This is a genomic window from Bifidobacterium parmae (genome assembly GCF_002860365.1).
Lineage (GTDB): Bacteria > Actinomycetota > Actinomycetes > Actinomycetales > Bifidobacteriaceae > Bifidobacterium > Bifidobacterium parmae.
In genome coordinates this window covers 1-50,950 of record NZ_NMWT01000019.1, presented here as the reverse complement: position 1 = coordinate 50,950, position 50,950 = coordinate 1, and the positions used below count along the sequence as shown (strand labels likewise).

General features: G+C 66.2%; 38 protein-coding genes, 1 tRNA gene and 2 pseudogenes. 18 read left to right on the top strand and 23 right to left on the bottom strand.

What is annotated here, in order from left to right; translation table 11 throughout:
- The coding region (locus Uis4E_RS12230; protein ID WP_243394423.1) for a DUF4234 domain-containing protein at window positions 1–307 on the top strand (307 nt) is incomplete at its 5' end.
- Window positions 308–322: 15 nt separating this feature from the next.
- Window positions 323–469 carry a hypothetical protein gene (locus Uis4E_RS12225; protein ID WP_243394421.1) on the top strand — a complete coding sequence of 49 codons (147 nt, stop codon included), beginning with the start codon at window positions 323–325 and terminating at the stop codon, window positions 467–469.
- Window positions 470–536: 67 nt separating this feature from the next.
- Here the strand turns inward: Uis4E_RS12225 and Uis4E_RS07040 are convergent, their stop codons facing one another.
- The 8 genes and pseudogenes from Uis4E_RS07040 to Uis4E_RS07015 form a co-directional block, all read right to left on the bottom strand.
- Window positions 537–1,937: a metallophosphoesterase family protein gene (locus Uis4E_RS07040; RefSeq protein ID WP_165784898.1), complete on the bottom strand. Its 1,401-nt coding sequence runs from the start codon at window positions 1,935–1,937 to the stop codon at window positions 537–539.
- A 118-nt stretch (window positions 1,938–2,055) separates the two neighbouring features.
- Window positions 2,056–2,745 (bottom strand): hypothetical protein, encoded by a 690-nt coding sequence (locus tag Uis4E_RS07035; protein ID WP_133125415.1) that lies wholly within the window; start codon window positions 2,743–2,745, stop codon window positions 2,056–2,058.
- 75 nt (window positions 2,746–2,820) lie between these two features.
- A complete protein-coding gene (locus Uis4E_RS07030) occupies window positions 2,821–5,094 on the bottom strand; it encodes a PASTA domain-containing protein (protein ID WP_243394419.1) in 2,274 nt (757 codons plus the stop codon).
- Window positions 5,095–5,220: 126 nt separating this feature from the next.
- A pseudogene (locus Uis4E_RS12445) lies at window positions 5,221–5,286 on the bottom strand (zinc-ribbon domain-containing protein); the annotation flags it as partial.
- Between the two features lie 82 nt (window positions 5,287–5,368).
- On the bottom strand, window positions 5,369–7,654 hold the full coding sequence (locus Uis4E_RS07025) for a PASTA domain-containing protein (protein ID WP_165784896.1): 2,286 nt from the start codon (window positions 7,652–7,654) through the stop codon (window positions 5,369–5,371).
- Window positions 7,655–7,732: 78 nt separating this feature from the next.
- Window positions 7,733–7,798 (bottom strand): annotated as a pseudogene (locus Uis4E_RS12440) (zinc-ribbon domain-containing protein); the annotation flags it as partial.
- Between the two features lie 55 nt (window positions 7,799–7,853).
- Window positions 7,854–10,388 (bottom strand): PASTA domain-containing protein, encoded by a 2,535-nt coding sequence (locus tag Uis4E_RS07020; protein ID WP_101622489.1) that lies wholly within the window; start codon window positions 10,386–10,388, stop codon window positions 7,854–7,856.
- Between the two features lie 151 nt (window positions 10,389–10,539).
- Entirely contained in the window at window positions 10,540–11,160 is a 621-nt protein-coding gene (locus tag Uis4E_RS07015; RefSeq protein WP_101622488.1) for a DUF5701 family protein, read from the bottom strand.
- A gap of 153 nt (window positions 11,161–11,313) precedes the next feature.
- Between Uis4E_RS07015 and asd the strand changes: the two genes are divergently transcribed.
- On the top strand, window positions 11,314–12,408 hold the full coding sequence (gene asd, locus Uis4E_RS07010) for an aspartate-semialdehyde dehydrogenase (protein WP_101622487.1): 1,095 nt from the start codon (window positions 11,314–11,316) through the stop codon (window positions 12,406–12,408).
- Between the two features lie 1,042 nt (window positions 12,409–13,450).
- Here asd and Uis4E_RS07005 read toward each other — a convergent pair.
- Together Uis4E_RS07005 and Uis4E_RS07000 are read right to left on the bottom strand one after the other, a co-directional pair.
- Entirely contained in the window at window positions 13,451–14,020 is a 570-nt protein-coding gene (locus Uis4E_RS07005) for an ACT domain-containing protein (protein WP_101622486.1), read from the bottom strand.
- 36 nt (window positions 14,021–14,056) lie between these two features.
- Window positions 14,057–14,821: an aspartate kinase gene (locus Uis4E_RS07000; RefSeq protein ID WP_101622485.1), complete on the bottom strand. Its 765-nt coding sequence runs from the start codon at window positions 14,819–14,821 to the stop codon at window positions 14,057–14,059.
- A gap of 1,149 nt (window positions 14,822–15,970) precedes the next feature.
- Here Uis4E_RS07000 and Uis4E_RS06995 point away from each other — a divergent pair.
- On the top strand, window positions 15,971–17,305 hold the full coding sequence (locus Uis4E_RS06995; RefSeq protein WP_101622484.1) for an MATE family efflux transporter: 1,335 nt from the start codon (window positions 15,971–15,973) through the stop codon (window positions 17,303–17,305).
- Window positions 17,306–17,309: 4 nt separating this feature from the next.
- Here the strand turns inward: Uis4E_RS06995 and Uis4E_RS06990 are convergent, their stop codons facing one another.
- The 10 genes from Uis4E_RS06990 to Uis4E_RS06945 form a co-directional block, all read right to left on the bottom strand.
- Window positions 17,310–19,232, bottom strand: coding sequence for a [protein-PII] uridylyltransferase family protein (locus Uis4E_RS06990; protein ID WP_101622483.1), 1,923 nt, complete (start codon window positions 19,230–19,232; stop codon window positions 17,310–17,312).
- A gap of 166 nt (window positions 19,233–19,398) precedes the next feature.
- Window positions 19,399–19,737, bottom strand: coding sequence for a P-II family nitrogen regulator (locus Uis4E_RS06985; RefSeq protein WP_101622482.1), 339 nt, complete (start codon window positions 19,735–19,737; stop codon window positions 19,399–19,401).
- 1 nt (window position 19,738) lies between these two features.
- Complete coding sequence (locus Uis4E_RS06980; protein ID WP_101622481.1) at window positions 19,739–21,025, bottom strand: ammonium transporter; 1,287 nt, start codon at window positions 21,023–21,025, stop codon at window positions 19,739–19,741.
- 405 nt (window positions 21,026–21,430) lie between these two features.
- Window positions 21,431–22,705, bottom strand: coding sequence for a signal recognition particle-docking protein FtsY (gene ftsY / locus Uis4E_RS06975; protein ID WP_101622480.1), 1,275 nt, complete (start codon window positions 22,703–22,705; stop codon window positions 21,431–21,433).
- A gap of 150 nt (window positions 22,706–22,855) precedes the next feature.
- Window positions 22,856–23,854 (bottom strand): ribokinase, encoded by a 999-nt coding sequence (locus Uis4E_RS06970; protein ID WP_101622479.1) that lies wholly within the window; start codon window positions 23,852–23,854, stop codon window positions 22,856–22,858.
- Window positions 23,855–23,903: 49 nt separating this feature from the next.
- The gene (rbsD, locus tag Uis4E_RS06965) at window positions 23,904–24,299 is read right to left on the bottom strand and encodes a D-ribose pyranase (protein ID WP_034529720.1); all 396 of its coding nucleotides are present in this window, start codon (window positions 24,297–24,299) and stop codon (window positions 23,904–23,906) included.
- A gap of 54 nt (window positions 24,300–24,353) precedes the next feature.
- Window positions 24,354–25,304, bottom strand: coding sequence for a D-ribose ABC transporter substrate-binding protein (locus Uis4E_RS06960; RefSeq protein ID WP_101622478.1), 951 nt, complete (start codon window positions 25,302–25,304; stop codon window positions 24,354–24,356).
- A 109-nt stretch (window positions 25,305–25,413) separates the two neighbouring features.
- Window positions 25,414–26,403: an ABC transporter permease gene (locus Uis4E_RS06955; RefSeq protein WP_101622477.1), complete on the bottom strand. Its 990-nt coding sequence runs from the start codon at window positions 26,401–26,403 to the stop codon at window positions 25,414–25,416.
- A gap of 66 nt (window positions 26,404–26,469) precedes the next feature.
- Complete coding sequence (locus Uis4E_RS06950) at window positions 26,470–27,972, bottom strand: sugar ABC transporter ATP-binding protein (RefSeq protein WP_101622476.1); 1,503 nt, start codon at window positions 27,970–27,972, stop codon at window positions 26,470–26,472.
- A gap of 618 nt (window positions 27,973–28,590) precedes the next feature.
- Window positions 28,591–29,643: a LacI family DNA-binding transcriptional regulator gene (locus tag Uis4E_RS06945; RefSeq protein ID WP_101622475.1), complete on the bottom strand. Its 1,053-nt coding sequence runs from the start codon at window positions 29,641–29,643 to the stop codon at window positions 28,591–28,593.
- A 201-nt stretch (window positions 29,644–29,844) separates the two neighbouring features.
- Here Uis4E_RS06945 and Uis4E_RS06940 point away from each other — a divergent pair, with 201 nt between their 5' ends.
- The 9 genes from Uis4E_RS06940 (at window position 29,845) to pgl (ending at window position 41,057) form a co-directional block, all read left to right on the top strand.
- Complete coding sequence (locus Uis4E_RS06940) at window positions 29,845–30,597, top strand: TetR family transcriptional regulator (RefSeq protein ID WP_101622474.1); 753 nt, start codon at window positions 29,845–29,847, stop codon at window positions 30,595–30,597.
- Window positions 30,598–30,710: 113 nt separating this feature from the next.
- Window positions 30,711–31,778 (top strand): glycosyltransferase family 2 protein, encoded by a 1,068-nt coding sequence (locus tag Uis4E_RS06935; RefSeq protein ID WP_101622473.1) that lies wholly within the window; start codon window positions 30,711–30,713, stop codon window positions 31,776–31,778.
- Between the two features lie 856 nt (window positions 31,779–32,634).
- Window positions 32,635–32,707: transfer RNA gene (locus Uis4E_RS06930), tRNA-Lys, on the top strand.
- Between the two features lie 478 nt (window positions 32,708–33,185).
- Window positions 33,186–34,892: a C69 family dipeptidase gene (locus Uis4E_RS06925; protein ID WP_101622472.1), complete on the top strand. Its 1,707-nt coding sequence runs from the start codon at window positions 33,186–33,188 to the stop codon at window positions 34,890–34,892.
- A 104-nt stretch (window positions 34,893–34,996) separates the two neighbouring features.
- Entirely contained in the window at window positions 34,997–36,490 is a 1,494-nt protein-coding gene (locus tag Uis4E_RS06920) for an amino acid ABC transporter substrate-binding protein/permease (protein ID WP_423734928.1), read from the top strand.
- Window positions 36,490–37,275: an amino acid ABC transporter ATP-binding protein gene (locus Uis4E_RS06915; RefSeq protein ID WP_101622471.1), complete on the top strand. Its 786-nt coding sequence runs from the start codon at window positions 36,490–36,492 to the stop codon at window positions 37,273–37,275. Before Uis4E_RS06920 ends, Uis4E_RS06915 begins: the two co-directional genes overlap by 1 nt.
- A gap of 157 nt (window positions 37,276–37,432) precedes the next feature.
- On the top strand, window positions 37,433–38,971 hold the full coding sequence (zwf, locus tag Uis4E_RS06910; protein ID WP_101622470.1) for a glucose-6-phosphate dehydrogenase: 1,539 nt from the start codon (window positions 37,433–37,435) through the stop codon (window positions 38,969–38,971).
- On the top strand, window positions 38,968–39,972 hold the full coding sequence (locus tag Uis4E_RS06905; protein ID WP_101622469.1) for a glucose-6-phosphate dehydrogenase assembly protein OpcA: 1,005 nt from the start codon (window positions 38,968–38,970) through the stop codon (window positions 39,970–39,972). The genes zwf and Uis4E_RS06905 overlap by 4 nt, the downstream gene beginning before the upstream one ends.
- An 80-nt stretch (window positions 39,973–40,052) precedes the next feature.
- Window positions 40,053–41,057 carry a 6-phosphogluconolactonase gene (gene pgl, locus Uis4E_RS06900; protein ID WP_101622468.1) on the top strand — a complete coding sequence of 335 codons (1,005 nt, stop codon included), beginning with the start codon at window positions 40,053–40,055 and terminating at the stop codon, window positions 41,055–41,057.
- A 685-nt stretch (window positions 41,058–41,742) separates the two neighbouring features.
- On the opposite strand, the gene gndA is transcribed toward pgl, so the two are convergent.
- Window positions 41,743–43,200: an NADP-dependent phosphogluconate dehydrogenase gene (gndA, locus tag Uis4E_RS06895; protein WP_101622467.1), complete on the bottom strand. Its 1,458-nt coding sequence runs from the start codon at window positions 43,198–43,200 to the stop codon at window positions 41,743–41,745.
- Window positions 43,201–43,741: 541 nt separating this feature from the next.
- Between gndA and Uis4E_RS06890 the strand changes: the two genes are divergently transcribed.
- The 4 genes from Uis4E_RS06890 to nrdF all read left to right on the top strand — a co-directional run bounded on the left by Uis4E_RS06890 (window position 43,742) and on the right by nrdF (window position 48,243).
- Complete coding sequence (locus tag Uis4E_RS06890) at window positions 43,742–44,005, top strand: glutaredoxin family protein (RefSeq protein WP_101622466.1); 264 nt, start codon at window positions 43,742–43,744, stop codon at window positions 44,003–44,005.
- 212 nt (window positions 44,006–44,217) lie between these two features.
- On the top strand, window positions 44,218–44,709 hold the full coding sequence (gene nrdI / locus Uis4E_RS06885) for a class Ib ribonucleoside-diphosphate reductase assembly flavoprotein NrdI (protein WP_101622493.1): 492 nt from the start codon (window positions 44,218–44,220) through the stop codon (window positions 44,707–44,709).
- A 54-nt stretch (window positions 44,710–44,763) separates the two neighbouring features.
- Window positions 44,764–46,917, top strand: a complete 2,154-nt coding sequence (gene nrdE, locus Uis4E_RS06880; RefSeq protein ID WP_101622465.1) for a class 1b ribonucleoside-diphosphate reductase subunit alpha — start codon at window positions 44,764–44,766, stop codon at window positions 46,915–46,917.
- 333 nt (window positions 46,918–47,250) lie between these two features.
- Window positions 47,251–48,243 carry a class 1b ribonucleoside-diphosphate reductase subunit beta gene (gene nrdF, locus Uis4E_RS06875; RefSeq protein ID WP_101622464.1) on the top strand — a complete coding sequence of 331 codons (993 nt, stop codon included), beginning with the start codon at window positions 47,251–47,253 and terminating at the stop codon, window positions 48,241–48,243.
- Window positions 48,244–48,294: 51 nt separating this feature from the next.
- Here the strand turns inward: nrdF and Uis4E_RS06870 are convergent, their stop codons facing one another.
- Both Uis4E_RS06870 and Uis4E_RS06865 read right to left on the bottom strand, forming a co-directional pair.
- On the bottom strand, window positions 48,295–48,651 hold the full coding sequence (locus tag Uis4E_RS06870; protein WP_243394417.1) for a transcriptional regulator: 357 nt from the start codon (window positions 48,649–48,651) through the stop codon (window positions 48,295–48,297).
- A 5-nt stretch (window positions 48,652–48,656) separates the two neighbouring features.
- Window positions 48,657–49,310 carry a hypothetical protein gene (locus Uis4E_RS06865; protein ID WP_101622463.1) on the bottom strand — a complete coding sequence of 218 codons (654 nt, stop codon included), beginning with the start codon at window positions 49,308–49,310 and terminating at the stop codon, window positions 48,657–48,659.
- A gap of 268 nt (window positions 49,311–49,578) precedes the next feature.
- Here Uis4E_RS06865 and Uis4E_RS06860 point away from each other — a divergent pair, with 268 nt between their 5' ends.
- Window positions 49,579–50,772 (top strand): pyridoxal phosphate-dependent aminotransferase, encoded by a 1,194-nt coding sequence (locus Uis4E_RS06860; RefSeq protein WP_101622462.1) that lies wholly within the window; start codon window positions 49,579–49,581, stop codon window positions 50,770–50,772.
- Window positions 50,773–50,950: the final 178 nt, after the last annotated feature.

The following is a 50,950-nucleotide window of genomic DNA, read 5'->3' as shown; positions in this document are numbered from 1 at the left end:
CGCCACCGCGATGGAGCCCGCGCCGCAGCAACCCACCGTCGTCAACGTCGTGCAGGCGCCGCTCGCCCGCCAGCTCAAGACGAAGCGCAGTCTGCTCAAATACATCCTGCTCGGCATCGTCACGCTCGGCATCTACGACATCTGGCAGATGAGCGAGATCGGCGAGACGCTGAACATCATCGCGTCGCGCCGTGACGGCAAGCGCACGATGCACTACTGCCTCATGTTCTTCCTCGTCGGCGGCATCACGCTCGGCATCGGCTGGTTCGTGTGGTACCACCGCATGAGCTCGCGCATCGGCGACTAACAGCAGGCGCGCGGCATGCAGCCGACCGTCACCGCGGCCACGTACTGGCTGTGGGGCGTGCTCGGCATCCTCCTGTGCGGCGTCGGACCGTTCATCTACATGTACAAGCTGCTGCACGCGATGAACGACCTCTGCGCCGACTACAACCAGCGCGGCATCTGAACCAAATCCGAATCAACGAAACGGCGAACGCCGTCGCGACAGTATTGCCGCGACGGCGTTTGCCGTTTCAATGCCGCCGTCGCACCGCGCGCGTCAGCCAGTACGCGCCGGCGCCGGCGAGCGCGGCGATCGTGGCGAACACTTCGGGGCGGCGCAGCTCGTTGCGCACGGTCGCGCCGTCGGTCACGCAATGGTCCTCGAACCAGACGCGCAGCTCGTTGCCGGAGTAGCGGCCGACCAGATCGCCCCACGTGAGCATGTGCGTCACATAGTCGGCGGGATTCTCCTCGTGGAATTCGAACAGGCGGATGCCGCGGTAGCGTGACTTCGGCCCGTAGCATTCGAACCCGCAGGTCGGCGCATAGCCGAGGTCGATGCCGTCCGCGTGCCCGACGAACGCGTTCTTGTGGTCGTGGCCGCAGAACAGCGCGAAATAGCCGCCGGCCTCGCGCATCGCGTCGACTTCGCCCGCGTTCTCGTCGGCGCATCCGATGGCCTCGCCGAGCCGCGAGCCGGGCAGGCATTTGGATTCGTCGAGCACGTAGCAGCGTCCCGCGTGCGTGCGCGCGCCCTCCACCGCGTTCGGCGTCCAGGCGGGCACCTCCTTGAGCACGTCGTAGAACTCCTGCGGCGGGATGTGCTGGAACGCGATCGTCGGCACCGGTTTGCCGTCGCCGTTGCGGCCGCGCAGTTCGGCCTGCGCGTCGCCCAGCCAGTTGATCGCGTCGTTCGACGGCGTGCCGTAGCCGTCGGAGTCGGCGAGGTCGAGCCGGCGCGGGTTCGCCGCGTACAGCGGGTATTGCGCGTCGCGCTCGTCGGGCGTGTTCCGGTCCGCGTAGTCGCCGGAGTTGATCATCGTGACGCTCATCGCGATGCGCCCCGACCCGTCGGACGCTTCGACCGGCATCGCGAACGTGCCCGGTTCGAACGCGAGGTCGTCGGCGTCCGGCGCGAAGGCGTCCGGGTTCACGCATCCGGGGAATTCGCGGTAGATGTCGTCCTGTTCGTCGGCGAGGATGCCGCACTGGAAGTCGTGGTTGCCGTAGGTCGCGGCGAACGGCACGCCCGCGTTCATCACCGGGCCGAGGAACGCGGCGAACGTGGCGCGCACCTTGCCGCGCGTGTCGTCCATGAGCTCGTCGAGCGTGACGACGTCGTCGACGGGCGGCACGCTCGGATCGCGGCGTTGCGCCATGCGCCGCCGCACGCCCTGCAGTTTCGCCTCGATTTCGGTGATGAGGCGGACGCGCGCGCCGGGATGCTCGCCCCGGCGGCGCAGGAACGTGTCGATGTACGCGGGATCGTAGCCGCGGATCTGGTCGCCGGTGAAGACGACCAGATCGGGATCGGCGACGTGGATCGCCTCCTCGATGAGACGGATCGTGTCCTTGTCGACCTCCGGCTTGTCCTGGATGTCGGCCATCTGCAGCACGCGGAACGTGCCGTTCTTGCGAAAACGCAGTGTCATGGCACCCAGTCTAGTCGTGTGGCGGAGTCGCGTGATGCGATGTGCGGCACGACGCGACGACCATGCCGCGCCCACGCAACCCGCGCCATGCAACCCGGTCACGCGATGCGGCGGCACGTCATGACATGCGGAGGAACAGCGCGCCGGAACCGTGGTCGGCGGCCAGGACGACGGCCTTGCGGCTGGGGTCGAGGCCTCCCACGCCCCAGGCGCCCGTCGCGTCGCGGACCTCCTCCAGCGTGGTGCCGCCGGAATACCATCGCCATGTGCCGCATGGCGCCATGCCGCTGCCCTTCTTGGTCTTGTCGGTGTCCTTGTCGGTGCCGCTGCCCGCGACCTTGAGGGATTTCGCGTCGCATTGCAGCGTGTATCCGGTGTCGGTCTTCCTGATGGAGGAGAACCGGCCGGTGACGTTCACCGTGGTGGAGGGCGTGTCCGTGTTGAGGTGGGCGGTGTTCTCGTCGTCGGCGACCGTGTAGGCCGCGTTGAACGTGCCGTCGGAACGCAGGGTCAGATTGGTGCGGGAGATCGCCGAGCTCGACCACGAATAGTTGCCGGCGACCTCCTTGAACATCGCCTTCGACGCGGAGTCGCCGGAACCGCCGGAACCATCGGAACCGCTTGAGTCGCCGGAACCGGAGTCTCCGGATTGCCCGGCGTTCCCGGATGTTTGCGCGGACTCCCCGCCGGCGGAGACATGGGACGCTTTCCACGCCTCCACGTTGTAGCCGATCAGCATGCCCACGCCGAGCATGGCGATCGCCGCCACCACCGACACCACGGCGATCATCACCGTTCTACGGCTCATTGATTCCTCCCAACGTCAACCACGCCGAATCGCCAACACGTCATGATCTCTCGTTCCTTCCCGTTCGAGGACCGTCTATTCGACGAGATAAAGCACGTTCTCGTCGGTGGGAGGAATGTTCATGCGATAGGCCAGCAGTTTGATGAACGGCTTGGAACTGTCCGGCTTGGCCTGACCGGCGACCTGCGAGTCATTGTATGACGACTTGGCCAGTCCTTCGAGCTTGTCGCTGCTGACTCCGGCCGGCACGTAGACCATGTCCGCAGGCCGCTGAATCTGGTATTCCGCGTACGATGATCCGCTGCCGTAGCAGGCTTGGCCGCCTTTCTCGCTACCGCACCGATAATCGCTGTCCGGCCCCATGAGCTCGATGCCCACGTCCTCGGGCACGTTCCACCAGCCGTCGGTGTCCGTATCGTAGGTGACGGCGTGCAGCGTCGTCGATTTCGGATCGTCGGGGCTCAGCGAGAAGCCTTGCGTGCCGGATTCCTTGGCCTTGCCCTTCTTATCGATGGTGAGGCACAACGAATTGTCCTTCATGCAGTATTTGCCGGCGATCGGCGTGAAGTCGCCATCGCCGAGCGTGGAGCGAATCTCGGAGAGGGACATGTCCTTCGAGGACTTGGCGGATTTCTTCGACTTCATGTCGGAACCATCGGTCTTCTTGCCGGATTTCGTGCCGTCGGAGCCGGTGTCGATCTTCGCGTCGGCGAGCGACGACCAGTCATAATCGCCGGTGGAGTCGACGAGATAGTACGCGTTCGCATCGCTCGGTGCCGGCTTGAATCCGACCATGTCGTTCTTCGTGTTCGCGTTCATGTTGAACGGCACGAACGGGTTCGGCGTGCTGGACCCGGATCGCGCGGCCGTGGTCTTGTCGTACAGCTTCGGGTCACGGTACAGCAGGAACGGACGGTCCGTATCGACCTGCTTCTCCTTCTTCGCGGTCTCCAATGCGGACTTGTCGAAGTAGCCGTCGCTTTCCAGCTTGTCGAGCTTCGATCCGGCCGGCACGATCAGGAAGTAGTCCTGCATGTGGTATTCGGCCTTGCCGGAGCAGGACGATGAGCTGCCGTCGCGCTGCTTGGTGCCGTCGCACCAATAGTTCGTGAGGCTCTCGTAGGGCATCTCCTCGAACGCGCCGACGTTCTGCTTGAGCAGGAACGCGTCGTTGCCGCAGTACGGGTCGGATATGTTGGCGCAGGCGGTCAACATGCCGTATTCACCGTAATCCGTGCCGTCTCGGCCTTTCTCGTATGGCAGCGAGCCCGGCCCGAGATCCGCGGATTCACCGTCCAACGTGATGCAGTCGCCGTCGTTCCGGCACCATGTGCCGGCGGCGATGGACGACGATCCGAGCATCATGTGGGTGCCGGTCTCCGGCGAATCGTAAGAGAACGCCTCCTGCACATCGTCGGCGCCGATGCCCTCATACAACGTGACGTCGTCGCCGGAGTCGAGGGAGGAGCCGGGCGCCGGGTCGGAGCCGGTCACCTTGCCGATGTTCTTCTTCGTCGAGAAGCGCTTCTCGACGGTCACGTCGTAGCCTTGCGATTCGAGGTCGGATTCGACGTCGTCCACGTCCTTGCCGACGATGTCGGCGCCGAGACCGTCGCCCTTCGTGGCGACGCCCACGTAGATGCCGTCGTCCATCTCGTCCTTGGCGACCGCCTGGCCCTGATTCGGGTAGGTCGCCATGATCGTGCCTTCCGGCGTCTTCTTCGTGTCGGTGACGGTGATCTGCTTGTAGTGGACGGGCACGCCCATGTTCGCGAACGTGGAGACGACGCTCGTGGCCTTCTTGCCGACCGTGCCCTTCGGCACGCCCGGACCGGCGGACTCCCGCACGACGACGGTCGTGCCCGCGCCCACGCGGTCGCCCTGCTGCACGCCGTCGCCATAGCCGACGAACGTGCCGCTGTCTGCTCCGGAGAACACCTTCTCCGTGCGCGTGGCAAGTCCCTTCGCCTTGAGCGCGGCGGTCACGTCCTTCGCCTTGACGACGGATGCCTTCTTGCCGTCCGCATCCTTCACCTCGCTGGCGAGCGACGCCGGATCGGGCAGCGACTTGCCGCCCCACATCTCACTGCGGTACGTGAGGAACGCGACGATGCCGCCGACGACGACCAACGCCGCCACGACGATCGCGAGAATCAACGGCAGACGGTTCTTCTTCGCGGCGGTCGAGCCGGCACCGGAGGCGGTCGGACTGCTCGGCGTGCCGGGCACCGGCGGCAGCACCTCGGTCGCCGCGGCCGGCAGGGCTGACGCGTGCTGAGTCGCAGCAGCAGGCTGCGATGCCGCGGCGGCACCCGGCAGGGGCACCGAACCAGGCAGCGGCACTCCCATGCCCGGCCTCCCCGCCGTGCCGGCGCCGTTGGGCAACGGCACGCCCGCCGCGCCTGCACCGGCGGCTTGCCCGGCTGAACCGATGGCCCGCCCAGACGCCCCGGGAACGGCCGCGGGGCTCAACGCCGCCCCGCACTTCACGCAGAATCGCGCGCCGTCATCATTGCGCGTACCGCATTGCTCGCAGAACATCAGATGTTTCCTTTCCTCTTCTTTTTCCCCCCGGTCTTCTATATCGAGGTGCGTGATGGCATGAGTCGATTTGTCTATCCGTCTACTGTCGGTAACTCTGGAATGTGGCCTTGCCACCGTCATTGATGAGCAGCGGGGTCTTCCATGAATCGCCGTCCTCTCCCGAAACCGAGACCAGCCATGATTTGACTTCGACCTTCGTGTTCATGTCGTCATACGGAGTGCCCGCAGGATACCAGTGCCAAGTGGTGCACGGGTCGACCGCCCAATACGGATCGGAACTCTTGCCTGATGCCGAATCGGCCAGTTTCAACGCATCGGCGTCGCATTGCAAATCGTATCCGCCGGCATCGTTCTTTTTCATCGACTTGAACTTCCCCTGGAATTTGGATTCCACGCGATCCGCAGTCGCATTGGACTGGCCGGGGCCGGGATTCGCCACGCTGTTCTTGCCGGAGAACGTGCCGTCGGCCTTCACGACGATCTCGGTGTAGTCCGATCCGTCGCCGTTCTCCCAACGGTATGTGTCGGCCACCGCCTTGAACGAGGCGGTGCCGGCCGAACCGCCGGACCCGTTGCCGGACTGCTTCGCGCTCGGCTGCTTCACCTGGGCGTCGGGGAGGGACGACCAGTCGTAGGATGCGCCGGTTCCGACGAGATAGTAGGCGGACGCGTCGGTCGGGGCCGGCTTGAACTTGGTCACACTGGCCTCGTCACCGCTGTAGCCGTTGTACGGCACGAACGGATTCTGCATGTCCATCGACGTGATGTCGACGGTGGTCTTGTCGTACTGCTTCGGGTCGCGGTACAGCAGGAACGGGCGGGTCGTGTCCACGGCCTTGGCCTTCTTCGCATCCGCGAGCGCGGTCTTGTCGAAGTATCCGTTCGCTTCCAGCTGGTCGAGTTTCGCGCCGACGGGCACGACCACGTACATGTCCTGCATGCGGTATTGCGCGCCCTGCATCACGCTGTCGAAGTCGAAGGTGCCGCCGCTGTACCCGTAATCGCCGGTACATCCGCCGAGGAATGAGCCGTCGCCGCCCTTCGGCGTGTCGTCGCCGCAGAAGTAGCCGGTGAGGCTCTGATGCGGCATGAGTTCGAACGCGCCGGTGTCGCCGTCGATCAGATAGCCGGCCTTCTTGTTGCTGCAGTATGCCTGCTGTACGGCGTCGCAGGCGATGAGCATGTCGTCGTAGCCGTTGCGCTCGTAGTCGATGCCGTCGCGTCCCTGCCCGTAGGGAATCTGCCCGTTGCCGTATTGGGCGTCCTCGTTCTTCGCGTCGAAGGTGATGCAGTCGCCCGCGTTGTTGCACCATGTGCCGGCGGCCACGGCGGACGAGCCGAGCAGCCCGTCACCGTAGACGCTGTCGCTGGTGGTGTCCGTGTACGCGTCCTTCACGCCGCTCGCGTCGATGCCGTAGTACAGCGTGACGCTGGCGCCGCTGGACACGTCGCTGCCGGGCGCGGGATCGGAGCCGACGATCTTGCCGACGTTCGCCTTTGCGGCGAGACGCGGGTGCAGGGTCACGTCGTATCCCTGCGATTCCAGATCGGATTGCGCCTTGCCTTTGTCCGTGCCGATGATGTCCGCGCCGATGCCGTCGCCCTTCACGGCGACGCCGATGTCGATGCCGTCGTCGAGCTGGTCCTCGGGCACGCCTTGGCCGTCGGCGGGGCTTGTGGCGACGATCTGGTTCTCGGGAATCCTCTTCGTGTCGGTGACGATGATCTTCTTGTAGTGGATGGGCACGCCCATGCTCGCGAACAGTTCGGTCATCTGGTCGACGTTCTTGCCGACGGTGCCTTTGGGCACGCCGGGGCCGGCGGACTCCTCGACGGTGACGGTGCTGCCCGCCTTCACGCGTTGGCCCTGTTGCGCGCCGGAGTAGCCGACGAACGTGCCGACGTCCTGTCCGGAATACACTTTGACGGTTTTCGTCGTGAGGCCTTTGGCCTTCAGCGCGTCGGTCACGTCCTTCGCCTTCACGGCGGACGCCTTGCCGCCGTTCGCGTCGGTCACCTCCTTGGCGATCGACGCCGGATCGGGCAGCGTCTTGCCGCCCCACACCTCGGCGCGGTAGGTGAGGAAGGCGACCAGCGCCGCCGCGACGACGGCGAGCGCGGCGACAATCGCGATGATGAGCGGCTTGCGGTTGCGCGGGGCGGCCGCCGCGACGGCGGGACCTGTGCCGCCGCCGGGCGTGCCGGATGATCCGTTGGCCGCAGGATTGGGATTGGCCCCGACCCCGGACGGAGACGGCACAGGGCCGGGCATCGGCACCGGCGGTTGTCCGCCGTGCGGGGCCTGCGCCGGCATGCCGTCGAGTACGGTGCCGTCCGCCAGGGGAACCGGGCGACCATTCGGCATGGGCACGGCGTGTGGCACCGCCCCCGGCTGACCCGGCCCGGCGGCGGCACCGGTTCCGCCGTTGGGATCGACCAATGGCGCACCGCAGCTGCCGCAGAATCGCGCGCCGTCATCGTTGCGTGTACCGCATTGTTCGCAGAACATCGGTCATGCTCCTTTCCGGCCCGATATCAGGACGCCGGGCCATCCGTATCCGAACTCAGTTACCCAAGTCGAAGAACGTGTATTCCATGTCCGAGGATTCGGTGTTGTACAACGCCGGACCGGGCAGTTCGGAGGAGTTGGCCACCGTGCTGCCGAGACCGCCGGAGAACATGAGCTGGTCGTCGCTGAGCTGCGCCGTGTCGTAGCCCTTCGGGTAGAGCGTGAACTCGCCGCACGGGTCCATGCCGGCCGGCTTGACGGTGGTCACCTGCATGCCGTCCTCGATGCGGGACGTGCCGATTTCGCCGTCGACCTTGAACGCGCTGGCATCGCATTGCAGCGTGTACGTGCCATCGCTGTTCTTCTTCGCCGACTTGAACCTGCCGGTGTAGTTCGATTCGGAGCGCGACCCGTTCGGATGGTCATCGCCCATGTCGCCCATGTCCGTGTCGTAGTACGAGCCCTTGAACGTGCCGTCCTCGCTGATGGTGAGGCTCGCGCCCCACGCGCCTGCGCCGGAGCCCATCCCGTATTCGGCGGCGCCGGCCTTCATGGCCTCGGCGAGGGTCTTGTCCATCTTCGAGGATTTGCCGGAATCGTCGGACGAATCCTGCTTCGTGCTCGTCTGCTTCACCTTCGCGTCGGGCAGGGAATCCCAGTCGAGGTCGCCGTTCTGTTCGACCAGATAGTACACGGTCGAATCGCTGGGCGCGGGCTTCATGCCGACGAGATGGTTCGTGCCCTTGTCATTGGTCGGCACGAACGGGTTCTTGAGATAGCTCGTGCCGTCCGCGGAGACCTTGGTCTCGTTGTACAGGCTGGGATCGCGCATGACGATGAACGGACGCGACGTGTCGACCGCCTTCTGCTTCTTCGCGGATTCCAACGCCTTCGAATCGAAGTAGCCGGCATCCTCGAGCGACTTCACGTCCGTGCCGACCGGGGCGTACACGAGGAAGTCCTTCATATTGAAGGTCTCGCCGCTGTTGCCGCCGCTCGGGAAGTCGTCCATGTCGGACACCTTCCCGTAGGTGCCGGACTGGCAATATTCGAGCATGGCGCCGGTCATCACCGTGTCGCCGCAGTTCGGCAGGCCCATGCCGGCGTACAGTTCGAACGCGCCGGTCTTGCCGAGCAGCAGATGGTTCGCCATCGGCAGATCGCTCGCGCTCATCGACCCGGCGCCCTTCGTGGAGACCATGACGCCATCCACGCCTTGCGAGAAGTTGTTGAGCCCCAACGTGTCGAAGTCGTTCGACGGCTCATGCCCCTTGATCTGCAGGAAGCCGCCGCCTTCGCTATCGCCGTACGGGCCTTCCGCCTCCTCCAAGGTGATGCAGTCCTTGGAGGCGTCTTTCACCTCGGACTTGCAGTACATGCCGATCATCGGCGTGGCGTTGTGCCTGGTCACGTCCATCTCGTAATCGCCGGAGCCGGTGGTCTGAGTGAGCAGATCCATGGTGCTGGACTTGTCGACGCCGTAGTAGAGCGTCACGCTGTCGCCGGATTCCAGCGACGAGCCGGGCGCCGGGTAGGAGCCGGAGATCTTGCCCACGTACTGCTTGGACGAGTAGTGCGGTTCCAGATCCACGTCGTAGCCCTGCGATTCGAGCTCGCTGACCGCCTTGTCCTTGTCCATGCCCATCACGTCGACGGGGATGCCGTCGCCCTTCGAGGCGACGCCGATGTAGATGCCGTTCTCCATCTCGTCATCGGTCAATCCCACGCCCGGCGCCGGGTAGGTGGTGCTCACCTGACCCTCCGGCGTCTTGCTGTCGGAGGAGATCACGACCTGCTTGTAGTGGACCGGCACGCCCATCTGCGCGAACAGGTCGACCACCTTGTTCACGTTCTTGCCGACCGTGTCCTTCGGCACGCCCGGGCCGGCCGATTCCTGCACGGTCACCGTCGATCCCGCGTCCACGCGGTCGCCCTGCTTCGCACCCGAATAGCCGAGGAACACGCCCTTGTCGGAACCGGAGAAGACCTGCACGGTCTTCGTCTTCAATCCCTTCGCCTTGAGCGCCTCAGTCACGTCCTTCGCCTTGACGACCGACGACTTCTTCTTGCCCTTCGCGTCGGTCACGCTCGTCGCGACGGACGCCGGATCGGGCAGCGTCTTGCCGCCCCACACCTCGCTGCGGTACGTGAGGAACGCGACGATGCCGCCGACGACGACCAACGCCGCCACGACGATCGCGAGAATCAACGGCAGACGGTTCTTCTTCGCGACGGCCTGCGCGCCGCCGTCACCGGAACCGCCGTCACCGCCGCCGGGAAGAGCGCCGCCGGGACCGGCGGGGGCGACCGGCGGCAGCGTGGTCGTCGCCGCGGCATCGGCGGGATTCGCCGGGGACGACTGCCCGGTGGGCGCCGGAACCGGCGCGCCGGGCATCGGCACGGCCGGGCGCGGCGGCACGGACGCGCCCGACGGGCCGGGGACGGGCGGCACTGCGGCGCCGGGAGCCGCTGGAACCGGACCCGGCACGCCGCCCGTGACCGTCGCATCGCCCTGAGGCAACGGCGCGCCGCACTCGGCGCAGAACCTGTAGCCACCCTCGTTGGCGGCACCACATCTCGTGCAGATCATCTTCGTTCCTTACTCTCCATATGAACGATGAACTGCCCTCAGTCTACCCGCCGCGCATATCGCCGGTAGATATGTACCGGAAACGCGTCGGAACGGCGTTTCGGCGTGTCGCGCCGGGCTTCGCCGCAGTAGCCGGACGCCGTCACGTATCTCAGATGAACAGGCTCACGCCGCGCCGCGCGATGCAGTAGGCGTTGCCGAGCCACGTGTGGCGCGAATTCGGCCAGACCGCGCCCAGTCGCGGCGCGTTCTGGCTCATCCAGATGCTCGGCACGCGGCCGTCGGCCGAACGCGATCCGAGCAGGTTGAAGCCGTTCTTCTCCAACAGCCATTCCGGATGCTGCGTGGCGATCGCAAGCCCCTCCTCCAATGTGAGCGGCAGACGCTCGTCCGAGTCGATGAGCTTGCGCGCCACATCCGGTTCGCGGTTCACGTAGCAGGTGCCGGTATGCGGGTCGACGACCAGGTAGAACGGCCCCTCCGGCGGCTCGAAGCCGTCCTGCGGCAGGAAGCTGGCGATGTCGCGCGGCGGCATCGTCGTGAAGCCGGCCATGCGGTAGATGGAGGTTCGCGCAATCAGCGACTCCGGCGAGACCAGCTCGCGCGTCGGCACCAGCAGGATGTTCGTGCCGAGATCGGAATGCTCCAACGCCTCGATGAGCGGGTTCGCGAGCGCGCGGAACGCGGCGGCGCTCATATCCGCCACATCCGGGTACCCCAACGCCACGATTCGATCGAGCTGCCTGCGCGCTTCCTGAGATGCAATCGACATGCCTCCTAGCGTACCGCGCGCGGCGGCGTACCGCACCACAGCGTACCGCGCGCAGGCCATCATGCGGAAACGCGTGCGACGCGCCGCAAACGGTTCCGTAGAATGGATATCCACGTGTGTAACCGCCCATCCATCTCACCCAAGGGGTTTGCTATGTCCGAAAAACTGAAGGTCGGCGTGCTCGGCGCGACCGGCATGGTCGGCCAGCGTTTCATCACGCTGCTGGAGAACCATCCGTGGTTCGAGGTGACGACGCTCGCCGCGTCCGCGCATTCCGCCGGCAAGACGTATGAGGAGGCGGTCGGCGACCGTTGGAAGATGGAAGCGCCGATGCCCGAGTACGTCAAGCACATGACGGTGGTCGACGGCGACGAGGCCGAGAGGGTCGCCGCGGGCGTCGATTTCATGTTCTCCGCGGTGAACATGCCGAAGGACCAGATCCGCGCGATCGAGGAGCGGTACGCGAAGACGGAGACGCCGGTCGTCTCGAACAACAGCGCCCACCGTTGGACCCCGGACGTGCCGATGGTCGTGCCGGAGATCAACCCGGAGCATTTCGCGGTGATCGAGCATCAGCGCAAGAGGCTCGGCACGACGCGCGGATTCATCGCCGTCAAGCCGAACTGCTCGATCCAGGCGTACACGCCGGCGCTGGCCGCGTGGAAGGAATTCGAGCCGCGCGAGGTGGTCGTGAGCACCTACCAGGCGATCTCCGGCGCAGGCAAGACGTTCAAGGACTGGCCCGAGATGGTGGGCAACATCATCCCGTTCATCTCCGGCGAGGAGGCGAAGAGCGAGAAGGAACCGCTCAAGGTGTTCGGCCACGTGGACGACGCGAAGGGCGAGATCGTCCCGTTCGAGGGGCCGCTGCGCATCACCTCGCAGTGCATCCGCGTGCCCGTGCTCGACGGCCACACCGCGACCGTGTTCATCAACTTCGGCAAGAAGGCGACGAAGGAGGAGCTCGTCGACCGTCTCGTCAACTACACGTCGGAGGCGGCCCGTCTCGGTCTGCCGCACGCGCCGAAGCACTTCATCCAGTACCTGACCGAGGACGATCGTCCGCAGGTCAAGCTGGACGTGGACTATGAGGGCGGCATGGGCGTGTCGATCGGCCGCCTGCGCGAGGATTCGATCTTCGACTGGAAGTTCGTGGGATTGGCGCACAACACGCTGCGCGGCGCGGCTGGCGGCGCGCTCGAATGCGCCGAGATGCTCAAGGCGCTGGGCTACATCACGAAGAAGTAGGTCGGGTTCGGCCGCAGCCTGACCACCCCGGGATTCATCCCGCGCCTGACTCCCCATACGAAGGCCCGTGTCCGCCGGATAAGTCCGCGGCACGGGCCTTTCACGTGGGGGCCTCTTGCGTGGCTCCCCATGCGATTGTCGCCATGGACCTCCCCGCGTTCTTCCCCCCACTGGTTCGCGCAGTTGGGTTACGAGCCCGGCAGGGTTGGCAGAACCTCACGTTTCTAGAGGTCGACATTCCAGAGGCTCGCCACATAACCCGGCAGAGTCCCGTTCCGCATTTGAATGCGAGAATCATGCTCTCCCTCAACACGATGGAGGCGGGTCTGCGACTTGAGGGAGAACCTCGTTCCGCATCCGGAATCGGCCATCAGAAGCCGCTTTCGCCAAAACCGCCATTTTCCAAGGATTGTGGCACAGACGATATTCTCCCTCAAACGCGATTCAGCCATTCCTGAAGTTGAGTGGCGAATCGGTCTCTCCCCCAAGTCCGAAAACAGGTAAAACCAAGTTGAGGGAGAGGCTTTTCTTCGCCCCCAACCCGGATGAAACGTTATAACGCGCTTGAGGGGCAACACATAAGCAACAATAGGCCTTGCACATAGGCCGTCACGACCGGATACGCATACAGCCATGTCCGGGCAACCGAAGGCACGAGGACTCCGCAGCATCCCCGACGAACACCGGGTTCCGTCTGCGCCTACCTCCCACGTTCTCCCCGGCAATTTCGTCTCGAGTCCCTGTAGTTTTCTTCCGTACAAGAAAATGACCGCCATTTTTCAGATTTCTTCTTCCATGGAAGAAGAAATCCCCGGCATGCGCGCCGAGGACAGGCGAGGGCGAACCGCATGCACTGCATCCGTGAGATTCGTGATATCCAGTCTCAGCGGACAGCGAGATTCGGAGACCACCCAATCTCCGATATCCGGCATCAAGAATAGAAACGCCCTCCCGCGCAAAGCAGGAGGGCGTTCAAACCGGAATCCTCGGAGAAGCGGCCGGCTGCCGGAGTCCATCCACCGCCGGCCCGTCTACCGGAGAATCACCGGCCGGTGCCGCCGTAGACGACGGCTTCCACCTTGTCGGCGTCGAGGCCGTAGGCGGTGTGGAGGGCCTTGACGGCCTCGTTGAGCTGATCGAGCGGCACGAGCGCGGCGATGCGAATCTCGGAGGTGGAGATCATCAGCACGTTGATGCCCTTGTCGCTCAGCGCCTGGAAGAACTTGGCGGCGAGACCGGAGTGGGTCTTCATGCCGACGCCGACGACCGCGACCTTGCCGACGTTCGGATCGACGTCGAACGCCTTGTAGTCGAGCGCGTCGTGCGCGTCGAGCAGCGCGTTCTCGACGGCCTTGACGGATGCCTCCGGCACGGTGAAGGAGATGTCGGCGGTGCCGGCGGAGGATCCGGCCTGCACGATCATGTCGACGTTGATGCCGGCGGCGGCCAGCTCGGTGAACACCTTCGCGGCCATGCCCGGCTCGTTCGGCACGCCGCGCACGGTGGCGAGCGCCTCGCTGCGGTCGTGCGCGATGCCGGAGATGACCGGGGCCTCCGGTCCGAGGTCGGGGAACAGGTCGCCCATCGATTTGGTTTCGTTGTTGTCGCTCATGGTGATGATGTCGCTTTCGGTTCGTTACGTTACGGTTCAGTCGAGGTTCGGCAGGCTGCGCGGGTCGACGCCCTCGGGCACGACGAGCGTGCCGGGACGGTGCGAGAAGGAGGAGCGCACGTGCAGCGGCATGTTGAATCGTTGCGCGTATTCGACGCAGCGCAGCGCGAGCACCTTCGAGCCGCACGACGCCATTTCGAGGATCGCGTCGTAGCCGATGTACGGGATGCGGCGCGCGGTGGGCACGATGCGCGGGTCGGCGGTGAAGATGCCGTCCACGTCGGTGTAGATCTCGCAGATGTCGGCGCCGAGCGCGACGGCGAGCGCGACGGCGGACGTGTCGGAGCCGCCGCGGCCGAGCGTGGTCGCGTCGCCCTTCGCGTTGATGCCCTGGAAGCCGGCGACGATGGCGACGTCGCCGAGGGAGAGCGCGTTCTTCACACGGTCCGGCTTGACGGCCTTGATGTGCGCGGCGCCGTAGCGGGCGTCGGTGAAGAAGCCGGCCTGTTGTCCGGTGAACGAGTGGGCGCGGCTGCCTTCCGCGTGGATGGCCATGGCGAGCAGGCTCATGGAGATGCGTTCGCCGGCGGTCATCAGCATGTCCATCTCGCGCTCCGGCGGGTTGGAGTCGATGCTCAGCGCCTGGTCGATGAGATCGTCGGTGGTGTCGCCCATCGCGGAGACGACCACGGCGACCTTGTTGCCTTTTTTCTTCGTTTCGACGACGCGCTTGGCCACACGTTTGATCGAATCGGTATCGGCGACCGACGAGCCGCCGTACTTCTGCACGATGAGAGCCACTGCTATCCAATCTTCTTCCGCTGCCTCCCGTCCTCTCGTGGGACGGGAGCGTTTGCCGCATATGCTACGTAAACGCAATGATTATAAGGAGGGGCATACGACCCCCGCGAACCCACGCCACCATGCGGACACGCGGGGATTGGCGGCGTTCCGGGCCGCGCGGCGTCTCCGGACGTCCCGACACGGGCGCATCCCGGCACGCCCCGGCACATCTCCGGCACGTCTCCGGCACATCCCGCATCCCAACGTATCCGCGTATCTCGGCGTATCCTACGGGGATTGCCATGGTGTTCCAAGGTTTTCGCATCGTTGCGTTGAGGTTCGCGCGGTTATATGGAATCACCGGCGAACGGAAGCCACCACGGTGAACCCCATCACCACAGGCGGCGGAAGCGGACCGGCGAGGACGATTCCTTCTTCCCGTCCCCATAACGATAACTGAACACCTTCTTTCTTCTTCCTCTCTCCTTCGCGAACGACCCGGCCCCCATCGGCCGGGTCGTTCGTTTTGCGCGGGGCTCGTGTTGGTCGTGTCCCGTATCGGCCACGTCCCGCACACCCCCTCAGTCGCGCTTTGCGCGACAGCTCCCCCTGAAGGGGGAGCAAGGAAGGGGTGGCCCCGTTCCGGCTATCCATTGCGGTTGTCTGCGATTATCCATTGCGGCTGTCTTCGGCTATCCACCGCGACCGCGTACGGTTATCCACCATAGATATGGCGCATGGGCGAGCCACTCACAACTAGATGTGGAAAAACGGGTAGTTATCCACCGAGTTGTCCACAATCAGCCACCGTGATGCCGCGACACGCCGAATGGCGTTGTGGATAAGAAAAAGTTATCCACATTTTCACCCCGGTTTGCCGCTTGAAATCCACTGAGTTATCCACACTATGGGGATAACTTGGTGGATAACTTGGGGATAACGTGTGGATTACTTTCCCACCCATGGACACCGACTTGCGCGACACGTAACACCGTGGTAACAGCATCGGAATCGCGCATGAACGGACAGTGAACGCCGGCGTGCCCCCGGCGACTACCCCTCAGTCGGCTTTGCCGACAGCTCCCCTGACAAGGGGAGCCGGGAGGCCGGAATCCTCTCGACTACAGTGGACGGGCGGAAACGACCGACGACGAGCAGGAGCATGAGATGACCACCGACCACCGCCACACCACCGCGCGGATCGCGGCGTTGGCGATTCCCACGTTCGGGCAGCTCATCGCCGAACCCGCGTTCATCCTCATCGACACGGCCATCGTCGGCCATCTCGGCGAAGCCCCGCTCGCCGGACTGTCCATCGGATCGACGATCGTCCTCACCACCGTCGGCCTGTGCGTGTTCCTCGCCTACGGCACCACCTCGCAGGTGGCGCGGCTCATCGGCGCCGGACGCCGCCGCGAAGGCCTCGAAGCCGGCATCGACGGCATGTGGCTCGCGCTCGGCATCGGCATCGTCGTATCCGCCATCCTGTTCCTCGCAGGCCGGCCGCTGTGTGCGGCGCTCGGCGCGGAAGGCCCCGTCCTCGACCAGGCGCAACACTATCTCAATGCGATCGTCTTCGGCCTGCCGGGCATGCTGCTCGTCTACGCGGCGAACGGCATCTTCCGCGGACTCCAGAAGGTCCGCATCACCCTGATCGCCGCCGTCGCCGGCGCGATCGTCAACACGCTCTTGGACATCCTGTTCGTCATCGCGCTCGGCTGGGGCATCGCCGGCTCCGGCGCGGCCACGCTCATCGCGCAATGGTTCATGGGAGTCTTCCTCACCGTGCCCGCGATCCTGTGGTCACGCGCGGAAGGCGCGTCCATACGGCCGCGGCTCGCCGGCATCGCGCACAGCGCGGGCGACGGCGTGCCGCTGTTCCTGCGCACGCTCGCCCTGCGCGCCTGCCTCGTCGCGACCGTCATGCTCGCCGCGCGCATGGGCGTGACCGTGCTCGCCGCATACCAGGCCGTCAACGCGACGTGGAATTTCGTGCTCAACATGCTCGACGCGATCGGCATCGCCGGACAGGCGCTCGTCGCCGCCGAACTCGGCGCGCGGCGTCGCGCCGGTGCGCGCGCGACGACCGCCGCGACCGCGCGCGCCGGCGCCATCGCGGGCGCGGCGATCGGCATCGGCATGATCGCGGTCGGCTTCGCCGCCGCTCCCCTGTTCTCGCCGGACGCGGCCGTCCGGTCGCTGATCGTCGTCGGCATGGTCACGCAGGGCGTGTTCCTGCCGTTGTGCGGATGGATGTGGGCGCTCGACGGCATCCTCATCGGCGCCGGCGACTACCGCTATCTGGCCGCGACGTGCGGCATGACCGCCGTCGCGTACCTGCTCGCGCTCGCCGGCGTCGGCGCGCTCGCCGGCACGGCGGCGCTCGACGCTCCGGCCGCGCGCATGGTCGCGTTGTGGGCGGTGTTGAACGTCGTGTTCATCGGATTGCGCGCGACGTTCAACGCGATCCGCGCGCACGGCGACGCGTGGATGGTCGATTGAGCGGCTACAGGTGATAGCGGGTGGCGGCGACCATCTGCTTGACGAGGGTCTCGCGCCACGTGCTCCAACCGTATTTCTTCGTGATGGCCTCCTCGGAGGTCGCGCCGAGCGAGGAGCCGTCGGCGCGCGTCAGATCGTAGAGCATGTCGAGCAGCATCGGATCGTGGCGCAGCCGGTTCGCGAGATCGGAGCCGGTGTTCGGATCGTTCGGATTGCGGCCGGTCGCGAACTCGCTCAACGTGAGATGCTCGCGCACCAGCAGCGTCACCATGCGGATCGTGTCCGCGTCGTAGCCCATGCGCTTGAGGATCACCGGCGCGTGGCGCGCGCCCTCCGCCGCATGGTCGGCGACGCCGGGACGCTTGCCGATGTCGTGCAGGATGCCGGCGAGCAGCAGCGCGGTGTAGTGCGCGTCATCGTACTGCGGCACGCGGGCGCCCGCGCCGGACGCGCCGGAGCCACCGGTACCGCCCGCGCCGAGTACGACGCCCGCGGACCGGCCTTCGCGGTCCGCGGCCGACGGGAATCCGATTGTGCGCGTGAGGCGCGAGACGACCTCCACGGAATGACGGTCGATCGTGTAGCGGTGCGCGGCCGACACCGACGGACGATTGCGGATGCCCAGCCATTCCGGCATCCACTTGCCGGGGATGTCGTCGAAGTCGATCTCCTCCCACACGCGGATCAGCTCGGGCCCGGACGCGAGCAACCGCACGAACAGGTCGCGCGTCGTCGCATCCCACCGGTTGCTGTGGATCGGGCATCGACGCAGGTTCTCCAACGTGCCCGGATTGATCGGGAGCCCCTGCCGTGCCGAGGCGAGCGCGACGCGCAGCGCGAGCGAGGCGTCGCGCGACGGGTCGGCGCCGGGCGCGAGCACGATCTCATGCTCGTGCGCGGCCACGCCGGGCGCGACCACATCGAATTTCGGCGCCTCGCGGCGGCCGCCGGCGCGTTGCGACATCATCTGGAAGAACGCGAACCGCGGTTTCTCGTGCGTGAGCGAATGTTGGGCGCGGGAGGCGGTCGAGTCGAGCGAGAACGCGATGCGACGGCCGATGCGCGCGAGCAGCGTCTGCAGGTCGTCGATCGACTTCGCCTCGCGTTCGCCGCCCGCGGGCAGGGTCGGGTCGGCGAGGCCGAGCATCGCGGCGACCTTGTCCTGATAGCGCACGAGCAGCAGGTTCGTGTCCTTGTTCGCGGCGAGGTGGATGCAGTCGCGCACGTCGAGCAGCCGTTCGACCGCGTCGTCGTAGACGCCGTGCGGACGGTCGGCGAGCCAGGAGACGGCGAGCGCGGAGACGAGCACCGAGTCGCGCAGGCCGCCGCGCGCCTCCTTGATGTCCGGCTGGTTGATGTATTGGAGGCGGCCGAATTCGTCGAGGCGGCTCGTGGCGGAGGCGAGCAGTTCGGGCAGGCGTTTGCGCGCGGCCTTGCGCCAGCGTTCGAGGATCGAATCGGCGGTGGTGCGGATGAGGTCGAGGTCGCCGGCGACGGGCTCCACGTCGAGCCATCCCATCGCGGCGGGCAGGTCATGGTCGGTCACGGATTCGCACTGCTGGCGAGTGCGCACCGAATGGTCGAGGTCGAGGCCGGAATCCCACAGCGGGTACCAGAGCTTGTTGGCGAGCTGGTTGAGATGCTCGTCGTTGAGGGCGTGCGGATCGTAGATGAGGACGAGGTCGAGGTCGGAGCTGGGGCCGATCTGGCCGCGGGCGAGCGAGCCGACGGCGGCGAGGCCGATGCCGTGGTCCGGCACGTCGAAGCCGACGTTCGTCTTCGCCTCGTTCCAGAGGCGTTTCAGGCAGTCCATCGCCAGTGCGGTGCGGGCCTTGCGTTTCGCCGCGCCGTCGCGGTAGACGCCGTCCGCGTCCGGCTGGCTCATCGCCATGAATCGTTGTTTGAGACCATCGACCGCCGATGCCATTTCGCGTGTGCTCCTTATGTAAGAAGGTCCCCGCACGGCTCGGGGGCTGCGTGCGGGGACCTCTTGTCTATTGATGGTCCGACCCTTCCCGGCGGTCAGTGAACGATACGCGCCGGGAGGGAGGGACGTCTGTGATGACCGAACCGGTCGGAACCGGTCGGATCGGTCAGATCGCGGCGGAACCGGACTCGCCGGTGCGCACGCGCGTCACCGAGTCGAGCGGGGCGACCCAGACCTTGCCGTCGCCGATGGTGCCGGTGCCGGCGGCCTTGACGATCACGCCGACGAGCGTTTCGGCGTCGGCGTCGTCGGCCAGGACCTCGACGCGGATCTTCGGGATCAGGTCGACGGTGTATTCGGCGCCGCGGTAGACCTCGGTGTGTCCGCGCTGGCGGCCGTAGCCGTTCGCCTCGGAGACGGTCAGACCATGCACGCCGGCGGCCGCGAGGGCCTCCTTGACGTCGTCGAGCTTATGGGGCTGAATGATTGCGGTGATGAGCTTCATCTCACCTCACCTCCTTGAGGACGGAGCTGGCGGTACCAGCAAAATCGTAGGCACGTTCGCCCTGGTCGGCAAGGTCGATGCCGCCGACTTCCTGGGCTTCGGTGACGCGCCAGCCGATGGTCTTCTCCAGCGCGAAGGCGATGATGCCGGTGATCACGGCGGAGTAGACGATGGCGGACAGCGCAATGAGGATCTGCACGACGAGCTGCTTCCAGTCGCCGCCGGCGAACAGGCCGGTGCCCTCGCCGAAGAAGCCGATGAGGACGGTGCCGGTCACGCCGCCGACGCCGTGGACGCCGACGACATCGAGGGAGTCATCGTAGCCGAGCTTGAACTTGAGGCCGCAGGCGAGGCAGGTGAGCACGCCGGCGATCGCGCCGAGCACGATGGCCCACAGCGGGGAGACGACATCGGCGGCCGGGGTGATGGCGACCAGGCCGGCGACCATACCGGAGGCGGCGCCCATCGCGGTGTAGTGGCCGGAACGGATCTTCTCGGTGAAGCCCCAGGAGAGCATGGCGGCGGCGGTCGCGGCGGAGGTGGACACCCAGGCGTAGCCGGCGGTGCCGTTCGCGGCGAACGCGGAGCCGGCGTTGAAGCCGAACCAGCCGAACCACAGCAGGAAGGCGCCGAGCATGACGAACGGGACGTTGTGCGGGCGGAACGGCTGCGTGCCGAAGCCCTTGCGCTTGCCGATGATGAGGACGATGATCAGCGCGGCGACTGCGGCGTTGATGTGGACGACGGTGCCGCCTGCGAAATCGTGGGCGGCGGCGCCGATGGCGGTGGAGATCGCGCCGTCACCGGACAGCAGACCGCCGTTCCAGACCATGTGGGCCATCGGGGCGTAGTCGAACGTGACCCACAGCGCGACGAAGATCATCCACGTGCTGTACTTGACGCGCTCGGCGATGGCGCCGCAGATCAGGCCGACGGTGATCATCGCGAAGGCGACCTGGAAGGCCACGTCCACGGACACCGGGTAGTTGTTGGAGTTCAGGCCGGTCGTGGTGAACACGCCGTCCTTGGCGACCATCGAATCCTTCAGCAGGAAGCCGGAGGCCGGATCGCCGAAGATGCCGGCGACGTCGGTGCCGGCGTACGCGATCGACCAACCCCACAGGGTCCAGACAATCATCGTGACGGACAGCGCGGCCGCCTCAAGCATGAACATGTTCAGCACGGCCTTCGCACGGACCATGCCACCGTAGAAGAACGCCACACCCGGCGTCATGAGGAAAACCAGGGACGCGGAAGTCAAAATCCATGCGGTATTTCCGGAATCCATGTCTACCTCCCTCTCTTTCACATCTTCGCTCCGTCGCGCGGGCGGAGTCGTTCGTTCTTTCGTCGTCCCCCTCGTGGGGGCTAACGGTTCGATAGTGAACGCCCGGATGGTTTTCGTTTCGTTACGGCAGGTTACGCGATTGTTAATCGCCGATGGGCTTCCGGGAGCGCGTGCGACGGCGGCATGCGGCGGTTTTCCGCCGGAAACGCGAAGGTCCCGAATCATGTTTCCAACATGATTCGGGACCTGTGTCGCGGGCGCCGCGCGGGGTGCGCCGGTTCACGATGCGGACCGATGCGGGCTCACTCGCGTATGCGCGCCGCCATGACCACCCTCAGTCGGCCTGCGGCCGACAGCTCCCGCCGGCGGGAGCGGGCGACGGCACGCGCAGGCGGCGTAGGCGTGTCAGGCGAGGATGCCGTCGACGAAGCCCTCCGGGTCGAACGGCGCGAGGTCGTCGGGGCCTTCGCCGAGGCCGACGAGCTTGACGGGCACGCCGAGCTCCTTCTGCACGGAGATGACGATGCCGCCCTTCGCGGAGCCGTCGAGCTTGGAGAGCACGACGCCGGTGATGCCAATCGCCTCGGCGAACACCTTCGCCTGGGTCATGCCGTTCTGGCCGGTGGTCGCGTCGAGCACGAGCAGCACCTCGTCGACGGGAAGGTTCTTCTCGGTGACGCGGCGGATCTTGCCGAGCTCGTCCATCAGGTTCGCCTTGTTCTGGAGGCGTCCGGCCGTGTCGATGATGAGCACGTCGGCGTCCAGCTCCTTGGCCTTGGCGCTCGCCTCGAACGCGACGGACGCCGGGTCGGCGCCGTCCTTGTCGGAGCGGACGACCGGCACGTCGACCTTCGCGCCCCACGTTTCGAGCTGGTCGGCGGCGGCGGCGCGGAACGTGTCGGCCGCGCCGAGCACGACGCTCTTGCCTTCGGAGACGAACAGGCGGGCGAGCTTGCCTGCGGTCGTGGTCTTGCCGGTGCCGTTGACGCCCACCATGATGATGACGCCCGGACGGTTCGCGCCCGGCTTGTCCGCGTTGAGGGTGCGGTCGGTGTCGCGGCCGACCAGGTCGAGCAGCTTCTCCTTCAGAGCGGCGCGCACCTCGGCCGGATCGGCCTTGCCGGTGACGCGCGCGTCGGTGCGCAGTTCGTCGACGAGCTGTTCGGAGGCTTCGGCGCCGACGTCGGCGAGCAGGAGCGTGTCTTCGACGTCCTCCCAGTCGGATTCGGAGAGGTTGTCCTTCGCGAGGATGTTGAACAGCGCCTTGCCGAACGGATTGTTCGACTTGGCGAGCTTCGCCTTGAGCCGTGCGAGCCTCCCGCCCACCGACTCCGGCGTCTCCACCTTCGCCGCCGCCGGCTCAGGTTCCAGCTCCTGCGCGGGCGCCGCCTCAGGCTCGGGTACGGACGCGGACGCGGGCTCCGCCTCGGGCGCGGGCTCCGCGGCCTCCGGCTCGTGTTCCTCGCCCCCGCTGGCGGGGGCTGTCGGCGCAGCCGACTGGGGGTGGTCCGTGCCAGCCGCGCCGGAGGGAGTTTCCGGAGGCAGGTCGCGGCGCGCCTGACGCTCCTCGATCGTTTTGTCAAGATCGCGCTTGCGCGACTTGGAGAACCAGACCGCCAACAGGATCAGGACGATCGCGACTACGGCGACGCCGACCATGGCCAATGTATTGCTATCCATGACCCCCAGTGTAACGATGGCCGTCACCCACCCAGCCCCGCTCCCCTCCCATCACGCCCCGCCCCACATACAACAACGGTTCCCTCCTCGGTCGTCCATGGAAAACCGTGGCCGACCGGGGAGGGAACCGTGATCGCTCCGGAGGGAATCCTACGCGAACCGTGCGCGGATCTGCTCGGCGGTGCCGTAGGAGGCCTGCGCGCCCAATCCGGTCGCCGCGTACGCGGAAACGTAGGAGGCGAGACGCGCGCTGTCCGGCAGGGACCGCCCGGCGGCGAGGCCGGCGAGGATCGTGCCCATGAACGAATCGCCGCAGCCGGTCGTGTCGACCGCGTCGACCTTCACCGGCGCGACGCGGTGCACGTCGTCGCCGTCGATGACGACCGAGCCGTCGCCGCCCAGGGTGACGACCGCCTGCTCGTAGCCGAATCCGTGCATGCGGGCGGCGATCGCGTTCCAGTCCTCGCCGTCCCAGTCGCCGTCGGACGGCTCGTCGATGCCGAGCAGCTGCGCCATCTCATGCTCGTTGACGAGCAGGATGTCGGAGGCGGCGATCAGCTCGGCGGGCAGTTCGGGCACGAACGGCGAATCGTTGAGCAGCACCTTCAGTCCCGCGTCGTGGCAGAGCTTCGCGCACGCGGTGACGGTCTCCATCGGCGCTTCGAGGCACAGGCCGAGCACCTTCGCCTCGGTGAGCGCGGCGGCGGAATCCGCGACGTAGTCGGGCGTCACCTTGCAGTTGGAACCGGCGGAGTAGATGATCGTGTTCTCGCCGCCCGCGTCGACGGCGATCACCGTGGTGCCGGACGGGCCGGACACGTGCGCGACGTGCGCGGTGTCGACGCCCGCCTCGCCCAGATGCGTCAGCAGGAAGTCGGCGTTCGCGTCGTCGCCGACCGCGCCGAACATGCGCACGTTCGCGCCGATGCGCGCGGCGGCGGCCGCCTGGTTGGCGGACTTGCCGCCGGGCAGCAGCGTGAGCGGGCCGCCGTTGACGGTTTCGCCGGGCTGCGGCAGGCGCTGCGTGGTCACCGTGTAGTCGACGTTCATCGATCCGATCACGGAGACGAGCGCGTCCGTGGCGTCGATGTCGTACAGCAGGTCGAGCGCGGCGGCGCCGGTCGCGGGGGCCTTCACATTGTCGGTCATGTCGTCATCCTTTCCTTCTCGCGCGTGTGTGCGTTCGTGCGACGGACGGTCAGAACGGGACGCCGCAGCGGAAGATCACGTTCGCGTAGGGCGTGGTCTCGCCGGTGCGGATCACGAAGCGCACGCCTTCGACGTTCGCCTTGAATCCTTCGTCGCCATCGTGCGGCACGTAGCTGAGCGGAACCTCGAAGCGATCCTTGACCCACTGTTCGGCGACGGTGCCGCGCGCCTCCTCGGCCATGAGGCCCTCCTCGAGCACGAGTTCGCCTTTGAGCGCGTCGAGCACCTCCTCGAAGGTGGGCACGCCGAGCACGACGGCGAGGTCGATGATCTCGATGCCCGGCTGGACGGGCAGGCCGGCGTCGGAGATGACGAAGCGGTCCTTATGGCGCAGGCCGGCGAGCGCGTGGGCGAGTTGGGCGTTGATGATGCCGTGGGTGAGCATGGTGGTTCTCCTGTTCCTCTTCGAACTGGTGATGGGGTGAGGCGATGGGTCGCGTCAATGGAAGTCGGCGACGTTCTCCTTGGTGACGGTCTTCACCTCGATGGATTCGGTCTTCTGGACGCTTTCGCCCTTGATGGCCTTGACCGCCGCCTCGACGGCCTTCTTGCCGAGCTCCTTCGGCTGCTGGGCGATCGTGCCGACCATGGTGCCGGAGTTCACGGCCTTGAGGCCGTCCTCGGTGCCGTCGAAGCCGAAGATCTTCACGTCCTTGCCGGCCTTGGCGCCGAGGGACTGGACGGCGCCGAGCGCCATCTCGTCGTTCTCCGCGTAGATGCCGACGACGTCCGGGTTGGACTGCAGCAGGTTGGTGGTCACGTTGAGGGCTTCGGCGCGGTCGAAGTTCGCGGTCTGCTCGGCCACGACCTTGATGCCGGAGTACTTCTTGATCTGCTTCTTGAAGCCGTCGCCGCGGTCGCGCGTGGAGGCGGCGCCCGGCGTGCCCTGCAGGATGATGACGTCGCCCTTCTCGCCGATCGCCTTGGCGAGCTCGTCGGCGGCCTGGGCACCGCCGGCCACGTTGTCGGAGGCGATGTGGCTGGTCACGTCCTCGCCGGTGACGGAACGGTCGACGGAGATGACCGGCATGCCGGAGCTGAGCAGCGGGGCGACGGCCGGCGAGGCGGCGTCGGAGTCGACCGGGTTGATGATGACGGCCTTCGCGCCCTGCGATTGCGCGTTCTGCGCCTGGTTCTGCTGGGTGGCAGAATCGTTCTGCGCGTCGGAGACCATGAGCTCGACGCCGAGGTCCTTCGCGGCCTCCTGGGCGCCGTCGCGCAGGTCGACGAAGAACGGGTTGTTGAGCGTGGAGACGAGCAGGGCGACCTTGTCGCCGCCGGAGGAGGAGGTGCCTCCGCAGGCCGCGGCGCCGACCATCATGGTTCCGGCGCACACGATGGCGAGGGCGGCGCGGACGGTCTTCTTGAAGGCGGGGTTGAGGTTGAACATCGTTGTCTTCTTTCTCTATGTGGTTGTGATGTGGGTATGTGGTTGTGGTGTGGGTTGGTTGGGTACTGCTTCGTTGCGGTTTGATTGGATTTGGTTGGGTTGGGGGCGATCAGTGGGTGTCGACCTTGCGGCGCAGGGTGTCGAAGCTCACCGCGAAGGCGATGACGAGACCGATGACGACCTGCTGCCAGAAGGAGGACACGTTGAGGATGTTGAGGCCGTTGCGGATCACGGCGAGGAGGATCGCGCCGATGAACGTGCCGGAGATCTTGCCCTTGCCGCCGGAGAGGGACGCGCCGCCGATCACGACGGAGGCGATGGCGTCCATCTCGTAGCCGGAGGCGGCCTGAGGCTGGGCGGAGTGCAGTCGACCGGCGATCACGAGGCCGGCGACGGCGGCGAACACGCCGGAGAGCACGTACACCATGATCTGGGTCTTGTGCACGGAGATGCCGGACAGGCGGGAGGCCTCCATGTTGCCGCCGACCGCGTACATGGAGCGGCCGATGCTGGTGAAGTTGAGGATGACGGCGGCGATGACGCCCATGATGATCATCATCACGATCGGCATCGGGATGCCGGCCACGGTGGAACCGAAGAAGTTGACCATGCCGGAGGTGGAGATCGGGCGGCCGTCGGAGATGACGAGCGTGAGGCCTCGGGCGACGGACATCATGGCGAGCGTGGCGATGAAGCCCGGCAGCTTGAGGTACGCGTTGGCGAGACCGGAGAGCGCGCCGAACACGGCGCCGGTGAGGATGCCGATGAGGATCGTCACGAGCGGCGGCATGCCCATCGAGGCGCCGGTGTAGGCGACCAGCATGCTGGAGACGGCGGCGACCGAACCGACGGACAGATCGATGCCGGCCTCGACGATCACGAACGTCTGGCCGAACGCGAGGATGGCGACGGTGGCGGCCTGGACGCCCACGTTGAGCATGTTGGGCCCGGTGAGGAACGCCGGGGTGGCGATCGACAGCGCGATGCACAGGATGATCAGGCCGATGAGGGCTCCGTTGCGGGAGGCGAACCTCTTCACCTTGTCCAGCGCGGTGGTGTTGCCGGAATCATATCCGAGCTTGGCTTCTTTGGCGGTCATTGCAGTGTTCTCCTTGTAGTGTTTCGACTTCGTCGTCAATTACGGTTTCGTGGGGTCCGTCGCGGCTCAGCGGCTCTCGTCGGCGTCTTCCTCCATGTGGGAGACCGCGAGCGACATGACCTTCTCCTGCGTGGCCTCCTTGGCGGGCATCTCGCCGCTGAGTCGGCCGTTGCTCATCACGAGCACGCGATCGGACATGCCCAGCACCTCCGGCAGATCGGAGGAGGCCATGAGCACCGCGCCGCCGTTGGCGGTGATCTCGTTGATGAGCTCGTAGATCTCGACGCGGGCGCCGACGTCGACGCCGCGGGTCGGCTCGTCGAGCAGCAGCACCTTCACGTTCGCCATCGACCACTTGCCGAAGACGATCTTCTGCTGGTTGCCGCCGGACAGCGATCCGGCCGCCTGGTCGACGTTCGCCATGCGGATGCGCAGCTTCTTCGCGGTCTCGTTCTCGCGCTTCGCCTGCCCCTTGAGGTCGGCGAAACCGAACTTCGAGGTGGGGACCATCGTGGCGAGGCCGAGGTTCTCGGCCACGGACGCTTCGAGGATCAGCCCCTGGGTGCGGCGGTCCTCGGGCACGAGGCCGACGCCTGCGGCGATCGTCCTCGCGATGTCCGCCTTGGGGAGCGTCTGGCCGTCGACGGCGACGGAGCCGGAGTCGTAGGAGTCGGCGCCGAAGATCGCGCGGATCACCTCGGTGCGGCCCGCGCCGACCAGACCGGCCAGACCGACGACCTCGCCGGCGTGTACTTCGAACGACACGTCGTCGATGGTGCCGGAGCGGGTCAGGTGGTCGACCTTGAGGAGCGTCCTGCCGGGCTCCTGCGCGACGCGCGGGAACTGGTTTTCGATGTTGCGGCCGACCATGAGGCGCACGAGCTCGGATTCGGGGGCCTGCGCGTCGATCGTGTCGATGTACTTGCCGTCGCGCAGCACGGTGACGACGTCGCCGACGCGGGCGATCTCGTCGAGGTGGTGGGAGATGAACACCATGCCGACGCCCTTGGCCTTGAGCTCCTCCATGATCCCGAAGAGGTGCTCGCATTCCTTGCGGGTGAGGGCGGCGGTCGGCTCGTCGAGGATGAGGATCGAGGCGTCCTGCATGAGGGCCTTGGCGATCTCCACCATCTGCTGGCGGGCGACGCCGAGCTCGCCCATCGGGGTGTTCACGTCCTCGTCGAGTCCGATGAGGTCGAGCGCGGCCTTCGCCTTCTTGCGCATGGCGGCACGGTCGACGAATCCGGCCTTGGTGGGCAGGGCGCCGAGGAACAGGTTCTCCATGATCGACAGCTCGGGGACCATGTTGAGCTCCTGGTGGATGACGGCGATGCCGAACTTGCGGGCGGCGTCCACGTTCGGGATGCGCACGGTCTTGCCGTCGATCTCGATATGGCCTTCGTCGGGCTGGTAGATGCCGCTCATCATCTTGATGACGGTCGACTTGCCCGCGCCGTTCTCGCCGAGAAGCACATGCACCTTGCCAGGTTCCACGGTGACCGACACGCCGTCGACCACTTTGGCGGCGCCGAATATCTTCGACACCTTGACCAGAGATAGTTGCGTCATTGTCTCTCGCTTTCCTCCTTGAACCTACGGTTTCCGGCGGCTGATAAACCTCACTGCTTCGTCGTCGACTCACTTCATCGCTGAGGTGATTTAACGTTTTATCAACTGCGTGATTTGATGATATAACGTTTTACCATCATGGTCAACCGGCGTGTCGAAAGCACTGATCAATCGCCCGAGGCACCGCCGCCCGTCGCCGGTGCCGTCGCGGGCACCCAACGCCGGCACCAGACCGCCCTAGGCAGGCCCACCCCCGCCACACCGCGCCCGCCACCATCACATCACGCCGCGCCCCGCCCCATTCGGCGTTACGAGGGGTATCACCGCCCCGTTGCGAATACCCATCTGCATTACAAGGGGTATCGGGAACGGCGTATATCGCACGGCAACGCCGCCATGCCGCCCTATATAGGCGAATTATCCCTTACCAATCACCCCTGCGAAGCGAGAAAGACCCAAGCAGGCACGGGAATGTACCCCTTGCAACGCAGAAGGCGATCGTCACACGACGAAGCACCCGCCACCAGCCGAACAACCCGCACCCCGCCATTTCGAAGTCGCCCGACAACCCAATCAGCCAGGCAACCCTCCGCCCCGCACCCTCTTGCTATGCGGCGGCTATGCGGCGGCCCGGACGGCGGACACGGACCTGCGCGGCATGTACACCGTGGGCACGCTGGTCGTGCGCCCCTCGCCGCACGCCCCCGTGCGTATCGATTCGAGCAGGAGCGCGACGCCCCGGCGCCCCATCAGCTCCGGCTGCTGCGAGATCACGGCGACGTTCGGCGTCATCAGGCGGAACGCGGCGATGTCATCGAACGAAACGAGCGAGACGTCCGCCCCCAGTTCGACGCCGCGGTCGTGCATCAGCCCGATGATCGTGATCGCGTCCGGGGAATAGCCGCACATGATGGCGGTGACGTGCGCGTCGAGCAGCCGCGACAGCGCTTCGCGACGCGACTCGTAGTCCGCGTCGCACGCGACGACCACGCCCGCGGCGCCGGTCCCCTCGACGGCCGACGGCGTCGTCGCGGCCGCGCCGAGCAGGTCGCCGGCGATCGCGCGGAACGCGGTCTCGCGTTCGTTGACGGAATATGAGCCGAGCGACGGGTGCGCGACGTATCCGATGCGGCGATGCCCGTGCGCGATGAGGTCCTTCATCGCCTCGCGGATGCCGGTGTACGGATTCGACACGACAAACGGCACCGATTCGACGCCCTGGATGCGGCGGTCGACGAACACGAGCGGCAGATCGCGGCGGATCAGGGATCGCACGCCGGGCGATTCGACGCCCTGCGGCACGACGATCGCGCCGTCGATGCGCTGGCCGAGCAGGTTCTCGATGAACGCGTCCTGACGTTCCACGTTCTCCGACGACGTGCCGATGAGCGTGGAGACGCCGTTGCGGTAGAGCTCGTCCTCCATCGAGGAGACGAGGTCGGCGAAGTACTGGTTGCGCAGGTCGGGCACGAGCAGGCCGACGGTCTTCGTGTCGGACGAACGCATCGAACGGGCGCGTTGGTCGGGCACGTAGCCCATCTCCTGCACGGTCTTGTGCACGAGTTCGCGCGTTTCTGCGGAGAAACGGCCTTTGCCGTGCAGGATCTGGGATACGGCGGCGGTGGAGACGCCGGCTTTACGCGCCACATCGCGCAACGTCACGAATGCCATGCTGGCCTCCTCGGTGAGACAGGTTGGTAAAACGTTATATCGCAGTCTACACGACGATTGGCAGCGGGGGGTTGTTTGCGCTCACATCTCTTGCCACACTTCATATTCTAAGCCCGCCTGCGTTTCGGGCCACGCAAGACACGTCGCATACCGGAACGCGGGCGGCGAACCATGCGTGCGGCGGCGGCTAAGCTAACAGGCATGGCCAATTCCTCACGCATGACGTCGTATCAGCGACGCGAACAGCTCATCCGCATCGGACGGTCCCTCTTCGCATCGAAAGGATTCGAATCGGTGAGCGTCGAGGAGATCGCCAGCACCGCGAAGGTCTCCAAACCGATCGTCTACGAGCATTTCGGCGGCAAGGAAGGCCTCTACGCGGTGATCGTCGACCGCGAGATGCAGGCGCTCACCGCCGCGCTCACCGCCGCGCTCGACGACCCGGACATGCATCCGCGCCAGATCGTCGAACGCACGGCGCTCGCGCTGCTCACCTACATCGAGGAGAACGCGGAAGGATTCCAGGTGCTGTCGCGCGACTCGCCGAGCACTGACCCGTCCGGATCGTTCAGCTCGCTGCTCGGCGACATCTCGATGCGCGTCGAGGATCTGCTCACCGCCACGTTCAAACGGCAGAAACTCTCCCCCAAAGGCGTGCCGTACTACGCGCAGATGCTCGTCGGCATGACCGTGTTCACCGGACAGTACTGGGCGGACCGGCCGAAAGTCAGCAAGGAGCAGCTCGCCGCGTACATCGTCGATCTCGCATGGCACGGGCTGAGCCGGCTCGACTCGAAACCGAAACTCATCTTCGAAGGCAAATCCGCGAAAACCGCGAAACCGCGGAAGACCACGCGACCGGACGCCGGCGCGCCGCGAACGTCCGTTCCGCAGGAACCGGACGACGCGGCGGACGGCGGCGACGCCGGAACCGTCGCGCCGGACGCGGCGTGACAGAACATGAACCGGATGTGCAGGATATGCGCATAAGTCCCGTCCGAGTGGAGCCGGTGCTAGGGTGAGGCGTTGAACCGAACAGACCAGATGTGATTTCGAGGATCGAGACTATGACGCAACCGGCATCGACGACGGCCAACGGACAGGCCGCCACCGGCAAGACGCTCACCTTCGTGGTGCCCTCCTACAACATGGAGGAGTATCTGGAGCGCTGCGTGCTGTCGCTCACCGCGGCGCGACGCAACGACGACATCGAGGTGCTCATCGTCGACGACGGATCCAAGGACTCCACGCTGGAGGTGGCGCGCACGTTCGAACGCCGCTTCCCCGGCATCGTGCGCGCCATCCATCAGGAGAACAAAGGCCACGGCGGCGCGGTGAACACGGGCATCGCGGCGGCGCGCGGCATGTACGTGAAGGTCGTGGACGCGGACGACTGGGTGGGGCCCGATTCGCTCGAAGAGGTGATGGCCGTGCTGCGCGACGAGATCGCGGGCGGCGACCCGGTCGACATGCTCGTCACCAACTACGTGTACGACAAGGTCGGCAAGCGCCGCAAGCACGTGGTCAACTTCCGCCACGCGATGAAGGCCGGCGAGCGCCTCACGTGGGACGACATGGGGCATTTCGGTCTCGCCGAGTACATCCTCATGCACGCGCTGATCTTCCGCACGTCCGTGGTGCGCGCGTCCGGCATGCAGCTGCCCGAGCACACGTTCTACGTCGATTTCATCTACGCGTACCAGCCGTTCCCGTGGGTGAGGTCGCTGCGGTACCTGGACACGCCGTTCTACCACTACTTCATCGGACGCGACGGGCAGAGCGTGCAGACCGACGTGATGATCCGGCGCGTCGACCAGCTGATCCACGTCAACCGGTGCATGGTCGAGGCGACGCCGGAACGCGGGACCGTGCCGGACGGGCTGTACCGCTATATGATCCACTTCCTCGCGATCGAAAGCTCGGTGGCGAGCGTGTTCCTGATTCTCTCGCGCGATCCGGAGAACTATGCGAAGAAGAAGCGGCTGTGGGCCGGGATCAAGGCGTATTCGCCGTCGATCTACCATGACGTGCGCCGCAAGCCGATGTCACGGGCGCTGAACCTGCATGGCTCGGCGGGCCGGTTCGTGATCCGCTGGGGCTACCGCGTGGCGGAACGCGTGGTCGGGTTCAACTGACCGGCCGGTCCGGGGCGGGCGGGGCGGCCCGTGGATTTACCGTGCTGGTCCCGCCCGGCCAGCACGGCAGGATCGGGCAGCCGGGGCGGGCTAACCAAACAAACAGAGCAGTTCGCGAAACAATGTGGGCACTTCGTATCCGCTTCGACTCTCGAACGTCCTTCCCAGCGAAACGAACCGGATCGGACGAAGCCAAATCGCCTCGTGGGGAGGCTCCGGCGAAACAAGCCGGGCACCTGATGTCCACATCGATTCGCCAGCGAGGTTCTCCGCGAAACAACATGGGCACGTACCGGCCGATCTGTTTCGCTTGTTCCACGATGCGCCTCCCATGGGGCGATATGGGGACACGACAGACCACACTGCAACGATTCTGCGGGCGCAGGAACACCCGGCACGGGGTACTCGGGCACCGGAACGGCACACGATTCCCATGGTTTTCCCAGCATTTGCACATGGCCTCTTGAAGAGGCGGGGGTTTACTAAGAACCACGGTTGAAAAGCCGCAATAACTGAATCCCTTCTTCTCTCTTCTCTCTCAAGCCCGGTCTTCCCGCCGGGCTTTCTCTTTTGTTTCATGTTTCAGTCTGTCTGGCTTCAGTCCGCTTCAGCGCACGGCCGTCTCAGCGCACGCTATCGACGGTGTTTTCGCCGGCCATCGTCGCAAACGTACGCTGAGAGATCGGCAGTGTACGTTTGCGACGATGAAGGCGATTAATACCGTCACGAACGTACGCCCGCAGATGGTCGGATACGGCCGACGAGGTAATCGTCTCTTCCGGGCGCGCCCCGCCGGACACGAAAACCGGAAACGGCGGTTGCAATGTCCGGCCGACGTGTGTATTTTAGAAATGTTGCCCCTCTAGCTCAACGGTTAGAGCAGCGTCCTTTTAAGTCGTGGGTTGTGGGTTCGAATCCCACGGGGGGCACCGCAGACAAGCCCCGAAGCCAATGATTCCAACAGTTTCGGGGCTTTCGCATATCCGCCGCAAACGGATTAATAGGACGCGACCCAGCAGAAACCCAGCACATTCAACGGCGGTTCCGGCAGCGACCGGAAACCACCCCCAGTCGGCATAGCCGACAGCCCCCGCCAGCGGGGGGCGAACGCTCGCCGCGCGACGGGTCGATGCCGCCGTAGTCCGACAGCCCCTGCCAGCGGGGGCAAAACCATGACCAAGCCGGTCGTCGCCTACATCGCCGGCGGCAGCCCCCGCCAGCGGGGGGCAAACGCTGCTGCACGACAAGAAGAACACGATCCTGCTGCGACAGCCCCCGCCCGCGGGGGCGAACGGGCGACCGTGCGAAACCGCCGTCACGCGTATCCCCCGTCCTGCCACCGCTCGCACCACCAACCCCGCGCCTCGCTCCACGTACCCACTTCACGCACCTACTACAGTGGGCTGCATGTCTTGCACCACATTGCTTGTAGGGAAAGCGGCCAGCATCGACGGATCGACGATCATCGCGCGCGATGACGACTCCGGTTCGGGCCGCTACGATCCGAAACGACTCGTCACCGTCAATCCCGAGGACCAGCCGCGCCGCTACCGCGCCGTCCTCTCCCATGTGGAGATCGACCTGACGGACGCCGGCGAGCCATGCCAGTACACGATCGCCCCGAACGTGCTCAACAACCGCGGCATCCTCGCCGAGGCGGGCGCGAGCGAACGCAACGTGGCGATGAGCGCCACCGAGACGATCGCGGTGAACGAACGCGTGCTCGCCGCCGATCCGCTCGTCGAGCTGCGCCCGGCCCAGGGCGAGCCGACCAACCCGGACGGCACGCCCAACCCGGACTATCGCCCCGAGCAGCCGGGCGGCATCGGCGAGGAGGACATCATCACGCTCGTCCTGCCGTATGTGAGCACGGCCCGCGAAGGCGTCCAGCGCCTCGGCGAACTGCTGGAACGCTACGGCACGTACGAGTCGAACGGCGTGATCATCTCCGACGTGGATGAGATCTGGTACGTGGAGACGATCGGCGGCCACCATTGGATCGCCCGCCGCGTGCCCGACGACTGCTATGCGACCATCCCGAACCAGCTCGGCATCGACGATTTCGACCTGAAGGACGCGTTCGGCCCGCAGCGCGAATACCTGTGCAGCGCGGACCTGCGCGAGTGGATGACCGTGCACCGGCTCGACCGCACGATGCCGGCGCACGCGTCCGCGGTGTCCACGCGAGGCGCGGGCCTCGGCGCGGCGCGCGGCGTGGTCGGCTTCGCGGCGGACGGCTCGGTGGAGACGCCGGACCGGTTCAACCCGCGCACCGCGTTCGGCACGTCCACGGCGAAGGACCACATCTACAACACGCCGCGCGCCTGGTACATGCAGCGCTGCCTCAACCCGAGCGAGGACTGGGATTCTCCGGCCGCCCGCTACACGCCCACGTCCGACGACATCCCGTGGTGCCGCGTGCCGGAGAACAAGATCACGATCGAGGACGTCGACCGCATCCTCGCCTCGCATTTCGAGGGCACGCCGTACGACCCGTACGGCACGCTCGGCACGCCGGAATCGCGCCACCGCTACCGTCCGATCGGCGTCAACCGCACCGGCCACATGGTCGCGGTCCAGTTGCGTCCGTACGCGCCGGCGGCGGCGCGCGCGGTCCTGTGGACGTCGTTCGGTTCCGGCCCGTTCACGACGGTCGCGCCGTTCTACGCGAACGTGCGCGACACGCCCGCCTATCTGCGCGACACGACGCCGGTCGTCTCGACCGGCAACCTGTACTGGACGAACCGTCTGATCGCGGTGATCGCCGACGCGCACTTCTACGAGACGAACAATCTGGTGGAGGGATACGCGGAGGGCGTGCGCGCGTACGGCCATCGTCTGGTGGACGAGACGGACGCGGCGGTCGCGGCGCAGGTCGCGGGCGGGCGCGGCGAAGCCGACGCCGCCGACGCGACTGCCGCCGACGCGACCGCCGCCGAGCGCACGGACGCCGCGACGACCGCGGACGCCGCGACGACCGCGACGCTGGAAGCGGCGAACGCGCGGATGGCCGACTACCTGCGCGAACACACGACGACACTGCTCAACGACGTGCTGTATACGTCCAGCAATCTGATGCACAACGCGTTCGCGATGTCCGACCGCTGGGCGTGACGGGCGCGATGACGGCGGCGGACGGGCGTCGCGGGGCCGCCGGGCTGCGGGCCCGGCTGCGGGCGCTGACGACGCTGGTCGCGGCACTGCTCGCGGCGGCGATCATGGTCGCGGGACTGTCGGCGGCGCCGGCGCTCGCCGCCGACGGCACGGAGGCCGGCGACACGACCAAGAGCATGTCGACCGTGGACGATGCGACGCGCGCGCTCGCGAAGAAGGCGAAGGGAAAGACCTACACGATCGCCACCGACACCACGTTCGCGCCGTTCGAGTTCCGCGAGAACGGCAAGATGGTGGGCATCGACATGGATCTGGTCGACCGGATCGCCGCGTCGCAGGGATTCAAGGTCACGATCCAGTCGCTCGGCTTCAACGCGGCGCTGCAGGCGTTGAGCTCGAACCAGGCGGACGCGGTGATCGCCGGCATGTCGATCACCGACGAACGCAAGCAGGTGTACGACTTCTCCGACCCGTACTTCCAGTCCGGCGTGCAGATGGCCATCGCGAAGAGCGATGACGCCGTCAAGGGCTACGCGGACCTCAAAGGCAAGACCGTCACCGCGAAGACCGGTTCGGAAGGCGAGGCCTACGCGAAGTCCATCGCGAAGAAGTACGGCTTCACCGTCAAGTCGGTCGACCAGTCGGCCACGATGTACGAGATGGTGAAGGCCGGCAACGCGGCCGCCGTGTTCGACGACTACCCGGTGCTCGCCTACGGCATCTCGCAGAACAACGGCCTCAAGACCGTGACGCCGAAGGTGCCGCGCGGCTACTACGGCTTCGCCGTCAACAAGGGCCAGAGCGCCGAACTGCTGGCCGCGTTCAACGTGGGATTGAAGGAGCTCAAGGATTCCGGCGAATACGACAAGATCCTCGCCAAGTATCTGGGCGCGAACGCCTCCGCGGACGCGGACACGAACAGCGTGAAGACGGTGGAACGCGTCGGATTCTGGCAGCTGGCCGCCCAGTCGCTGCCCGCGCTCATGCAGGGTCTCAAGAACACGATGATCATCACCGCGCTCTCGTTCATCGTGGCGCTGCTGCTCGGCCTCGGCTTCGGACTGATGCGCGTGGGCCGCAACAAGGCGCTCGCATGGATCGCCGGCGCCTACGTGGCCGTGTTCCGCGGCACCCCGGTGCTCGTGTGGGCGTTCTTCTTCTACTTCGGCGTGCCGCAGCTCGTCGGCCACGCCATCCCGAACTGGATCTGGTTCTCCGGCCTGTTCACGCTGTCGCTCAACTCGGGCGCGTACCTGACGGAGATCATCCGCGGCGCGATCCAGTCGGTCGACCCCGGTCAGGCGGAGGGCGCGCGTTCGCTCGGCCTCACCTACGCGCAGACGATGCGCAGGGTGATCCTGCCGCAGGCCGTGAAGATCGGCACGCCGGCCGTCATCAACCAGCTGGTCATCCTGCTCAAGGATTCCTCGCTGCTGCTCACCATCGGCTTCGCCGACCTGCTCTACCAGGCGCAGCAGCTGTACGCGGCGAACTTCCGCGTCACCGAGACGCTGCTCATGGTGGGCGTCATCTACTTCGTGGCCATCACGCTGCTGACCTGGCTCGCGAACATCGCCGATAGGAGGTTGAACAAGTAATGGCTGCATCGACTGAGAACACGGCGAAGACCGCCGACGGCACGCCGACGGCGAACGAGTTCGTCGTCGACGTGCGCGACCTGCACAAGAGCTACGGCGGCACCGAGGTCATCAAGGGCGTCGACTTCCAGGTGCGCAAAGGCGAAGTCGTGTGCATCATCGGCCCGTCCGGCGCCGGCAAGTCCACGCTGCTGCGCTGCCTGAACGGACTGGAGACGCCCACGTCGGGCACGGTGGTCGTCAACGGCCACGACCTCGGCGCGAAGGACACGAACATCGACGAGGTGCGCGAGCAGATCGGCATGGTGTTCCAGCACTTCAACCTGTTCCCCAACATGACCGTCGCCGAGAACATCATGCTCGCGCCGACGCTCGTGCACAAGATGCCGAAGGATGAGGCCCGCGCGCTCGCGAAAAAGCTGCTCGCGCAGGTCGGTCTCGAAGAGAAGATCGACGCGCGTCCCGCGTCCCTGTCCGGCGGCCAGAAGCAGCGCGTGGCGATCGCCCGCGCGCTCGCGATGAACCCGGACATCATGCTGTTCGACGAGGCGACGAGCGCACTCGACCCGGAGATGGTCGGCGACGTGCTCGAGGTGATCCGCAAGCTCGCCGAGGAGGGCATGACGATGATCCTCGTGACGCACGAGATGGGCTTCGCGCGCGAGGTCTCCACCCGCGTGGTGTTCACCCACGGCGGCGTGATCGACGAGCAGGGCACGCCCGACGAGATCTTCAACCATCCGAAGAGCGAGCGACTGCGGTCGTTCCTGTCCAAGGTGCTGTAGCGCCGCGGACATCGCGGCCGGCATGAACCCGCCGCAGACCACCCGGATAGTGGGCCATAGTGAGCCGGCTCACAGACCCGCTCACTATGGCCCACTATCCGAACATTTCACTTAGCCGTCGGCGATACCTTACCGACGGCTATTACTCTTAATGGGTATGAGTGGGAATACCAATTGGACCAATCCGTTGCGCGATCCGCGCGACCTGCGCCTGCCGCGCATCGCGGGCCCGTGCAGTCTGGTCATCTTCGGCGTGACCGGCGATCTGGCGCAGAAGAAGCTGCTGCCCGCCGTCTACGACCTGGCCAACCGCGGACTGCTGCCGCCGAGCTTCGGCCTGACCGGCTTCGCACGCCGCGACTGGACGCAGGAGCATTTCATCGAATTCGTCAAGACGGCCGTCAAGGCGCGCTGCCGCACGCCGTTCAAGGAGTCGACGTGGAACAACCTCGCGGCCGGCATCCGATTCGTGCAGGGCACGTTCGACGATCCGGAGGCGTTCGAGCGTCTGAGCGCCACCGTGCAGGAGCTCGACCGCGACCGCGGCACGCGCGGCAACCACGCGTTCTACATGTCCGTGCCGCCGAGCGCGTTCCCGATCGTCTCCAAGCAGCTGGCCGCGTCCGGCCTGTCGCGCTCCTCCGAGGGCGCGTGGCGACGCGTCATCATCGAGAAGCCGTTCGGCCATGACCTCGCCAGCGCGAAGGAGCTCGACCGCGTCGTCTCCGAGGTGTTCGACCCGAGCTCGGTGTTCCGCATCGACCACTACCTCGGCAAGGAGACCGTGCAGAACCTGCTGGCGCTGCGCTTCGCCAACGCGATGTACGAGCCGGTGTGGAACGCGAACTACGTGGACCACGTGCAGATCACGATGGCCGAGGACATCGGCATCGGCGGCCGCGCCGGCTACTACGACGGCATCGGCGCCGCACGCGACGTGATCCAGAACCACCTGCTGCAGCTCATGGCGCTCACGGCCATGGAGGAGCCGGTGAGCTTCACCGCGAAGGACCTGACGGCCGAGAAGACCAAGGTGCTCTCCGCCGTCCGCCTGCCCAAGGACCTCGCCGCCAATACGGCGCGCGGCCAGTACGCGAAGGGCTGGCAGGGTTCGCACGAGGTCGTCGGCTATCTGGACGAGAAGGGCATCGACCCGAAGTCCATCACCGAGACGTATGCGGCGATCCGTCTCGACATCGACACGCGCCGCTGGGCGGGCGTGCCGTTCTACCTCAGGACCGGCAAGCGCCTCGGCAAGCGCGTCACCGAGATCGCCGTCGTGTTCAAGCGCGCGCCGCACCTGCCGTTCGAGCAGACCGCCGTGCGCGAACTCGGCAAGAACGCGATCGTGATCCGCGTGCAGCCGGACGAGGGCGTGACGATGCGCTTCGGCGCGAAGGTGCCGGGCGGCACCACGATGGAGGTCCGTGACGTGAACATGGACTTCAGCTACGGCCGCTCGTTCACCGAGAACTCGCCGGAAGCCTACGAACGACTGATCCTCGACGTGCTGCTCGGCGACCCGCCGCTGTTCCCCACCACCGAGGAAGTGAACCTGAGCTGGAAGATCCTCGACCCGATCGAGGAGTTCTGGTCGACCCTCGGCCAGCCGCAGCCGTACCGCGCGGGCACCTGGGGCCCGGCCGAAGCCGATGAGATGCTGGCGCGCGAAGGCCGCCATTGGAGGATGCCATGATCATCGATATGCCGAACACCCGCACGCGCGAGATCGCGCACAAGATCGACGAGCTGCACGAGGAGCGCGGCGAGTCGGCGACCGGCCGCGTGCTCACGCTGCTCATCGCCACCGATGAGGGCGAACTCGAGCACGCGCTCGAAGTCGCCAACGCGGCGAGCCGCGAGCACCCGTGCCGCGTCATCGCGATCGTGCCGGACACGTCGCACCGCGACGGTTCCGGCAACGGCGAGGACGGCGGCGCGAAGGCGATGGAGAAGACCGACAATCCAGCCATCGACCTGACCGACGGCCCCGCGGAATCGAATCTCAACGCGCAGGTGCGCTTCGGCGCGGACGCCGGCGCGGGCGAAATCATCATCCTGCGTCCCCGCAACGGACTCATCAACCATCCGGACACGCTCGTCATCCCGCTGCTCGTGCCGGACGTGCCGGTCGTCGCATGGTGGCCGACCACGCCGCCGTCCAACCCGGCGAAGGACCTGATGGGCGCGATGGCCCGCAGCCGCATCACCGACGCGCTTCATTCCAGCAATCCCGAGGCGACGATCGAACGCCTGCGCCGCAGCTGGACGCCGGAGGACATCGACCTGTCGTGGACGCGCCTGACCGTGTGGCGCGGACTGCTCGCCTCGATGCTCGACCAACCGCCGCACCTGCCGGTCACGGCGGTGAAGGTGACCGGACCGCGCGAGTTCCTGCCGATGGACCTGCTGTGCGCGTGGCTGCGTCTCACGCTCGACGTGCCGGTCGACGTGGAATACGTCGACGGCGCGACGGCGGTGACCGGCGTGGCGTTCACGCGCGCGGACGGCGTCGTGTCGCTGGAACGCCCGCACGAGGACCAGGCCGTGATCTCGATGCCGGGGCAGGCGCCGCAGGCGATCTCCGTGCCGCCGCGCACGATCGAGGACTGCCTGACCGAGGAACTGCGCCGCATCGACCCGGACGAGATCTACGCCGACGTCATCAACGAAGGCTGGGATCTGATCCGCCACTGACCATCTGCCTTGGCCCCCTCTGACGAGGGGGCCGAAGTTTCGAATCCTGATGACATTGCGATGAAGGAGCAACAGCAATCATGGCAAGCCGCACACTCGTCGTCTATCCGGACAAATCCGTGATGATCCATGCTGGGGCGTCCCGGCTCGTTCTGGCGCTGCTGGACGCGCTGGACGAGCGTCTGCCGGACGGCTCGCGCCGCACGCGCGTCGACGTGGCGCTGTCCGGCGGCTCGGCCGCGCAGCCGCTCGGACTGGTCGCGACCGACGCTTCACTCGCCGCGCTGGCCGCGTCGATCGACTGGACGCGCGTCCACTTCTGGTTCAGCGACGAACGCTTCGTCGCCGCCGACTCCCCCGACCGCAACGCGGTCGAGGCGCGACGGCTGCTGCTCGACGGGCTCGTGGCGTCCGGGAAGCTGCCCGAAGCGAACATCCACGAGATGCCGGCGGATACGCGTCCGGCGGCGGAGATCGCGAAGGTGACGGCCGATGCGAGCAGCGTGGACGAGTTCGTGCGGTCCGCCGCCGACGCGGAGAACGCTTCGCTCGTGGACGCCGCCGCGCGCGCCTACGCTGACGAGTTGGTTCGTGAGATGGGGCCGGAACCGGTGTTCGACCTGATGATCCTCGGCATGGGACCTGACGGGCATTACGCCTCGCTGTTCCCCGCCTCTTCGGGGCATGCGGAGGTGCTGGTGCGCGACCGGCTCACGGTCGGCGTGACCCACTCCCCCAAGATGCCGCCGCTGCGCGTCTCCCTGACCGCGCCGCTCATCGCCCGTTCCCGCCGCACATGGTTCTTCGCCGCCGGTGCCGGCAAGGCGGATTCGCTGGCACACGTATTCGCCGCGGGCGGCGAAGTGCCAAGTGGTGACATTGTGCCGGCGGGCGCAGCCGTGGCGAATGACGTGCCAAGTGGTGACGCCGTGCCCGTGGGTGCCGTGCCTGTGGGTGCCGTGCCTGTGGGTGCCGTGCCTGTGGGGGCCGTGCCTGCCGGGGACCCGGAGTATCCGTCCTCCTTCGCCAGCGGAGTGGATGAGTTCATCTGGTTCACCACCGAGGAGACCGTGGTGAGGCTGTAGCTCCGGAGCCGCACCCCGGGGAACCGCACCCCCAAAGCTGTGCCCTCGGAGCCGCACCCCTCGGAGCCGCACCCCTCGGAGCCGCACCCCTCGGAGCTGTGCCCTCGGAGCCGCATCCTCGGGACTCCTGCCGTGCCTTCCGTTCTTCCCCGCGCGATATATCCCGGGAATATGCGTCTTCTTCCGGGAATCATCGCACTGACTCCGTCTCAGTGCGATATATCCCGGAGATCACCCTTGTTTTCCGGGATGTATTGCGCTGAGGGGATGGGGGTGCCTGAAAGGGGCCCAGTGCGATATTTCCCGGGAATCGACCCTATCGTCCGGGATTTCTCGCGCTGAGCTGATGTCAGCGCAACATTCCCCGGAGAACAACCCCATCCTCCGGGATATATCGCACTGAGACGAGGCCAACACAAGAAATCCCGGACGAGCGGCATGTCGTCCGGGATTTTTCGCGCCGAAAAAAGGGGAATACTCCTCAATCTCAGGCTTGCTTCCTCGACCAGCAATTGCGGACCGGCCTACGGCCGGACTCAAATCTGGCGCGACGACACAGCCGCCGCGCACCGAGCCGGTCGGAAAGCCCACAGGGCTTCCCTAATTTTTTATTTGATTCGTCGACATAGCCGACGAATCCCGAGCCGGTCGGAGAGCCCACAGGGCTCTCCTCAAGCCGGCAAGATCAGCTCTGCTGCTCTTCCGGCTTGCCCGGCTCGGCCCACAGCGTGTGGAACACGCCGGGCTTGTCGACGCGGCCGTAGGTGTGGGCGCCGAACAGGTCGCGCTGGGACTGGGTCAGGGCGGTGGGCAGGCGCTTGGAGCGCAGGCCGTCGTAGTAGGCGAGGGAGCTGGAGAACACCGGGGTCGGGATGCCTGCCTCGATGGCCTTGACGATCACGCGACGCCACGCGTCCTGCGATTCGCCGATGATCTTCTCGAAGTACGGGTCGAACAGCAGCGACTGGGGCGGGTTGTCGCCCTTGAACGCCTCGGTGATGCGGTCGAGCAGGAACTGGGCGCGGATGATGCATCCGCCACGCCAGATGCGGGCCACCTCGGACAGGTTGATGTCCCAGCCGTACTCCTTCGCGCCGTCCTGGATCTCGTTGAGGCCCTGCGCGTAGGCGACGACCTTGGAGGCGAACAGCGCACGGCGCACGTCCTCGATGAACGCGGCCTTCTCCTCGCCATCGAGATCGATGGTCTTGTTCGGGCCGGCCAGGTTCTCCTGCTGGGCGGCCTCGCGCAGCTCGCCGTGGGAGGAGAGCGCGCGGGCGAACACGGCCTCGCCGATCGCCGGCACGGCCGAGCCGAACTCGAGACCGGTCTGGACGGTCCACGTGCCGGTGCCCTTCATGCCGGCGTGGTCGACGACCACGTCCACGAACGGCTTGCCGGTGGCCGCGTCCTTGTGGTGCAGCACCTCGGCGGTGATCTCGATCAGGTAGGAGTCGAGGTCGCCCTTGTTCCACTCGTCGAACACGCCGGCGATCTCCTCGGCGTCCATCCCGAGGCCGCGGCGCAGGATGTCGTACGCCTCGCCGATCACCTGCATGTCCGCGTACTCGATGCCGTTGTGCACCATCTTCACGAAGTGGCCGGCGCCGTCGGTGCCGATATGCGTCACGCACGGCTCGCCGTTCACCTTCGCCGCGATCGACTCGAGAATCGGGCCGAGCGTCTTCCAGGATTCCGCGGTGCCGCCGGGCATCAGGGACGGGCCGTTGAGCGCGCCCTCCTCGCCGCCGGACACGCCGCAGCCCACGAAGTGGAAGCCCTTGGCGCGCACTTCCTTCTCACGCTTGATGGTGTCCTTGAAGAACGAGTTGCCGCCGTCGACGATGATGTCGCCCGGCTCGAACACCTGCTCAAGCTGCTCGATGACCGCGTCGGTCGGACCGCCGGCCTTGACCATGATGATCGCGGTGCGCGGGCGCTTCAGCGACGCGGCGAACTCCTCCAGCGTCTTCGTCGGGACGAACGCGCCCTCGGAGCCATGCTCCTCCATGAGCTTCTCGGTACGCGAGTAGTGGCGGTTGAACAGCGCCACCGTGTTGCCGTGGTGCGCGAGGTTGCGGGCCAGGTTCGAACCCATCGCCGCAAGTCCAATCACACCGATGTTTGCCGTAGCTTCGGCCATTTGCCTTGCCTTTCAGTCGACGTCGCCCGCGGTGCGCCGCGGGCATGTTTTCCCAAGGGAAAGTCTATCCCGCCGCAGGCCGATACGCGAGTGCCGTCTTATGCCGGGCGGCCGTGTGGGGCGGTGGGGAAGCGCGCCGACGCGCAAGCGGCGCCTTACACGGTTCACGATTCTCGCACCATCGGAATCGTGAACCGGCGAACTGTTCGTATGAACATGCCACACGGCGACTTACCGCCATTCCCGCGCGATAACGACGTGCGGGAATGTGCGTTTCCGGTTCACGATTTCTTCGACGGGGAAATCGTGAACCAAGGAACGCCCCGGTGTGACGAAGGTGACATTTTCGGTTCGGGGCGGTTCGGGCCACGGCCGGGACACCGCCGCCGACGGCGTGTCCGTTGTGATTCCAACGATTTTCCCAGACACTACATCTAGCGAAACCGCCGACGACACGCCACTACGGATAGTGTTTACTCGGGAATCAATCCTCGGTAGTCTGTCTCCCGCACCACATCACACCGTCCGATCGGAGACCACCATGACCGTCACCGTGTTCACCAAGCCGCGTTGCCCGCAGTGCGACGCCACCAAGCGCCAGCTCACCAAGCTCGGCATCCCGTTCGAGACGGTGGACCTGACCGAGAACCCGTCCACGCTGGCGCAACTGCAGCAGGCCGGCTTCCAGCAGGCGCCGGTCGTCATCACCCCGGACAACTCGTGGACCGGCTACCGCCCGGACCTCATCCGCGAACTCGCGAAGTCCGCGGTCGCCGCGCAGACCGAACACGTCGTCGCCGCATGAGCGCGACGCCGAAGGTGAGCGGCGGCGCAGGCGACCTGTCCGGATTGACCGGAGCGGCGCCCATCCGCCGCGCGGGCATGCGCGATCTGTCCGCACTGACCGGCGTCGCGGCGGGCGGACGTCGTCACACCGCCGCCGCGGCGCGACGTGACGACGCGGACGACGACGCGACACACACACGCCACCGCACCACGCCCGTCGCGTTGCACGGGATGAGCGAGACGCCGGAACACGACGACGCGACGCCCGGCACGCCGGAAACGACGGCGGCGGGCGGACGCGGCAAGGCGATCGGCGCGCTCGTGTACTTCTCCTCCGCATCGGAGAACACGGCACGGTTCGTCGCCGGACTGAAGCTCGGCGAGGCGGGAATCAACGTGTACCGGATTCCGTTGAAACCGAACGCGCCGATGCTCAACGTGCGCGAACCGTACGTCATCATGGTGCCGACCTACGGCGGCGGCGACGCGCGCAAGGCCGTGCCGCCGCAGGTGAAACGATTCCTCAACCATGCGGGCAACCGCGCGTGGATCCGCGGCGTGATCGCCTCCGGCAACACGAACTTCGGCACCGCATACGGCGCGGCCGGCGACATCATCGCCGCGAAATGCCGCGTCCCGTACCTGTACCGCTTCGAACTGATGGGCACGCGCGAGGACTCCCGCAAAGTGCGCGACGGCCTCGTGAAGTTCTTCACGAAATAGCCGGACCACGACACGACAGCCGATACGGCAATCGACCGAAAGGCCAACACATCCATGACCACCACCGGAACCACCTACGATCCGTCGACCGACTACCATGCGCTGAACGCGATGCTCAACCTGTACGACGAGCACGGACTCATCCAGTTCGGCAAGGACAAGGAGGCCGAGCGCGCCTACGTCGCGACCGAGATCGAGCCGAATACGAAGCGCTTCGCCACGGCCGGCGAGCGCCTGCGCTGGCTCATCGACCACGACTACTACGACGGCGACGTGTTCGCCCGCTACAGCGCCGGCTTCCTCGAGGAGTTCTACGCGCACGCCGCGGCGTCCGGCTTCGAATTCGAGACGTTCCTCGGCGCGTTCAAGTTCTTCCGCTCCTACGCGCTGAAGTCGTTCGACGGCAGGACGTATCTCGAGGACTTCCCGCAGCGTTGCGCCGCGGTCGCCCTCGACCTGGCCGCCGGCGACGAGCAGGCCGCCACGCGCTACCTCGACGAGATGCTCGCCGGCCGCTTCCAGCCGGCCACGCCGACGTTCCTGAACCTCGGCAAGGCGCAGCGCGGCGAGCCGGTGAGCTGCTTCCTCGTGCGCATCGAGGACAACATGGAGTCGATCTCGCGCGGCATCAACGCGGCCCTGCAGCTGTCGAAGCGCGGCGGCGGCGTGGCGCTGCTCCTCTCCAACCTGCGTGAGCTGGGTGCGCCGATCAAGCACATCGAGAACCAGTCGAGCGGCGTCGTGCCGGTCATGAAGCTGCTCGAGGACTCGTTCTCGTACGCGAATCAGCTGGGCGCGCGCCAGGGCGCGGGCGCCGTGTACCTGAACGCGCATCATCCGGACATCATGCGCTTCCTCGACACGAAGCGCGAGAACGCGGACGAGAAGATCCGCATCAAGTCGCTCGCGTTGGGCGTGGTCGTGCCGGACGTCACGTTCGAGCTCGCCAAGCGCAAGGAGAAGATGGCGCTGTTCAGCCCGTACGACGTGGAGCGCGTGTACGGCAAGCCGTTCGCCGACATCTCCGTCACCGAGAAGTACGACGAGATGGTGGCCGACGACCGCATCGGGAAGACGTACATCGACGCGCGCAAGTTCTTCACGACGCTCGCCGAGCTGCAGTTCGAATCCGGCTACCCGTATCTCGTGTTCGAGGACACGGTCAACCGTGCGAACCCGATCGACGGCCGCGTGACGATGTCGAACCTGTGCTCGGAGATCCTGCAGGTGCAGGAGGCGAGCGTCTACCGCGAGGACCTCTCCTACGCACACGTGGGACGCGACGTGTCGTGCAACCTCGGCTCGCTCAACATCGCGAAGGCGATGGACGGCGGTCTCGCCGGCACGGTCGAGACCGCGATCCGCGCGCTGACCGCGGTCGCCGAGCACACGTCGATCGACGCGGTGCCGTCGATCCGACGCGCGAACGACGAGGGCCACGCGATCGGTCTCGGCCAGATGAACCTGCACGGCTTCCTCGCGCGCGAGGGCTTCCGCTACGGCTCCGACGAGGCGCTCGACTTCACCGACATGTACTTCATGACCGTCGCCTACCACGCCTACCGCGCATCGCACGATCTGGCGGTCGAGCGCGGCAAGGCGTTCGTCGGATTCGAACGTTCGGACTACGCGAAGCCGGCCGGCGCGGGCAACTACTTCGACAAGTACACGGACGGCCGCGCGCCCGCCGCGCCGCGCACGGAGCGCGTGCGCGAGCTGTTCGCGCGTTACGGGGTCGCGGTGCCGACCGTCGCCGATTGGGAGGCGTTGCGCGACGCGATTCTGCGTGATGGCATCTATAACCAGAATCTGCAGGCCGTGCCGCCCACCGGATCGATCTCGTACATCAACCACTCCACGTCGTCGATCCACCCGATCGCCTCGAAGATCGAGATCCGCAAGGAAGGCAAGATCGGGCGCATGTACTACCCGGCGCCGTACATGACCAACGACAACCTGGAATACTTCCAGGACGCCTACGAGATCGGATGGCAGGCGATCGTCGACACATACGCGGCCGCCACACGCCACGTCGACCAGGGACTCTCGCTCACGCTGTTCTTCCCGGACACCGCGACCACGCGCGACGTGAACAAGGCCCAGATCTACGCCTGGCGCAAGGGCATCAAGACCCTCTACTACATCCGCATCCGCCAGCAGGCGCTTGAGGGCACCGAAGTGCAGGGCTGCGTCTCCTGCATGCTCTGATGGAGCGTATACCGCCTTTCCTCGGCACTCGACGTACCTCCTGTACGCCTTCGGCCTCGGACGGCGGTCTCCGCACACATCAGACCGATGGAATCGCGCGTGACGGAGCGTCATCGGCGTTGCTCCTCGGTCGACGTACCTTCGTACGCCTTCCCTCGGTGCGCCTTGACGCCGCACACGTCACGCCCGATTCCATGGGGCCGACCATGGAACTGACAAGGAGAACCACCATGTCGAAGACCGTATACCGGATGATCCTGCGCCTGACGGCACCGGAAGAATTCACCGAACAACGCAACGAAAACGACGAAGACAAGTAGCAAGGAGAGAATCATGGCGCCGATTTCCATGCCGCGCAAACCGCTGAAGCTCATCGACCGCGTCTGTGCGATCAACTGGAACCGTCTCGAGGACGAGAAGGACCTCGAGGTGTGGGACCGCCTGACCGGCAACTTCTGGCTGCCGGAGAAGGTGCCGGTCTCGAACGACATCCCCTCGTGGCAGGCGATGAGCGAGGAGGAGCACACGCTCACGATGCGCGTGTTCACCGGTCTCACCCTGCTCGACACGATCCAGGGCACGGTCGGCGCGGTCTCGCTCATCCCGGACGCGCTCACCCCGCACGAGGAGGCCGTGTACACGAACATCGCGTTCATGGAATCCGTGCACGCGAAGTCGTATTCGTCGATCTTCTCCACGCTGTGCTCGACCGAGCAGATCGACGCGGCGTTCGCGTGGAGCGAGGAGAACGAGTACCTGCAGAAGAAGGCGCAGATCGTGCTCGACTACTACGAGGGCGACAGCCCGTTGAAGCGCAAGGTCGCCTCGACGCTGCTCGAATCGTTCCTCTTCTACTCGGGCTTCTACCTGCCGATGTACTTCTCCAGCCACGCGAAGCTCACGAACACGGCCGACGTGATCCGTCTCATCATCCGCGACGAGGCCGTGCACGGCTACTACATCGGCTACAAGTACCAGCGTGGTCTGGAACGGGTGGGCGAGGCGAAGCGCGAGGAGCTGCGCGAGTACACGTACGACCTGCTCAACGAGCTGTACGACAACGAGGTGGAGTACACCGAGTCGCTGTACGGCGGCGTGGGGTTGACCGAGGACGTGGAGAAGTTCCTGCGCTACAACGGCAACAAGGCGCTGATGAACCTCGGCTACCCGGCCCTGTTCCCGGCGGAGATCTGCGACGTGAACCCGGCGATCATCGCGTCCCTCTCCCCCAACGCGGACGAGAACCACGACTTCTTCTCCGGTTCCGGCTCCTCCTACGTGATGGGCAAGGCCGAGGAGACCGACGACGACGATTGGGACTTCTAGGGACGCCTCCGGTTCACGATTCCCATGACGGGACAATCGTGAACCGGGAACCTATAGAACAGCCCCTTGGGCAATGGCCTGCAAGGCCGCCAGATGCCCGGCGAGCGCCCGACGCCCCTCCGGCGTGATGGCCGCCCAGGTGACCATGTGACGGGTCGATTCGCCCGGCCGCTTGGTCAAGGCGATGTACCCGTCGCCGGCGAGCGTGGTGAGGTGGCGGGAACACATCGCGTCGCTCAGTCCAAGCGCCTCGCGGATGTCGGCGAAACGCATCTCCCTGACCGAGGAGAGCAGCCCGCAGATGCGCAGACGCGTCGGCTCGTGGATGACGGCGTCGAACCGGGGTTCGACGGTGCCGGCTCCCCGCCCGCCGCCCGGGCCCGACGCCTTGCCCATGTCGCCGCTCATGGCGTTCACCGCCCCTCCTTCTTGATCGTCGCGATGAAGTAGCGATCATACAGGTAATCCCAGAGAGCGAGCACCGCGCCCATCACGACGGCGACGAGCATGGGCATCTCCGGCAGTACCGACTGATGGAGCATCCACCAGAGCAGCAGGGCGAACGCGCCGATCTCGACGACGAACTGCGTGAGCAGCACGACCCACATGAACGCGTTCCGCGGTCTCAGCTCGCCCATGAACACGCTGTAGTCGGAGCCGATCTGCCGTTTGCGCCACTCCCCCAGCTCGAGAAGCGCATAACACAGCGCGGCGGCCGCGGCCATATACGCCACCGATTCAAGCAACGGGAATCGGGCCTCCACGAGCCAGCCGTCCGTACCGAATTCGATGACGGCGAACTGCGCGAACAACTGCGCGAACAGCAGATATACGACTCCGACGATCACGCCGTTGACCGGATACCACCATTTCGGGGGCATCAGCCGTTCGGCGTTGCCGTCGCGGTCGGCGGCGATCTGGTCCAGCGCCGCCGCGGCCGCCGCCGGGTCGATGGCGGGCTGCGACGCGCCGGTCTCGGGCGGAACGTCCGGCCGGGAGCCGGTCCGGCTCGGGGGAATCATCTGGGTTACGGTGGTTCCGACGGTGTCAAGAGGTGTCGTGGCCATGATGGCTCTCCTTGCGTCTATAACGGCGCGCCCGCGGCGGCGCGCGAAACGTTCTATGCGATGGGTTGTGCGATTGCGCAAGCGAATGAGGATTCGACCGGAAGGAGATGGCGTTGTCGACACGACCAGTATATCACTTTACTTGCATGAAAGTAAAGTGATACGCGCCGATTCCGGTTCGCGATTTCCACATCGGCGGAATCGTGGAGCGGTACGACCGGCAAACGGTGGTTGAATAGGGGTATCTGACTTCAAGCAAGGAGCGACCATGATCAACGAGGAATACAAGGCGATGCTGGGCGGCAAGTCCGTCATCCGCGAGCTGAGCGAGTATGCGACCGCCCGCGGCAAGGAGATCGGCTACGAGAACGTGTTCGATTACTCGCTGGGCAATCCGAGCGTGCCCGCCCCGCCGGACTTCGCGAAGACGATGGTCGACCTGTACGAGCACGGCGACCCGGTCGCCATCCACGGCTACTCCCCGTCGCTCGGCATCCCGTCCGTCAAGGAGGCGATCGCCGACTCCCTCAACCGTCGCTTCGGCACCAGCTACACCGGCAATCACATCTTCCCGACGACCGGCGCGGCCGGCGCACTCGCGCACGCGATGCGCGCCGTCACCAAGCCCGGCGACGAGATCATCACGTTCGCGCCGTACTTCCCCGAATACCAGCCGTACGTGAACGGCACCGGCGCGCACCTGACCGTCATCCCCGCGGACACCGCGAACTTCCAGATCAACTTCGACGCGTTCGAGGCGGCCCTCAACCCGAACGTGCAGGCGGTGCTCATCAACACGCCGAACAACCCGTCCGGCGCCGTCTACTCGGCCGAGACGCTCAAGCGTCTCGCCGCGATCCTCGCCGCCAAGCAGACCGAATACGGCCACGACATCTTCCTCATCAGCGACGAACCGTACCGCGAGATCGTGTTCGACGGCGGCACGCAGCCGTACCCGGCGAACTTCTACGCGAACACGCTCACCTGCTACTCGTGGTCGAAGTCGCTCTCCCTGCCGGGCGAGCGCATCGGCTACGTGGCGGTGAACCCGGCCGCCACGGACGCCGACCTGCTCGTGCCGATGATGGGACAGATCTCGCGCGGCACCGGCCACAACTGCCCGCCGAGCTCGATCCAGCTGGGCGTCGCGAAGGTGCTCGACGAGACGAGCGACCTGAGCGTGTACGAGACGAACATGAACCTCCTGTACGACGCGCTCACCTCGATCGGCTTCGACGTGGTGCGCCCCGGCGGCACGTTCTACATCTTCCCGAAGGCGCTCGAGGAGGACGCGACCGCGTTCTGTCTCAAGGCGAAGGAGTACGACCTGATTCTCGTGCCGTCGGAGAGCTTCGGCGTGCCCGGCTACTTCCGCATGGCCTACTGCATCGACACGGAGAAGGTCAAGCGCTCGATCCCCGCGCTGGAGAAGTTCGCCCACGAGCAGTACGGCCTGGACTGATTTCCCATACGGCGGACGGCCGGTCCTCACAGGCCGGCCGTCCGCCGTTCCGTCCCCACCTCGTCCCGTTCCGTCCCCACCTCGTCCCGTTCCGTCCCCACCTCGTCCCGTTCCGTCCCCCCCTCGTCCCCGTTCCGTCCCCACCTCGTCCCGTTCCGTCCCCCCCTCGTCCCGTTCC

Excerpts from the sequence above, each read along its gene's own strand:
- Uis4E_RS12225 (WP_243394421.1), top strand. The coding sequence starts at position 323 with ATGCAGCCGACCGTCACCGCGGCCACGTACTGGCTGTGGGGCGTGCTC.
- Uis4E_RS07040 (WP_165784898.1), bottom strand. The coding sequence starts at position 1,937 with ATGACACTGCGTTTTCGCAAGAACGGCACGTTCCGCGTGCTGCAGATG.
- Uis4E_RS07035 (WP_133125415.1), bottom strand. The coding sequence starts at position 2,745 with ATGAGCCGTAGAACGGTGATGATCGCCGTGGTGTCGGTGGTGGCGGCG.
- Uis4E_RS07030 (WP_243394419.1), bottom strand. The coding sequence starts at position 5,094 with ATGGGAGTGCCGCTGCCTGGTTCGGTGCCCCTGCCGGGTGCCGCCGCG.
- Uis4E_RS07025 (WP_165784896.1), bottom strand. The coding sequence starts at position 7,654 with ATGCCGAATGGTCGCCCGGTTCCCCTGGCGGACGGCACCGTACTCGAC.
- Uis4E_RS07020 (WP_101622489.1), bottom strand. The coding sequence starts at position 10,388 with ATGATCTGCACGAGATGTGGTGCCGCCAACGAGGGTGGCTACAGGTTC.
- Uis4E_RS07015 (WP_101622488.1), bottom strand. The coding sequence starts at position 11,160 with ATGTCGATTGCATCTCAGGAAGCGCGCAGGCAGCTCGATCGAATCGTG.
- asd (WP_101622487.1), top strand. The coding sequence starts at position 11,314 with ATGTCCGAAAAACTGAAGGTCGGCGTGCTCGGCGCGACCGGCATGGTC.
- Uis4E_RS07005 (WP_101622486.1), bottom strand. The coding sequence starts at position 14,020 with ATGAGCGACAACAACGAAACCAAATCGATGGGCGACCTGTTCCCCGAC.
- Uis4E_RS06995 (WP_101622484.1), top strand. The coding sequence starts at position 15,971 with ATGACCACCGACCACCGCCACACCACCGCGCGGATCGCGGCGTTGGCG.
- Uis4E_RS06990 (WP_101622483.1), bottom strand. The coding sequence starts at position 19,232 with ATGGCATCGGCGGTCGATGGTCTCAAACAACGATTCATGGCGATGAGC.
- Uis4E_RS06985 (WP_101622482.1), bottom strand. The coding sequence starts at position 19,737 with ATGAAGCTCATCACCGCAATCATTCAGCCCCATAAGCTCGACGACGTC.
- Uis4E_RS06980 (WP_101622481.1), bottom strand. The coding sequence starts at position 21,025 with ATGGATTCCGGAAATACCGCATGGATTTTGACTTCCGCGTCCCTGGTT.
- ftsY (WP_101622480.1), bottom strand. The coding sequence starts at position 22,705 with ATGGATAGCAATACATTGGCCATGGTCGGCGTCGCCGTAGTCGCGATC.
- Uis4E_RS06970 (WP_101622479.1), bottom strand. The coding sequence starts at position 23,854 with ATGACCGACAATGTGAAGGCCCCCGCGACCGGCGCCGCCGCGCTCGAC.
- rbsD (WP_034529720.1), bottom strand. The coding sequence starts at position 24,299 with ATGCTCACCCACGGCATCATCAACGCCCAACTCGCCCACGCGCTCGCC.
- Uis4E_RS06960 (WP_101622478.1), bottom strand. The coding sequence starts at position 25,304 with ATGTTCAACCTCAACCCCGCCTTCAAGAAGACCGTCCGCGCCGCCCTC.
- Uis4E_RS06955 (WP_101622477.1), bottom strand. The coding sequence starts at position 26,403 with ATGACCGCCAAAGAAGCCAAGCTCGGATATGATTCCGGCAACACCACC.
- Uis4E_RS06950 (WP_101622476.1), bottom strand. The coding sequence starts at position 27,972 with ATGACGCAACTATCTCTGGTCAAGGTGTCGAAGATATTCGGCGCCGCC.
- Uis4E_RS06945 (WP_101622475.1), bottom strand. The coding sequence starts at position 29,643 with ATGGCATTCGTGACGTTGCGCGATGTGGCGCGTAAAGCCGGCGTCTCC.
- Uis4E_RS06940 (WP_101622474.1), top strand. The coding sequence starts at position 29,845 with ATGGCCAATTCCTCACGCATGACGTCGTATCAGCGACGCGAACAGCTC.
- Uis4E_RS06935 (WP_101622473.1), top strand. The coding sequence starts at position 30,711 with ATGACGCAACCGGCATCGACGACGGCCAACGGACAGGCCGCCACCGGC.
- Uis4E_RS06925 (WP_101622472.1), top strand. The coding sequence starts at position 33,186 with ATGTCTTGCACCACATTGCTTGTAGGGAAAGCGGCCAGCATCGACGGA.
- Uis4E_RS06920 (WP_423734928.1), top strand. The coding sequence starts at position 34,997 with ATGGTCGCGGGACTGTCGGCGGCGCCGGCGCTCGCCGCCGACGGCACG.
- Uis4E_RS06915 (WP_101622471.1), top strand. The coding sequence starts at position 36,490 with ATGGCTGCATCGACTGAGAACACGGCGAAGACCGCCGACGGCACGCCG.
- zwf (WP_101622470.1), top strand. The coding sequence starts at position 37,433 with ATGAGTGGGAATACCAATTGGACCAATCCGTTGCGCGATCCGCGCGAC.
- Uis4E_RS06905 (WP_101622469.1), top strand. The coding sequence starts at position 38,968 with ATGATCATCGATATGCCGAACACCCGCACGCGCGAGATCGCGCACAAG.
- pgl (WP_101622468.1), top strand. The coding sequence starts at position 40,053 with ATGGCAAGCCGCACACTCGTCGTCTATCCGGACAAATCCGTGATGATC.
- gndA (WP_101622467.1), bottom strand. The coding sequence starts at position 43,200 with ATGGCCGAAGCTACGGCAAACATCGGTGTGATTGGACTTGCGGCGATG.
- Uis4E_RS06890 (WP_101622466.1), top strand. The coding sequence starts at position 43,742 with ATGACCGTCACCGTGTTCACCAAGCCGCGTTGCCCGCAGTGCGACGCC.
- nrdI (WP_101622493.1), top strand. The coding sequence starts at position 44,218 with ATGAGCGAGACGCCGGAACACGACGACGCGACGCCCGGCACGCCGGAA.
- nrdE (WP_101622465.1), top strand. The coding sequence starts at position 44,764 with ATGACCACCACCGGAACCACCTACGATCCGTCGACCGACTACCATGCG.
- nrdF (WP_101622464.1), top strand. The coding sequence starts at position 47,251 with ATGGCGCCGATTTCCATGCCGCGCAAACCGCTGAAGCTCATCGACCGC.
- Uis4E_RS06870 (WP_243394417.1), bottom strand. The coding sequence starts at position 48,651 with ATGAGCGGCGACATGGGCAAGGCGTCGGGCCCGGGCGGCGGGCGGGGA.
- Uis4E_RS06865 (WP_101622463.1), bottom strand. The coding sequence starts at position 49,310 with ATGGCCACGACACCTCTTGACACCGTCGGAACCACCGTAACCCAGATG.
- Uis4E_RS06860 (WP_101622462.1), top strand. The coding sequence starts at position 49,579 with ATGATCAACGAGGAATACAAGGCGATGCTGGGCGGCAAGTCCGTCATC.